This window comes from Kocuria tytonicola (assembly GCF_003687455.1).
In the GTDB taxonomy this organism is placed as follows: domain Bacteria; phylum Actinomycetota; class Actinomycetes; order Actinomycetales; family Micrococcaceae; genus Kocuria; species Kocuria tytonicola.
On sequence record NZ_PHOA01000007.1, the window covers coordinates 1 to 44,775 of the forward strand.

45 protein-coding genes are annotated in these 44,775 nt (G+C 70.7%); 17 read left to right on the plus strand and 28 right to left on the minus strand.

Annotation, left to right across the window (positions count from 1 at the left end; all coding sequences use genetic code 11):
• The first annotated feature begins 67 nt into the window (after positions 1–67).
• From CWC38_RS01815 to CWC38_RS01825, 3 genes are read left to right on the plus strand one after another with little or no spacing between them, the layout of a single operon-like run.
• On the plus strand, positions 68–454 hold the full coding sequence (locus CWC38_RS01815) for a type 2 periplasmic-binding domain-containing protein (RefSeq protein WP_439108821.1): 387 nt from the start codon (positions 68–70) through the stop codon (positions 452–454).
• The gene (locus CWC38_RS01820; protein WP_121845132.1) at positions 451–1,125 is read left to right on the plus strand and encodes an amino acid ABC transporter permease; all 675 of its coding nucleotides are present in this window, start codon (positions 451–453) and stop codon (positions 1,123–1,125) included. Before CWC38_RS01815 ends, CWC38_RS01820 begins: the two co-directional genes overlap by 4 nt.
• Positions 1,118–1,855, plus strand: a complete 738-nt coding sequence (locus CWC38_RS01825) for an amino acid ABC transporter ATP-binding protein (protein ID WP_121845133.1) — start codon at positions 1,118–1,120, stop codon at positions 1,853–1,855. Before CWC38_RS01820 ends, CWC38_RS01825 begins: the two co-directional genes overlap by 8 nt.
• Before the next feature lie 18 nt (positions 1,856–1,873).
• Here CWC38_RS01825 and CWC38_RS01830 read toward each other — a convergent pair whose 3' ends face one another.
• The 5 genes from CWC38_RS01830 to CWC38_RS01850 form a co-directional block, all read right to left on the minus strand.
• On the minus strand, positions 1,874–2,869 hold the full coding sequence (locus CWC38_RS01830; protein ID WP_121845134.1) for a TPM domain-containing protein: 996 nt from the start codon (positions 2,867–2,869) through the stop codon (positions 1,874–1,876).
• A 325-nt stretch (positions 2,870–3,194) separates the two neighbouring features.
• On the minus strand, positions 3,195–4,085 hold the full coding sequence (locus tag CWC38_RS01835; RefSeq protein WP_121845135.1) for a universal stress protein: 891 nt from the start codon (positions 4,083–4,085) through the stop codon (positions 3,195–3,197).
• 53 nt (positions 4,086–4,138) lie between these two features.
• Positions 4,139–5,140 (minus strand): universal stress protein, encoded by a 1,002-nt coding sequence (locus CWC38_RS01840; protein ID WP_121845136.1) that lies wholly within the window; start codon positions 5,138–5,140, stop codon positions 4,139–4,141.
• 120 nt (positions 5,141–5,260) lie between these two features.
• Positions 5,261–6,700: an MATE family efflux transporter gene (locus CWC38_RS01845; protein WP_439108822.1), complete on the minus strand. Its 1,440-nt coding sequence runs from the start codon at positions 6,698–6,700 to the stop codon at positions 5,261–5,263.
• 93 nt (positions 6,701–6,793) lie between these two features.
• Positions 6,794–8,074: an MFS transporter gene (locus tag CWC38_RS01850; RefSeq protein ID WP_121845137.1), complete on the minus strand. Its 1,281-nt coding sequence runs from the start codon at positions 8,072–8,074 to the stop codon at positions 6,794–6,796.
• A 101-nt stretch (positions 8,075–8,175) separates the two neighbouring features.
• Between CWC38_RS01850 and CWC38_RS01855 the strand changes: the two genes are divergently transcribed.
• A complete protein-coding gene (locus CWC38_RS01855) occupies positions 8,176–9,420 on the plus strand; it encodes a hypothetical protein (protein ID WP_121845138.1) in 1,245 nt (414 codons plus the stop codon).
• Positions 9,421–9,618: 198 nt separating this feature from the next.
• Here the strand turns inward: CWC38_RS01855 and CWC38_RS01860 are convergent, their stop codons facing one another.
• The 4 genes from CWC38_RS01860 to CWC38_RS01880 form a co-directional block, all read right to left on the minus strand.
• Positions 9,619–10,941 (minus strand): low temperature requirement protein A, encoded by a 1,323-nt coding sequence (locus CWC38_RS01860; protein WP_165860316.1) that lies wholly within the window; start codon positions 10,939–10,941, stop codon positions 9,619–9,621.
• A gap of 158 nt (positions 10,942–11,099) precedes the next feature.
• On the minus strand, positions 11,100–11,786 hold the full coding sequence (locus tag CWC38_RS01865) for a LysE family translocator (protein WP_121845140.1): 687 nt from the start codon (positions 11,784–11,786) through the stop codon (positions 11,100–11,102).
• Positions 11,783–13,228 (minus strand): hypothetical protein, encoded by a 1,446-nt coding sequence (locus tag CWC38_RS12310; protein WP_439108823.1) that lies wholly within the window; start codon positions 13,226–13,228, stop codon positions 11,783–11,785. Before CWC38_RS12310 ends, CWC38_RS01865 begins: the two co-directional genes overlap by 4 nt.
• Before the next feature lie 193 nt (positions 13,229–13,421).
• A complete protein-coding gene (locus CWC38_RS01880; protein ID WP_121845141.1) occupies positions 13,422–14,729 on the minus strand; it encodes a glycosyltransferase family 87 protein in 1,308 nt (435 codons plus the stop codon).
• A gap of 431 nt (positions 14,730–15,160) precedes the next feature.
• Between CWC38_RS01880 and mptB the strand changes: the two genes are divergently transcribed.
• A complete protein-coding gene (gene mptB / locus CWC38_RS01885) occupies positions 15,161–16,729 on the plus strand; it encodes a polyprenol phosphomannose-dependent alpha 1,6 mannosyltransferase MptB (RefSeq protein ID WP_121845142.1) in 1,569 nt (522 codons plus the stop codon).
• A gap of 162 nt (positions 16,730–16,891) precedes the next feature.
• On the opposite strand, the gene CWC38_RS01890 is transcribed toward mptB, so the two are convergent.
• The 5 genes from CWC38_RS01890 to CWC38_RS01905 form a co-directional block, all read right to left on the minus strand.
• Positions 16,892–17,275, minus strand: coding sequence for an RNA-binding S4 domain-containing protein (locus CWC38_RS01890; RefSeq protein ID WP_121845143.1), 384 nt, complete (start codon positions 17,273–17,275; stop codon positions 16,892–16,894).
• Positions 17,276–17,373: 98 nt separating this feature from the next.
• Positions 17,374–18,891 carry an APC family permease gene (locus tag CWC38_RS01895; RefSeq protein WP_121845144.1) on the minus strand — a complete coding sequence of 506 codons (1,518 nt, stop codon included), beginning with the start codon at positions 18,889–18,891 and terminating at the stop codon, positions 17,374–17,376.
• Positions 18,888–19,583 carry a universal stress protein gene (locus tag CWC38_RS01900; protein ID WP_240624994.1) on the minus strand — a complete coding sequence of 232 codons (696 nt, stop codon included), beginning with the start codon at positions 19,581–19,583 and terminating at the stop codon, positions 18,888–18,890. The genes CWC38_RS01895 and CWC38_RS01900 overlap by 4 nt, the downstream gene beginning before the upstream one ends.
• On the minus strand, positions 19,580–19,750 hold the full coding sequence (locus CWC38_RS12315; protein WP_240624995.1) for an adenine nucleotide alpha hydrolase family protein: 171 nt from the start codon (positions 19,748–19,750) through the stop codon (positions 19,580–19,582). Before CWC38_RS12315 ends, CWC38_RS01900 begins: the two co-directional genes overlap by 4 nt.
• Before the next feature lie 59 nt (positions 19,751–19,809).
• On the minus strand, positions 19,810–21,270 hold the full coding sequence (locus tag CWC38_RS01905; RefSeq protein WP_121845145.1) for a flavin monoamine oxidase family protein: 1,461 nt from the start codon (positions 21,268–21,270) through the stop codon (positions 19,810–19,812).
• A 113-nt stretch (positions 21,271–21,383) separates the two neighbouring features.
• Here CWC38_RS01905 and CWC38_RS01910 point away from each other — a divergent pair, with 113 nt between their 5' ends.
• Entirely contained in the window at positions 21,384–22,076 is a 693-nt protein-coding gene (locus CWC38_RS01910) for a TetR/AcrR family transcriptional regulator (RefSeq protein ID WP_240624996.1), read from the plus strand.
• Positions 22,077–22,091: 15 nt separating this feature from the next.
• On the opposite strand, the gene CWC38_RS01915 is transcribed toward CWC38_RS01910, so the two are convergent.
• A complete protein-coding gene (locus CWC38_RS01915; protein WP_121845146.1) occupies positions 22,092–23,525 on the minus strand; it encodes a gamma-aminobutyraldehyde dehydrogenase in 1,434 nt (477 codons plus the stop codon).
• Positions 23,526–23,702: 177 nt separating this feature from the next.
• Here CWC38_RS01915 and CWC38_RS01920 point away from each other — a divergent pair, with 177 nt between their 5' ends.
• The 4 genes from CWC38_RS01920 (at position 23,703) to CWC38_RS01935 (ending at position 26,113) form a co-directional block, all read left to right on the plus strand.
• On the plus strand, positions 23,703–23,942 hold the full coding sequence (locus tag CWC38_RS01920; protein ID WP_121845147.1) for a hypothetical protein: 240 nt from the start codon (positions 23,703–23,705) through the stop codon (positions 23,940–23,942).
• A 13-nt stretch (positions 23,943–23,955) separates the two neighbouring features.
• On the plus strand, positions 23,956–24,444 hold the full coding sequence (locus CWC38_RS01925; RefSeq protein WP_121845148.1) for a carboxymuconolactone decarboxylase family protein: 489 nt from the start codon (positions 23,956–23,958) through the stop codon (positions 24,442–24,444).
• On the plus strand, positions 24,441–25,565 hold the full coding sequence (locus tag CWC38_RS01930) for a pirin family protein (RefSeq protein ID WP_121845149.1): 1,125 nt from the start codon (positions 24,441–24,443) through the stop codon (positions 25,563–25,565). Before CWC38_RS01925 ends, CWC38_RS01930 begins: the two co-directional genes overlap by 4 nt.
• Before the next feature lie 185 nt (positions 25,566–25,750).
• On the plus strand, positions 25,751–26,113 hold the full coding sequence (locus CWC38_RS01935) for a GNAT family N-acetyltransferase (protein ID WP_121845150.1): 363 nt from the start codon (positions 25,751–25,753) through the stop codon (positions 26,111–26,113).
• An 18-nt stretch (positions 26,114–26,131) separates the two neighbouring features.
• Here the strand turns inward: CWC38_RS01935 and CWC38_RS01940 are convergent, their stop codons facing one another.
• Entirely contained in the window at positions 26,132–26,788 is a 657-nt protein-coding gene (locus tag CWC38_RS01940; protein ID WP_121845151.1) for an isochorismatase family protein, read from the minus strand.
• A 207-nt stretch (positions 26,789–26,995) separates the two neighbouring features.
• Between CWC38_RS01940 and CWC38_RS01945 the strand changes: the two genes are divergently transcribed.
• The 3 genes from CWC38_RS01945 to CWC38_RS01955 all read left to right on the plus strand — a co-directional run bounded on the left by CWC38_RS01945 (position 26,996) and on the right by CWC38_RS01955 (position 28,629).
• Positions 26,996–27,142, plus strand: a complete 147-nt coding sequence (locus CWC38_RS01945) for a DUF488 family protein, N3 subclade (protein ID WP_206059838.1) — start codon at positions 26,996–26,998, stop codon at positions 27,140–27,142.
• Positions 27,143–27,378: 236 nt separating this feature from the next.
• Positions 27,379–28,335 carry a hypothetical protein gene (locus tag CWC38_RS01950; RefSeq protein ID WP_121845152.1) on the plus strand — a complete coding sequence of 319 codons (957 nt, stop codon included), beginning with the start codon at positions 27,379–27,381 and terminating at the stop codon, positions 28,333–28,335.
• Positions 28,336–28,437: 102 nt separating this feature from the next.
• A complete protein-coding gene (locus CWC38_RS01955) occupies positions 28,438–28,629 on the plus strand; it encodes a CsbD family protein (RefSeq protein WP_121845153.1) in 192 nt (63 codons plus the stop codon).
• Positions 28,630–28,718: 89 nt separating this feature from the next.
• Here CWC38_RS01955 and CWC38_RS01960 read toward each other — a convergent pair whose 3' ends face one another.
• On the minus strand, positions 28,719–30,101 hold the full coding sequence (locus CWC38_RS01960; RefSeq protein WP_121845154.1) for an MFS transporter: 1,383 nt from the start codon (positions 30,099–30,101) through the stop codon (positions 28,719–28,721).
• A gap of 122 nt (positions 30,102–30,223) precedes the next feature.
• On the opposite strand from CWC38_RS01960, the gene CWC38_RS01965 reads away from it, so the two are divergent.
• On the plus strand, positions 30,224–30,547 hold the full coding sequence (locus tag CWC38_RS01965) for a putative quinol monooxygenase (protein WP_121845155.1): 324 nt from the start codon (positions 30,224–30,226) through the stop codon (positions 30,545–30,547).
• A gap of 3 nt (positions 30,548–30,550) precedes the next feature.
• Positions 30,551–31,582 carry an N-acetylglucosamine kinase gene (locus CWC38_RS01970; protein WP_240624997.1) on the plus strand — a complete coding sequence of 344 codons (1,032 nt, stop codon included), beginning with the start codon at positions 30,551–30,553 and terminating at the stop codon, positions 31,580–31,582.
• Between the two features lie 129 nt (positions 31,583–31,711).
• Here the strand turns inward: CWC38_RS01970 and CWC38_RS01975 are convergent, their stop codons facing one another.
• The 4 genes from CWC38_RS01975 to CWC38_RS01990 form a co-directional block, all read right to left on the minus strand.
• Positions 31,712–32,887, minus strand: coding sequence for an acyl-CoA dehydrogenase family protein (locus CWC38_RS01975; RefSeq protein ID WP_206059839.1), 1,176 nt, complete (start codon positions 32,885–32,887; stop codon positions 31,712–31,714).
• 57 nt (positions 32,888–32,944) lie between these two features.
• Positions 32,945–34,114, minus strand: coding sequence for a CaiB/BaiF CoA transferase family protein (locus tag CWC38_RS01980; protein ID WP_121845157.1), 1,170 nt, complete (start codon positions 34,112–34,114; stop codon positions 32,945–32,947).
• A gap of 101 nt (positions 34,115–34,215) precedes the next feature.
• Positions 34,216–34,779 carry a hypothetical protein gene (locus tag CWC38_RS01985; RefSeq protein WP_121845158.1) on the minus strand — a complete coding sequence of 188 codons (564 nt, stop codon included), beginning with the start codon at positions 34,777–34,779 and terminating at the stop codon, positions 34,216–34,218.
• 151 nt (positions 34,780–34,930) lie between these two features.
• A complete protein-coding gene (locus tag CWC38_RS01990; protein ID WP_124106132.1) occupies positions 34,931–35,158 on the minus strand; it encodes a hypothetical protein in 228 nt (75 codons plus the stop codon).
• Between the two features lie 163 nt (positions 35,159–35,321).
• Between CWC38_RS01990 and CWC38_RS01995 the strand changes: the two genes are divergently transcribed.
• Positions 35,322–35,552: a hypothetical protein gene (locus CWC38_RS01995; protein ID WP_121845160.1), complete on the plus strand. Its 231-nt coding sequence runs from the start codon at positions 35,322–35,324 to the stop codon at positions 35,550–35,552.
• 147 nt (positions 35,553–35,699) lie between these two features.
• Here the strand turns inward: CWC38_RS01995 and CWC38_RS02000 are convergent, their stop codons facing one another.
• The 3 genes from CWC38_RS02000 to thpR form a co-directional block, all read right to left on the minus strand.
• Complete coding sequence (locus CWC38_RS02000) at positions 35,700–36,932, minus strand: M20 family metallo-hydrolase (RefSeq protein ID WP_121845161.1); 1,233 nt, start codon at positions 36,930–36,932, stop codon at positions 35,700–35,702.
• A 215-nt stretch (positions 36,933–37,147) separates the two neighbouring features.
• A complete protein-coding gene (locus tag CWC38_RS02005) occupies positions 37,148–38,473 on the minus strand; it encodes an MFS transporter (protein ID WP_121845162.1) in 1,326 nt (441 codons plus the stop codon).
• A 451-nt stretch (positions 38,474–38,924) separates the two neighbouring features.
• On the minus strand, positions 38,925–39,521 hold the full coding sequence (gene thpR, locus CWC38_RS02015) for an RNA 2',3'-cyclic phosphodiesterase (RefSeq protein WP_121845164.1): 597 nt from the start codon (positions 39,519–39,521) through the stop codon (positions 38,925–38,927).
• 67 nt (positions 39,522–39,588) lie between these two features.
• On the opposite strand from thpR, the gene CWC38_RS02020 reads away from it, so the two are divergent.
• Positions 39,589–39,810 (plus strand): hypothetical protein, encoded by a 222-nt coding sequence (locus CWC38_RS02020; RefSeq protein WP_121845165.1) that lies wholly within the window; start codon positions 39,589–39,591, stop codon positions 39,808–39,810.
• An 80-nt stretch (positions 39,811–39,890) separates the two neighbouring features.
• Here the strand turns inward: CWC38_RS02020 and CWC38_RS02025 are convergent, their stop codons facing one another.
• The 4 genes from CWC38_RS02025 to CWC38_RS02040 all read right to left on the minus strand — a co-directional run.
• Positions 39,891–41,843, minus strand: coding sequence for a glycerophosphodiester phosphodiesterase family protein (locus tag CWC38_RS02025; protein ID WP_165860317.1), 1,953 nt, complete (start codon positions 41,841–41,843; stop codon positions 39,891–39,893).
• A 120-nt stretch (positions 41,844–41,963) separates the two neighbouring features.
• Positions 41,964–42,470 (minus strand): metallophosphoesterase family protein, encoded by a 507-nt coding sequence (locus CWC38_RS02030; protein ID WP_121845167.1) that lies wholly within the window; start codon positions 42,468–42,470, stop codon positions 41,964–41,966.
• Positions 42,471–42,623: 153 nt separating this feature from the next.
• Positions 42,624–43,721, minus strand: a complete 1,098-nt coding sequence (arsB, locus tag CWC38_RS02035; protein ID WP_121845168.1) for an ACR3 family arsenite efflux transporter — start codon at positions 43,719–43,721, stop codon at positions 42,624–42,626.
• A gap of 46 nt (positions 43,722–43,767) precedes the next feature.
• Positions 43,768–44,775: L-serine ammonia-lyase (locus CWC38_RS02040; protein WP_121845172.1), on the minus strand; the 1,008-nt coding region annotated here is incomplete at its 5' end.

Below are 44,775 nucleotides of genomic sequence, written 5' to 3' on the forward strand. Positions count from 1 at the left end.
GGCGTAGGGGACGGAGAAGTCGAACGCCTCCTTGCGCTTGGCGGTGGGGGTGGCGAAGGACTCGCCGTTGACCTCCGTGGACCAGGTCTCCGGTCATTCGGCGGCCCAGACCGAGACCTCGAACTTCGGCCAGAGCATGGCCAGGGCCGGAGCCCAGCTGGTTCCCGTCACGGGCTTCGACGAGGCGGTCATGCTCGTGGCCTTCGGGCGCGTGGACATGACCGGCAACGACTTCGTGACCTTCCAGTCCTTCTTCGAGCAGCGCCCCGACGCCGGCATCCGTCTCCTGGACGGGCCGCTCGGCGAGGCCTCGGAGTCCGCGGTCCTCATGGCCCGCAACCAGCCGCGGTTGCGCGCGGCCGTGGACCAGTCCCTGAACCACCGCATGGACACCGGAGATCTAAGGAAGATCTACGAGAAGTACGTGTCCACCGACCTCACCCCGGAGCCATGACCGATTTCCTGAGCCTGTGGGCCGACTCCCTTCCCCAGCTGCTGGCGGCCACCGTGAAGGTGACCGTTCCGCTGAGCATCATCGCCTTCGTCCTGGCCCTGGTGGTCGCGGTGCTCGCCACCGCCATGCGGCTCAGCCGCATCCGCCCCCTGCAGTGGCTGTCCCGGTTCTACGTGTGGCTGTTCCGTGGCACGCCCATCCTGGTGCAGCTGTTCATCATCTTCTACGGCCTGCCCGCCGCGGGCATCACGCTCTCCGCGTGGACCTCGGCCATCATCGCGTTCACACTGAACACCGGCGCGTACGCCGCGGAGACGCTGCGGGCCTCCGTGCAGTCCATTCCCCGGGGCCAGCTGGAGGCCGCCCGGACCCTGAACTACACCGGGTGGCAGACGGTCCGCCACGTGATCGCACCCCAGGCGCTGCGGATCGCGCTGCCCCCGCTGGGCAACGACCTGATCGACCTCGTCAAGGGCACCTCACTGGTCATGGTGATCACCCTGGCGGACGTGTTCCAGGTGGGCCGCCAGATCGCCGCGACCACCTTCCAGCCCCTGGCGCTCTACGCGGAGGTGGCCGTGGTCTACCTGGCGATCTTCACCGTCCTGTCCTTCCTGCAGTCCCGCCTGGAGCGGGTGTCGAACCGCTACATCAGGAGCTCCCGTGCTTGAGCTGAACGACGTCTCCAAGAGCTTCGGCGGGACCCCTGTCCTGAAGCAGGTCTCACTGCAGCTGCGGGGCGGGGAGACCACCGTGGTGCTGGGGCCCTCCGGCTCCGGCAAGTCCACGCTGCTGCGCACCATGAACCTGCTGGAGGTCCCGGAGTCCGGGTGCTTGAGCATCAACGGGGACTCGGTGACCTTCGGCGCCACGCTCACCCGCAAGCAGGTGGCGGCCATCCGGCGGCGCTCGGCCATGGTGTTCCAGGGGTACAACCTGTTCCCCCACGAGACGGTGCTGGAGAACGTGGCCATGCCCCCGGTGCTCAACGGCAAGGCGGACCGCGCCACCGCCCGGGCCCGCGCCACGGAGCTGCTGGGCAAGGTGGGCATGGACCACCGGCTGCAGGAGTACCCGGACAACCTCTCGGGCGGTCAGCAGCAGCGCGTGGCGATCGCCCGGGCACTGGCGGTGGAACCCGACTACCTGCTCTTCGACGAACCCACCTCCGCCCTGGACCCCGAGCTGGAGGCCGAGGTCATCAAGGTCATGGTGGACCTGGCCCGGGAACGCCGCTCCCTGGTGGTGGTGACCCACAACATCGGGTTCGCCCGCCGGGTCGCGGACCGCATCGTCTTCCTCGCGGACGGCGGCATCGGCTTCGACGGCACGCCGGAGGGCTTCTTCGCGTCCGACAACGAGCGGATCCGCCGCTACCTCAACGTCTTCGACGCCGTGTGAGCGGACGCCGTCCCGGGGTCAGAAGCTCCCGGACGCCCCGCCGCCGCTGAACCCGCCGCCACCGCCGAACGAGCTGGACGCGCCACCGCCGTAGTTCGACCCGCCCGAGGTCGAGGAGTGGGACGCCCCGCTGTACACGGCCGGGTACATCACGTACAGCGGCAGCCAGCTCTGGAACGTGGGCGCGTACTGGATCTCGCGCTCCACGCCGTCCTTGTCCTTGGCCTTTCCGGGGGTCGCGTTGAGGCCCGGGGCCTTGGGGTTCTGCTGCCGGTAGCGGTAGTAGGCGCGGCGCATGCCCTCGGTGATGTTCTCCTCCGGGTGTTCGCGCTGGAACTGCTCGATCTCCCGGTCCGCCTGCTCCCGGATCTTCTTGGTGCGGCGGCTGCGGCGCCAGGCCAGGAGTCCGGCCACCACACCGCCCAGGCCCAGCAGTCCGAAGATCACACCCATGATGGTGTTGCTGCGGACCTCCCGCTCGTGCGCGGCCTGCGGGTTCGCCTGGTCGTAGACCTCGGTGAGGGTGTTCGTGAACGCCTCGGCATACTTCTCGTCCTTGAAGCCGGGCTGCAGCTCGTCCTTCATGACGGACTCGGCGTCCCCGTCCGAGAGCACCTCCCGGGCGCCGTCCGCCACCTCGATGCGCAGCTCCCGCTCGCCCATGTCCGCGACCACGAGCACGCCGTTGTTCCGGCCGTCGTCCCCCACGCCCCAGTCCGTGGCGACCTTCCGGGAGTAGTCCTCGATGCTCTCGCCCTGGGTGCCGTCCACGGTGAGCACCGCGGCGCGGATGTACTCGTTGTCCTTGTTCTTCTGCCCGATCAGGCGGTTGAGGTCCGCCTCCTCCTGCGTGCTCAGCAGGTCCGCCTGATCCTGCACCGCACCCTCGCTGGGCCGGGGTGGGATGTCCAGTGCCCGGGCGGGCAAGGCCGTGCCCGCCACCAGAGCCGATCCCAGCGCTGCCGTCAGCAGCACTCTGCGCGCAGCGGGCAGGGTTGCGTTCGAGGTGGTCACAGGGTCCTCCCGGGGCTCGACGACCGGCGCAGCGCGCCGTTTCCTGCGGTCCAGGCTACGTGGCGCACGTGGCGCGGCACACACCCCCGCCGCCCTCGGCGCGGCGTCCCCCGGTGCGGGCACGACGCCGCCCGGGTCGCCTCCGCAGCCCCACTCGCCGCCCCTGGGACGCGCTACTGCGCCTCCCGCGCCCCACGGCGACGCATGTATGTCCCCGGGGACGCAGCGCCCTCCCCCGCAGGCCCCGGACATGGCGCGGGCCGGCTCCCCCGGAGAGGGAACCGGCCCGCGGGGCGGCGCCGTGCGGCGTCGTCGAGTGGTGGACTCAGTGCTGGGCGGTGGGGACCACCATCACGGGGGACTCCGTGTCCGCGAGGACGGCCTGGGAGACCGAGCCCATGAGCAGACCGCGGAAGCCGCCGTAGCCGCGCGTGCCCATCACCAGGAGGTCCGCGGTGCGGGAGGCGTCCACCAGGGCGTCCGCGGGACGACCGTCGAGCACGCGAGTGATGATCTCGAGGTCCGGGAAGTCCCCGCGCAGCTCCTGGGCCACGGACTCGGTGAGCTCCTTTGCCGGGGCCTTCAGCTGCTCCTGGACCGCGCGCTCCAGCTCGTAGGAGTTCATGGGCAGGTAGCTGGTGGTGGGAACCACGCTCACCACGGCGAGGCGAAGACCGTGCTCGGTGGCGTAGCGGGCGGCCAGCGGGACGGCCCTGTTCTGGGCGCCGAGCTTGTCCACGCCCACCACCACGCACCCGGCGAAGCTCTCACCCTCGGCGCGGGACTCCCGCTCCTGCGGGTTCCAGCTCTCGGGGAGGATCACCACGGGGGCGCTCGAGTGCGAGGCGACGGCCGCGGAGACCGAGCCCACCCGACCGCGCACCCCGTGGTGGCCGCGCTTGCCCATGACCACCACGGCGGCGTCCTTGGCCTCGTACACGATCACACCGGCGGCGTCCCCGCGCTCGATGATGCCCTGCGCACTGACCCCGGCCGCCTTGGCCTTCTCCACGGCGGTCCTGGCGAGCCGTTCGGACTCCTCCTGGAGGGCCTCCGCGAACGCGCCGTAGAGGGACTGGTCCAGGCCGGTCTGCCGGCCCGTGGAGAGCACGATCTTCAGCGGCAGCTGACGCTGCTGCGCCTCGGCGACCGCCCAGTCCAGCGCTCGCTCGCTGTGGTCGGAGCCGTCGTACGCAACCACGATGTTCTGTGTCATCTTCTGCACCTGCCTGTCGGTAGTTGTGGGTGTTCTCGGGAGGGCGCTGGATCTCAGCGGGCGTTGGGGACCACCATCACGGGACCGGCCGCACCGGCCAGCACCGCCTGGGACACGGACCCCAGCAGCAGCCCCGTGAAGCCGCCGACGCCGCGCGAGCCCACCACCACGAGCTCCGCGGTGCGCGTGGCCTGCACCAGCACCCGCCCGGGGCGGCCCAGGAAGGCGTGGTCGCTCACCTGCACCTCCGGAGCCCGCTGGGCAATGCTGCGCGTGAGCCCGGAGAGCTTCTTGAGGGACTCCTCGAAGTAATAGGTCTGGTTGTACTGGTCCTGGAACCACTCGGGCGTTCCGGACAGGGCACCGTTCACGGACACCAGGCTCAGCCCCAGGCCGTGGGCGGCGGCGTACTCGATGGCCTGTGCCACGGCGGGGTTCTCGTCCCCGGAGGCGTCCACGCCCACCACCACGGTCCCGGAGAAGTCCGTCTCCGAGGCCGGGACGCGGTGCGGCTGCCCGATCCCGTCCTGGTTCCCGGCGAGCTGCACGTCCTGGGCCTCCCGGACAACGGTGCGGGCTTGGTCCTGGTCCGCGCCGTCCTGCTGCTCACCGGGCGGAACCACCACCACGGGAACCGGGCTGTGGGCCGCCACCGCGGCGGAGACCGAACCCAGGCGGCCGCGCAGTGCGCCGCCCCGGCCGCGCTTGCCCATGACCACCAGGCAGCAGTCCTTCGCGGCGCGCAGCACGGACCGGGCGGCGTCCCCCTCGGCGGTGACCGTGTCGATCTCCACCTCCGGGGCCTGCGCGCGGGCGTGCTCCACGGCGGCCATGAGGTTGGACTCGCACTCCTGGGTGACGGCCTCGCGGAAACGCATCTCCAGACCGGGATCACCCACCACGGCCACGGGGTACGCGCCGATCAGCCGCACGGGAACGTGGCGTGCGCGGGCCTCCGTGAGTGCGCGGTCCAGTGCCCGGAGGGCGATCTCGGAACCGTCGATGCCCACCAGCACGGGAGCGTTGGACGAGGTGTTCAGAACGTCTTTGTTCATGCCTTAAGAATAGTCCCGCAGGGCTCTTTCGGCGCGGTTCACCACACGCGCGGGAGGGCCTTCCACCCCGGGCCGCGGGACTCCGGGGCAGGTGCCGGTGCGGGTGGCGCCGGCGGGCCGTCACGCCATGGCGAGCATCCACCGCGAACCCCGGATGCGCCGCCCCAGGGTCGCGGCGCGGGCGCCCGTGTAGCCGCCGGCGTACGCGACCCACAGCCACACCGCGCCGGCCGCGCCGGAGCCGCCCCAGTGCACCACGGCCCACAGCAGCGGGAGGTAGACCACCAGGTTCACGACCCCCGCCAGGGCGAGGTAGCGGGCGTCCCCGGCGCCGATCAGCACGCCGTCGAGCACGAACACGAACGCCGCGAGCGGCTGGCCCACCGCCACCACCAGCAGGGAGACGCCGAACAGCGCCTGCACGTCCTGGGAGTCCGTGAACAGGAAGCCCAGCCGAGGCCCCAGGACACCCACCAGCAGGCCGGTCACCACGCCGAATCCGAGCCCCCAGCGCAGCAGCCGGCGCATGAGCAGCCGCACGGCCTCCCGGTCCTCGTCCCGCCGCAGGTCCCGCGCGCCCAGCTCCTTGCCGAGCAGCGCCTGCGCGGCGATCGCGAGCGCGTCCAGGGCGAAGGCGAGGAAGTTGAAGATGGTCATGGTCAGCTGGTACGCGGCGAGGTTCTCGGCCCCCTGCGCGGTGGCCACCACCACGGTCAGCAGGATGGCCACGCGCAGGGACAGGGTGCGCAGCATGAGCCAGGAGCCCACGGTGAGGTGCGCGCGGATCCCCGCCCAGGAGGTCCGCGCGGCCACGCCCTCGGCGCGGAGCCGACGTCCCAGCATCACCAGGTAGGTCAGGGCCATGCCCCACTGGGTGAGGCTCGTGCCGATTGCCGCACCGGCCACCCCGAGGTCCGCGCCGTAGACCAGCGCGAGGTTCAGTCCGGCGTTCACGGCCGCGCCCACGCCCGCCACGACCAGCGGAGTGGTGGTGTCCTGCAGTCCGCGCAGCACCCCCACGGCGGCCAGCACCACGAGCATGGCCACCAGTCCGGGCAGGGACCACAGGGCGTACGACGTCGCGTGGTCCAGCACCTCGCCCTGCGCCCCCATCGCGCGCAGCAGGGGCCGCATCACCACCGCACCCACCGCGGCCAGGACCACGCCCAGACCCGCGGCAGTCCAGAGGCCGTCGCGGCCCACGCGCAGGGCCTCGCCCATCCGCCCCGCCCCCAGGTGGCGGGCCACGGCGGGGGTGGTGCTGTATGCCAGGAACACCATGAGCCCCACCACGGTCTGCACCACCGTGGAGGCAATCCCCACGCCCGCGAGCTGCGCGGTCCCCAGGTGCCCGATGATCGCCGAGTCCGCGAGCAGGAACAGCGGCTCCGCGATCAGCGCCCCGAACGCGGGCACGGCGAGCGCCAGGATCTGACGGTTCAGGCCCGGCCCGGAGGAGGGGGACGACGCCGCTGGGCCACCCGGGGTGCCTGGGTGGCCGTCGGGGACGGGCACGTCAGCGGCGTCGCCGTGTGAGGTGTTCGCAGATGAGGAGGGCACCGCACCAGACTAGGCGGGCGGGGGTCGGTGCTCACGGTTTCCCGGCGTCCCGGGCGCAGGGTGGGCCGGGGCAGCGTCGTCCGGCTCCGCTTCTCACGGCTGCGGGTCCCGCGCGTCGTAGCGCAGGAAGCCGGGGAACGCGCGCACCAGGACGAGCACGAGCACCAGGCAGACGGCCGCGCCGGCGAGGGCGGCCCAGCCGGGACCGAGCAACTGGCCGCCGGCACCCAGGACGGCGTCGCCCAGGCGGGGTCCTCCGGCCACCACCACGATGAAAATGCCCTGCAGGCGGCTGCGCAGCGAGTCCGGGGTGGCGGCCTGCAGGATGGTGGTGCGGAACAGCATGGACACCGAGTCCATGACCCCGGCGGCCACGAGGGTCGCGCAGGAGAGCACCAGTGGCCAGGCGGTGTCCGCGCCCAGGCCCCGGGACGCGAGCAGGACCACCGCGCCGAACACCATGATGCACACGGCCCAGCCCGCCACTGCGGCGGCGCAGGCCCTGCCGTGATGGTTGATGCGTATGAATGTTCCTGAGAACACCCCCGAGATCACCGAGCCCGCCGCGAGGGACGCGGTGAGCAGACCCACCGTGAGCTGGTCCCCGCCCAGGACGGAGGCCCCGAGCACGGGGAACAGCACGCGCGGCATGGCGAAGACCATGGCGGCGATGTCCAGCAGGAACGTCATGCGCAGGTTGGGGCGGGTGGCCAGGAAGCGGAATCCCTCCACCACCGAGCGGAACCCGGCCTTGGTGGCACCACCCTCGCCCGGTTCGGGAGGCAGGGGCGGGAGCTTGTACATGGCCCACAGGCTCACCGCGAAGCTCAGGGCGTCCAGCGTGTACGCCCACGCGAAGCCGAGCCCGGCCACCGTGAACGCCCCGAGCAGCGGCCCCACCATGAGGCACGAGCCCATGGTCAGCTGAAACAGGGCGTTGGCCGCGGGCAGCTGACGAGCGGGGACCAGCCGGGGGACGATCGCGCCGCGCACGGGCTGGCCCAGTCCCTGCGCGAACGAGTGCAGGGCCACGATCCCGTAGAGCACCCCCACGCTGCGCACGTCCAGCCACGCGTGCGCGGCGAGCGCCACGGTCATGGCGAACAGCCCCACCGTGGTCCACAGCCCGGCCAGCCGCCGGTCCGAGGCGTCCCCGATGGACCCGCCGTACAGTCCCGCCACGATCAGCGGCACGAGCGCGAACACTCCCACCATTCCCACGGCGAACGTGGAGCGGGTGAGCTCGAAGACCTCCAGACTGATGGCGATCACCGTGAACTGGTTGCCGAGCATGGACAGCGTGGAGCCCATCCAGAGCCGACGGAAGTCGGGGATCTCGCGCACGGGGGAGATGTCCAGGAGGAAGCGGGCCACGGGTTGATCCTAGGATGCGCCCGGGGCCCGGCGTGCTGTGCGTGTCCGCGGCAGCGCTTACCCTGAGACCACCCCACGTCCCCGGGATCCCAGGAGCAGCCATGCGCACACGCGAACAGCGCTGGGCCGCGCGCTCTGCCCGCGGCTGGCCGCGGCTGCGCGTGCACGCGGTGCTCAACGGCCTCGGGGCGCTGCTCGCCGGGGCGGGTCTGCTGTGGTTCACGCGCGGCCCCCTGCACTTCCAGAACTTCCCCGCGGGGGACGTCGCCTGGTTCTGGCGGGCGGTCACCCTCGCCCTGGCGGTCCTGGTGCCGTACGTACTGCTCTCCATGGGCCTCCACCTGCTCCTCGCGGGTGCCACCGCCACCCAGCGGGCCGCCCTGGCCGCGGGCCGCTCCCGCACGGTGGTGCTCAACCCCGATGACCCGGACGAGCCGCCCGTCTCCGTCCAGAAGCTCACGGAGCACACCCCGCCGGGCGTGAAGATCCGCGCCCATGCCCTCCACGGCCGGCGCCACGACAGCCGCTACACACGGGACCTGCTGGGCCTGCTGCCCGTCCAGTCCCCCGCCGCGCTCGTGCCCCTGGGGGCGGGCATCCTGGCGCTGGTCGTGGCCACCGTGTACTACGCCACGGGATATGCCGAACCGGCCATGGTTCTGCTGCTGGGCACCTTCTACCTGGGGTGGAAGCTCTTCCGCGGCTGGCGCAGCCACCGCGTCTTCGCGGACACCCACTGGGAGACCCCCGCGGAGGTCGTGGTGGACACCGGGCCCGTCCCGCGCGTCACCCCCCTGCGGGACGAGGACACGGAGACCGGGCCCACCGCCCGGGTCACCCGCTTCCCGGACGACGCCGCCGCGCCGGTCCCGCGCGAACGGGCGCGGGCGGCGTCGTCCCACCGCGCGGACGTGGAGTACGAGGACGAGCCGTACGAGATCACGGACGAGCTGCCGGTGATCGAGCAGATCCGCGACCGCTACGCCGCGCCCAGGAAGCAGAGCGCCTCCCAGCGGCGGCTGGCCGAACGCGCCGAGCGGGAGGCGGTTCGCCGCAGGCTGCCAGGGGTCGTCTCCGCGGAGCGCGCGGAGAACCCGCCCACCGCTCCCATCACCCGCGTGACCCCGCAGGACCGCGCGACGGCGGGGGCGGAGGACCCGCAGACGGAGGCCGCCGAGCAGCAGGAGCAGCGCCTCCAGCAGAAGCGCTACGAGGACCACATGCAGCGCCACCGGGAGAAGCGCGAGGACCGGCTGCGCAGCGCAGAGGCCCGGGAGCCGGAAGAGGCCCCCTCGCTGCTGGGGTACGCCGTGAACCGGCTGAAGCGCCGGGGCGACGGTTCCTGACAGGACCTCCGCCGCGCCCGCTCCCTCTCGCGGGCACGAGGGCGGGATTCGTTCCACGGTGCCGGGACGTTCCCGTGCCGTCTCGCGCAGCACGGCGACGCCGCTCGGTGAAGCGCGGCGTCGTCACGTCGGTGGCAGACTGCCGGGAGGGCGCGCGTCCGGAACCTGCTCTCGGCCGCGCGCCCCAGTGGGCGGCGCTCAGGAGGCGGGAACGGCGTCGTCGCCCTCGCACCCCGGCAGCTCCGCGAGCACCCGGGCCTCGTGATCAGCACCCGTGCTCAGCTCGAAGGCCGCCACCGTGATCCACGGGACGAGCGTGCACAGCGCGAGCACCACGGTCAGAGGCACGTTCAGCACCGCGAGGACCACTGCCACCGCGAGCACCACCAGGCTGCTCGCGAGGATCGCGGTGTGCAGCCCGGCCCAGAAGCGCGTGGTGAGGTAGTGCGCGGTGAACAGCCCGACGGTGAAGACCCCCACCGGGATGGCGAGCGCGCACGCCGCCACCACGTGGTCGACGTGCAGGTCCTCACTGTGCTCGAAGGACAGTGCCATGAGGTGCAGACCCCCGCCCACGGCGGCGAGCGCGGGCCAGATCAGGAAGTGGCTGTAGCCGAAACCGAACGAGCGGCGCCGGTGGTGGTGCAGCACCTCCGCGAACCGAGGGATGAAGTAGGCCCACCAGAACCCGAAGGCGATCGCCGTCCCGCACACCGCCACAAGGATCGTGTCGCCCCAGTCGATGTACTGCTCGTCGGAGCCGAGGATGTTCTGCAGGGTGATGACGGTGCCGGTCACCACCTCGCCGATGGTGATGATGGTGAGCAGACCATGGCGCTCCGTGATGTGACCTGCGTGCCACGGTGTGCCGGTGCCCGATCCCCGTTCGGCGAGGAACGGCCCGGTCAGCTCCACGAGGGCGATCAGGGCGGTGACCCCGAGGAGCACCGGCAGCGGCAGCCCGGTCGTCTGCAGGAAGATCGTGGCGACCCACAGGGCCTGGGCGATGACCAGCGTGCTCAGGTAGAAGCGGATGGCCGGCCGGTGCTCGCCGTCGGCGCGGTGGGCACGCCCCCACTGCACCAGCATGGCCACGCGCATGATCACGTACCCGGTGACGCTCACCGTGTTGTCCAGCTCGCCGTGCGCCGCGGCGTGGAAGATGTCCGGGATACCCAGCGTCAGCACCACCACGCCGATCATCTGCAGCAGAGTGAGCAGCCGGTACAGCCAGTCGTCCGTGTCGTAGGCGCTCGCGAACCACGAGTAGTTGATCCAGGCCCAGATGATGCCGAAGCTCGTGAGGCAGAAGGACGCGATCCCCGATCCCACGTGTCCCTCGGCGAGGGCCTCCGCGAGCTGTGCCGCGCTCTGCGCGACCGCGACGACGAAGGTCAGGTCGAACAGCAGCTCGAGCGTGCTCGCGGATCTCTCACGTTCGCGCGGGTTGCGCCCGGTCATGGACCGCAGCCGGGAGCGCAGATCGTTCGGGTCGACATCCCCACGGGATGAATTGCTCATGCCGCACATTTTCACCCATGGGGGCGCGAGAACCTACCAGGGCGGAAGCCGTACCGGGCCGGGCGCGGCCCCCGCGCCCCGGACACCCCGGGGCGGGGAAGGCTGTCCACTCCTCCCGAGGCGGTCCCGGGACACGGAAGACGGAGGGGGACGAGCGCCTACACCAGGCGCGGCAGCGGACGCCCGAGGGCCACGGCCCCGGAGGGGATCGCGTCCACCACGAGCTTCGCGCCGAAGCCAATCAGCACCGTCCCGGTGATCCGGTCGATGATCCGCAGGGCCCGCGGGTCCGCGAGCCAGCGCCGGGCGTAGCCGCCGCCCAGGATGATGAGCGCGAACCACGCCATGGTGAGCGCGCCGTGCACCCCTGCGAGCAGCGCGCCCATGAGCAGCGGGGAGACCCCCTCGGGGAGGAACTGCGGGATCGTGGCGATGTAGAACACCCCCACCTTGGGGTTGAGCAGGTTGGTGCCGGCCCCGGTCAGCCAGCCCTGCCACGCGGAGGACGGCGGTGGGGTCGCTTTGCCGTCGGAGCCCGCCTCGAGGGGCTGGGCGCGGAAGGACTTCACGATCATCGACAGCCCGAGCCACAGCACGTACGCGGCACCCGCGGCCGTGAGGATGCGGTACGCGATTTCGGAGGCCGTCAGCAGTGCCGACACCCCGACCGCCGCGGCGATCCCCCACACCACCGCACCGGTGGCCACGCCCCCGGCGGTCGCCCACGCGTAGGGGCGCGTGCGGGTCAGGGAGGAGCGCAGCACGAGGGCGGTGTCCAGACCGGGGACGAGGGTCAGCAGCCCGGCCACCACGGCGAAGGCCAGGACGGCGTCGAGTACGGTCATGCCTCCAGGGTAGGGCCCGGGGTGCGACGCTGCCCGCTCGTGTGGGCGTCCAGCGGGGCCCGGCTGCCGAGTTGCCAGATCCTCCGGGCGGTCCACAGCAGCAGGGCCACCAGCAGCGCGTTGCGCACGGTGAGCACCGCGGCCATGACCGGGTTCGCGTGGATCAGCGGCGTGTAGAACAGCGGGTAGATCACGAACGTGGTGGCCGCGATCCCCAGCACCAGCAGCGCGGGGGTGCGCCAGCGCACGCGGTCGTGCAGCAGCCCCACCATGATCACCGGCGCGAGCCACACCATGAACTGGGGCGAGCCCACCTTGTTGAACACGATCAGCACGGTGGTCAGCAGCAGGGTGCCCGCGTAGACCAGCCGTCCGCGGTCCGCGCCGCACCGCAGGGCGCGGAGGAGCAGAGCCGCGGCACCGGCCACGGCGAGCAGCAGCAGGGGCTGCAGGAGGGAGGCCATCACGTCCACGCCGGGCCCGTAGACCTCGGTGGAGTTGATCGCGGTGTTGTCCGCGATCTTGGAGCCACCGATGCCCAGCACCGCCGCCCACACCCACGGCGTGGAGAACGTGGCCTCGAGCTGCATCCCGCGGGAGCCCTGGTTGAGGGCGAAGTCCGCAATGTGCTCGATCCCGCCGAGGGCCAGCACACCGGCGACCACCAGAGCGGTCACCACCACTCCGGTGAGCACAATCCGCACGCGCTGGCGCAGCGCGATCATCATTGCCAGGACGGCTGCGGCCGGCCACACCTTGATCCAGGTGGCCACGCTCAGCAGTGCCGCACCCACCACGGGCTGGCGCACTGCGTAGAGCAGGCCGAGGAACACGATGGGCGCGGCCACGCCCTCCACGCGCGCAAAGCTCAGGTAGCCCAGGAACACGGTGAACACCACCCACCACCACCCGGCCACCGCGGCCGAGCGCTGCCGGCTCAGCACCGCCGAGCTTCCGCGCGGAGCCTGCGGGGACGACGACGCCGCGCGGCCCGGTCCCGCAGCTCCCGGCGCTTCACCGTCCGCTCGCGTCTTCTGCCCAACGGGCGCCCGCACCGGCCCGTGGGACCACGGCAGCTCCTCGGCCGGATCGCGCGCCCCGCTGCTCGCCGCAGCGTGCACGTCCCCCGGGGCAGGACCGTCGTGGGCCGCTTCCGAGGACTCACCCACCAGCTCGGGCAGCTCACCGCGCGCCGGGCGGTGCGCCCGGTGCAGCAGGAACCACATGGCCACCGCGTTGAGCACGGTGATCATCAGGGTCCAGGCGAGCAGGTAGAGGTCGTGCCCGGCGATCCGCGGGAGCATGATCGGGATCTGTGCGAGCACGGGGTACACCCAGGGGCTCACGGCGTCCGTCACGGGCGCGTTGTACCCGGCCATGGCCCACTCGCGGTACTGCTCGGTGTCGCTGAACGCCCAGCCGTGCAGGAAGAAGGAGGCCATCCACCCCAGGAAGTAGAGGTGCACCACGGCGAAGCCGCACCACACGGCGGTGGGGCGCAGCAACCGCTCGCGCAGGCCACGGTGCACCGCGCCGGGAGTCCCCGGCACCGGGGCCCCGGACCCGTGGGCCCCGAACCCGGACGCCGAAGCTCCGGGTGCGGACGCCGGGGAGGCAACGGCAGCGGCGTCGTCGTCAGGCCCGGGGCGCTGCAACCGCGGCCTCCTTCGGGACGGAGCCCAGGCGGTGGAGACCGCGGGCGGACCACCACATGAGGACCACGAGCAGGGCGTTGCGCACCGTGAGCACGAGCGCCATGGCCGGGTTGTTGTGGCTGAGCGCGGTGTAGAAGAGCGGGTAGATGAAGAACGTGGCGATCCCGATCAGCACGGCGAGCAGCGCGGGCGTGCGCCAGGCGCGCCAGTCGTGCACGAGCCCCACGGCGATCACGGGGCCGAGCCACACCATGAACTGGGGCGAGCCCACCTTGTTGAACACGATGAACGCGGTGACCATGGTGAGCGACCCGGCGAGGAACAGCGCGGTGCGGTCCAGGCCGCCGGCACGCAGGCCGTGGCGCAGACCCCGCACGATGAGCACCACCACCACCACGGCGGCCACGGCGAACAGCGGCTGCATCAGCTTGGACATCACGTCCGAGCCGGGGCCGTCCACCTGCATGGAGTTGATGTCCGTGTTCATGTACATGTGCGAGTCGCCGATGTGCAGCACGGACAGCCACAGCCACGGCGTGGTGAACGTGGCCTCGAGCTGCATCCCGCGGTCTCCCTGCTGGGTCGCGAAGTCCGCGATCTTGTGCAGCGAGCCGGTGGACGCCGCCACGAGCACCGCGATCAGCGTGGCCAGGACGCCCGCGAGCAGGACGGCCCCGCGGCGTCGTGCGGCGCTCAGCAGGGCGAGGACCACGGCGGCGGGCCACACCTTGGTCCAGGTGGCGATGCTCAGCAGCAGGGATGCGACGAACGGGTGCGCCACCCCGTAGACCATGGCGATCAGCACCACCGGCGCCGTGACGCCGTCCATGCGGGCGAAGCCCAGCCATCCCATCAGCAGGATGAAGCCGAGCCACCACCAGCCGGCGGGCAGGGCGGCGCGGTTGCGGCCCCAGTCGGTGAGCTTGCCCATGGCCAGGGCGTTGAGCACGCAGATGATGAGGACCCAGAGGACGAAGAACGGGCCAGGACCGACCAGGCCCGCGATCGCCATGGGTACCTGCGCGAGCACGGGGTACACCCACGGGCTCGGACCGGAGGAGAGGTTGGCCTCGTCGAAGCCCGCCTCCGCCCACGCGCGGTAGATGTTGGTGTCGCTGAACGCGTTGCCCTGCAGGGACACGATCAGCGCGAAGACCAGGAACCCCAGGTGCACCACCAGGAATCCCGTGAGCAGCCCGCGCGGGGTCATCAGGCGCTCCTGCCAGCGCCGGGGGATCACGGCATCGCGCGCCCGGGTGAGGGTGGCGAAGTAACGGTCGGTGGGCACGGGGCGGTCCTTGTCCGAATGCGCGGGATTCTGGTCTGGCTCGGGTGCTCCGTGGTGGGGAGCACCGGCGCGTGGCTTGCAGTGGCACGGAAGACCGCTCGGCGGCCCGGGAACGTCGGCGTGACGCGCACCCCGGGTCCGCGGGCGCCGTTCCACTCGTCCGATTCTATGGGGCGGGGCCGGAGCAGGGGCCCAAGCACCGCACGAGCCCCGCGCCACCCGGGGCGTCGGCCCGCCCCCGGGCGGCAGACCACCCCGGTGCTGGACGACGCCGCCGGGGAGCCGGCCCTGCCGCGCGGAACCGCCACGCCGCGGCGTCGCGGTCCCCTGCAGGCCCGGCGGTGCGGGAGGGGCGGTCCTGTAAAGTCGGGGGGCGGAGCCGCGAACACCTCGGCTCGCCCACCACTGGTTGGCTGAGGGGGCTGGAGACCATGACCGCACCGGGTCCTGCCGTCCCCACCGCGGAGCTGCACACCGGGTCCACCGCCACCGTGGAGCTGAGGGCGCGTGTGGCCGTGGTCCAGGGCGTCATCGGCTCGCTGATGATGTTCCTGGGGTCCCTGGGAACCGGGTGGATCGCCAACGGCTCCCCCATGGTGCGCCACCCCCTCGTCATCGAGCTGCGGGTCAACGCGTGGGGCGTGTACACGTGCACCGTGCTGCTGACCCTGGGAGCCATGCTGCTCATCCGCTCGTGGCTCAGGCTCGGGCAGCGGCTACGCGGCTGGCCACCGGGATCGCTCAAGACGGTGACGATGGCCGTGATCGCATGGTCCGTGCCGATGCTCTTCTGCGTGCCCATCTACTCGCGGGACGTCTACGCGTACATCGGCCAGGGCCGGCTCATGCTGGCAGGCAAGGACCCGTACGTGGAGGGCATCTCCTCCCTGGACAACTGGTTCATGCTGGGCGCGGACCCCGAGTGGGCGCAGGCCCGCACACCCTACGGGCCGTACTTCCTGTGGATCGCGGCCGCCGTGGTCCGCCTGACGGATGCGCAGCCGGACCTGTCCGTGATGCTGTTCCGCGCGGCGGCGTACGTGGGCGTGGTGCTGTGCCTGGTCTACGTGCCCAAGCTCGCCGGACTGCACAACCTCAACGGGGCACGGGCCCTGTGGATCTCCGTGGCCAACCCCCTGTTCCTCATCAGCTTCGTGGCCAGCGCACACAACGACGCCCTCATGGTGGGGCTGGCCGTGGCGGGCGTGTACTTCGCGGCCACGAAACATCCACTGCTGGGAATACTCCTGGTCACGGGGTCCATCGGGATCAAACCCATCACCATCCTGCTGCTGCCGTTCATCGGCCTGCTGTGGGCGGGCAGGAACGCCTCCTGGCTGCGGCGCTTCGTGATCTGGGCGGCCACCGCCTCACTCAGCTTCGGCATCCTCGCCCTGAGCGGCATGGTGGACGGGCTGGGGCTCGGCTGGGCGTGGGCGCTGCTGGACCCCACCCCCGGTTACACCGGCTACTCGCCCTCCGGGTTCCTGGGTCAGCAGGTGGAGCGCATCGGCAACCACTTCGACCTGCACGGCGACCAGATGGCCGCCACCTTCAGGCGCGCGCTGCAGGGCGGGGCCATCCTGCTGGTCCTCGTGCTCATGTTCGTGGGAGGGGACCGGAAGATCGTGCGCCGCATGGCCGTGGCGTTCGCCGCCGTGGTGCTGCTCTCCCCCATCATCCAGCCCTGGTACATCCTGTGGTTCCTGCCGCTACTGGCCGCCACCGGCATCAAGGACAACTGGCAGATCCGCAGCATCTACATCGTGATCACGTTCTTCGTGGTCTTCGGCGCCCAGGACCAGCTGTCCGTGTGGCCGTTCATCAACCTCAGCGTGAGCGTGTCCCAGGTGGCCTTCGTGATCGCCGTGGCGTTCACGCTCTACCTCGCGCTCATCGACCCCCGTACCCGCACCCTGCTCACGCACGGCGGGTGGCGGGGCTGGTTCGGTCGGGGCACACCGCGGGGCTCCACGGACCTGGTGGCGCCGGCGCGGTGACGACGCCGCACGGCAGGTGGGGAGCGACGTCGCACGCCCGCGCCCCGCGCTACGCGCCCATTCTGCGGCGGGTCCAAACGGAAACGCCGCAACCGTCCCGCGCACACGCGGCTGACGAACCACGACGCGGCCCAGCGGCCTCACACGGCACCGGGGCAGTTCTCAGTGCTCCCCGCGCAGCTTTTCCAGCTCCCGCCGGTCCTTCTTGGTGGGGCGCCCCGCGCCGCGGTCCCGGCGTGCCACGGGGACGCTGAGCTCAGCGGGGCGCGGCGGGGAGTGGTCGATGTAGCACTCGGCGGCCACCGGTGCCCCCACGCGCTTGACGATTAGACGCCGGACCTCGAACTCCTGCTGCCACCCCGGACGCTTCACGCTCACCCGGTCACCCACCCGCACCGACTGCGCCGCCTTCACGGGAGCGCCGTTCAGCCGGACGTGCCCCGCCCGGCACCCCTGGGTGGCCGCGGAACGCGTCTTGAAGAGCCGGACGGACCAGAGCCACACATCCAGCCGGGCACTCGCGGGGGCGTTGGTGTCGGAAGGCATGGGGCCACGGTACCCGGGCGGACGACGGCGCCCGGTCACCGAAGCAACCGGGCGCCGTCGGACAGTGCTGCGCCTGTCACGGCACCGTTCGTGCGGGATCAGTCCAGGACCGGCAGCTCCGTGGTCTCGAAGCTCTCCCGGAAGAAGGACCTGTTGCGGAAGTACTGGGTCAGCATGACCACCGCCCCCAGCAGCAGAATCCCGGCGCCGAGCACGAACACCAGACCCACCCCGCCGATCTGCGACCCGGATCCGTAGTCGGGGTCCATGGAGTCCACCGAGGTCTGCACGAAGAACACCAGCAGCAGGACCCCGCCGATCAGCGGCGCCGCCAGATTCACCAGGAAGCTCTTGAACGAACGGAACCACGAGCGGCGGAAGTACCAGACGCAGGCCAGAGCAGTCACGCCGTAGTAGAAGCACACCATCATGCCCAGGGCAGTGATGGTGTCCCACAGGACGTCCTCGCTCACGATCCGCATGAACGTGTAGAACACGGAGGAAACCACGGCCGCGGCCACCGTGGCGTAGCCCGGGGACTGGAAGCGCGGGGTGATCCGCGCGAACTGCCGGGGCAGAGCCCCGTAGTACCCCATGGCCAGCAGGGTGCGGGCCGGGGAGACGAACGTGGACTGCAGGGAGGCCGCGGAGGAGGAGAGCACCGCGAGGGACAGCATGATCGCGGCCGGACCCATCACGGGCCCCGCGAGCGCGGCGAACACGTTCTCCTGGATGTCCGGGTTGTTGAGCCCGGTTCCGGTGTCCGAGAGGCCGGCGAAGCTCATTACGGACACCCCGATCAGCAGGTAGAGCACCACGATGGAGAAGATGGTGGCCAGCGCCGCACGCCCGGGCGTGGTGGAGGACCCCTCGGTCTCCTCGTTGATGGTGAGCACCACGTCCCAGCCCCAGTAGATGAACACGGAGAGGGACACCCCGGCCGCGAAGGCGGAGAAGGAGCTCACGCCCAGGGGGTTGAACCACTCGGGGTCGATGTGCAGCCCACCCTCGGCGGTGCCGTTGGCCACGTGCACCAGGGCGGCCACGGAGAACCACACCAGCACGACCAGCTGGAACGCCACCAGCACGTACTGCACCTTCTTGGTGGTCTCCATCCCGCGGTAGGAGATCCAGCAGGCCAGCGCCATGAAGACCAGGCAGGTCCCCACGTTCACCAGCGTGCTGTCCGCCAGGTCCGCGAGCTCGGGTCTGCCCGTGACCTGGGCGAGGAGCAGGTAGAAGAACTCCACCGCGATCCCTGCCAGGTTGGACAGCACCAGGATGGTTGCCGCCAGCAGACCCCACCCGCCCATCCAGCCGAGCCACGGCCCGAAGGCCTTGGACGTCCACGTGAAGGTGGTGCCGGAGTCCGGCATGGCCCGGTTGAGCTGGCGGTAGCCCACGGCCACCAGGAGCATGGGCACGAAACCCACCAGGAAGATCGCGGGCAGATGGGTGCCCACGGCCGCGGCGGTGGGTCCCAGCGCGCCGGAGAGGGTGTAGGCCGGCGCGATGCAGGACATCCCGATCACCACCGCGCCCAGCAGTCCCACGGACCCGGAGCTCAGCCCCTTGCCCTCGCCCTGCTCGTTCTCCGTGTTCGCCGTGCTGCTCATGCGTCCTCCTGGGTGGTGTCCGCCGCCGGGGGCAGCACGATCATGGGGACCGGCAGGTGCCGCAGCACGCGTGCCGCGGTGGTCCCCAGGAAGATCTGACGGTGCTGCGCGAGCCGCGAGGACCCCACGAACAGGACGGAGCCGGGTACCCAGTCCATGTCCGTGACCGTGCGCTTGAGGTTCTTGCCGGTGGCCACGTGCACACTCACCGGGTGCTCGGAGGACACACTGCGCGCGGCGTCCCGGAGCATCTGCTCCGTGGCGGCCACCGCGGGCCCCGGGTCCTCCTTGAGCTGGTCCAGCGGCAGCAGGTTGAGCAGCACCAGATCCTGTCCGCCCCGCGCCACCGCCTGCTGCGACTCCCGCAGGATCTGCTGCGCACCGCGGCGGGCCCCCACGCCGGCGTAGAGCCGGGTCACGGGTTCCTCCCCGCGGTACCCCCGGGGCGCCAGGGCCACGGGCACGGGGGCGCGGTGCAGCAGGGTGTCCGCCACGGGACCCACGGAGAACTTCGCCGTGTACTTCCCGGCGGCGGCTCCCACCACGAGCAGACCGGCGTGGAACTCGTCCACCGCTGCCACGAGACCCTCTGCCACGGAGGGCGAGGTGCGCACGTGGGTCCCCGCGGTGACGTCCTGCGGCACGAGCTTCGCGGCGTCGCGGAGCCAGGACGCGGCCTGGTCCCGCATCATGGGGGTGATGTCCCCACCGGCGGGGAGGCGGCGCTGAAGGGGTCGTCGGTGCGGACCACGCACACGATCTCCAGCTCCGCCCGGAACGCGCGGGCCAGGGCCACACCCAGGCGCACCGCGTCCCGGCTGCGCTTGTCCGCGCCGTAGCCCACCACGTAGCGCATCACGGGTGCGCCTTCCTGCCCTCGGGGCGCGGCCGGGGCTCCGGCGTCCGACGCCGCCCGGGTCACCCCGCGCTCCGCTCGTCCAGGATCTGGGAGGCGGCGAGCGCGCCCTGGCGCAGTGCGCCGTCCACGTGCTGGTAGCCCTCCGCGGCGAGGTCCGAGCAGGCCCAGCGGATGGGGCCCACGGGCTCGGACTGGATGGCGCCGTAGCGGTGCAGACCGCCCAGGTCGTAGGAGGCCGCGTACGCGCCGCGGGTCCACTCCTCGGAGCCGAAGTCGGACTCGTAGTAGACCACCGGGTTCTTGGCCTCCTCGCCGAAGTAGTGGGAGAGGGACTCCAGGACGAGCCGCTTGCGCTCCTCCGCGGGCAGGCGGAAGACCTCGTCCGCCTTCTCGTCCGAGACGAAGCCCACCAGGGTGCCGCGCTCGTCCTCGTGGTTGGTGTTGTCGTAGACCTCCTGCGAGAGCTCGCCCGCGCCGAAGCCGGTGCCGGACAGTCCCTTCTCGCGCCAGAACGGGGTCTCGTACACGGCGTGGATCTTGATCACGATGCCCAGCGACTGGTGCTGGTGCATCTGGTGCTGCGCGCGGGGCAGGGGCGGTTCGAAGGAGATCCGGGAGTAGAGGTTCGGCGGGACCGCCACCACCACGTCCTTGGCCTTGACGGTCACGCGGTCGGAGAGCACGCGCACCGTGAAGTCGGGATCGTGCTCCTCGTAGGTCTCGCCCTCGCCGGCCCACTGGATGGTGCGCACCGGGGAGTTCAGGAACACGGTGGCGTCCGAGCCGCCGGTGAGCACATCCGTGCCGCGGTCCACGCCCAGCTGCTCGGCCATGGTCACGGAGACGGACTGCATCCCGCCCACCACGCGGCGGTCCAGGATGAAGTCCTCGTCCACCAGGTTGGAGAAGGAGCCCGCGGAGGCGGCCATGAGCACGGCCTGCAGGGCGGAGAACGCGTGGGAGGGCTTGGTGAGCATGCCCCCGGCGATGAAGATGCCGATGTTGTTGCACGCCTCCTCGTCGTCCGAGTTCTGGCGCAGCCAGTCCCGGAAGGAGACGGTGTCCAGCTCCCGAGCCTTGGGGTGGGCCCACGGCTCCGTGGCGCCGATCTCGGCGACGAGGTCGTCCATGATCCGGATCAGGCGGTCCATCTCCTGCTCGGTCCGCTCCCCGGCGGGGAACATGTGGCCGTCGTAGAGGTGGCGGGTGCCGTCCGGGGCGATGTACACGGCCTTGCCCTCGCGGTAGCGCTCGAAGGTGCTCAGGCCCAGCTCGTCCACCAGGGACAGCAGCTCGGTCTGGTCCGGGGAGATCCACTGGCCGCCGATCTCCAGGAAGGCGCCGTCAATGGTGTTGGACCACGTGCGCCCACCCACGCGGTCGCGGGCCTCCAGCACGGCCACGGACTTCCCGGCCTGGGTCAGGCGGCGGGCGGCCATGAGACCGGCCGGGCCGGCGCCCACGACCACGACGTCGCGCTCGACGGCCTGCGGGGATCCTACGGTTCGCTGCTCGGACATGGGATTTCCTTTCGAGAAATTGTGAAGGGTGTTCATTTTGTGGTCGTGTGCCGCGTTCCGGCACATCTACTGTGGAGTCCGTGGGAGGCAGACGGCAGCGAGGAGGAGGTCCGGTGGAGCAGGAACGCCCCGTGCGCCGTCGTGGGAGGCCGCGCAGCCCGGTGCTGACGCAGCGCAAGATCGCGAACGCCGCCCTGTCCCTGATCCAGGACCGCGGCTACCGCGGCCTGACGATGTCCGCGCTGGCGCAGCGCCTGGGCGTCTCCGCCTCTGCTCTCTACAACCACGTGGGCTCCAAACGGGACATCATGATCCTGGTCCAGGACCGGGTGAACAGGGAGATCGACTGCTCCGCCTTCGGGACGGAGGACTGGGACGTGGCCCTGGCACGCTGGGCCCGCTCCTACCGGGACGTCTACGCCCGCAACATCCCCCTGATCCCCGTGATGGCGGTGCTGCCGGTGGCAAATTCCCCGCACACGCTGAGGATGTACGAGAGGGTCACCGCGGGTCTGGTGGCGGCCGGGTGGCCGGAGTCCAGGGTGGTCAGTGCGGTGACGGCCGTGGAGTCTCTGGTCTTCGGATCGGCCTACGATGCCACGGCTCCCGATGACATCTTCGACCCCGGGGACCTCGACGACGTCGCACCAGTGTTTTCGTCGGCCGTGGCACGGCGGAACCTGTCGCTCGCGGTCGACGACGACGCCGCGGAGGGAAGCCGCGCAGCGGACGCGGCCTTCGACCTCGGCCTGCGCTGCCTCCTCGCCGGGTTCCGTCAGGAGCTGGCGGTCCTGCGCCAGGCCTGACGCAGGACCCGCACCTCAGACCTCGAGGGAGTGCATCACGTGCTTCACCCGGGTGTACTCCTCCACGGAGTACAGGGAGAGGTCCTTGCCGTAGCCGGAGTGCTTGAAACCGCCGTGGGGCATCTCCGAGACGAGCAGCATGTGGGTGTTGACCCACACGCAGCCGAAGTCCAGGTCCCGGCTGACCCTCATGGCCGTGCCGTGGTCGGACGTCCACACGCTGGAGGCCAGCGCGTAGAGGACGTCGTTCGCGAGCTCCACCGCCTCCTCCTCCGAGCTGAACGTCTGGACCGTGAGCACGGGTCCGAAGGTCTCCTCCTGCACGAGGGCGTCGTCCTGGTGCATGCCCGTGATCACGGTGGGCTCCACGAAGAAGCCGTCCGTGCCCTCCACCGGCTTGCCCCCGGCCACCACGGTCGCGTGTGCCGGGATGTTCTCGAGCTTCGTGCGGACGTCCTCGAAGTGACGGACGTTGTTCAGCGGGCCGAAGTCGTTCTTGGACTCGTCCTCGTTGCCCGTGACCGTCTTCTCGGCCTGCTCCGCGAGCAGCTTCACGAACTTCTCCTCGACGCTCTTCTCCACGAGGATGCGCGTGACCGCGGTGCAGTCCTGGCCGGCGTTGAACGTGCCGTACTGGACGAGCTGCTCGGCGGCGCGTTCGAGGTCCGCGTCGGCGAAGACGATGGCGGGCGCCTTGCCACCGAGCTCCAGGTGGGTGCGCTTGAGTCCCTGGGCGGCGCTGCGGGCGACGGCCTGTCCCGCCCGCACCGAGCCGGTGATGGAGACCATCCCGGGCACGTGGTGCGTGGTGAGCAGCTCACCGGTCGCGGCGCTGCCGAGCACCACGTTGAGGACGCCCGGGGGCAGGATCTCACCGGCGATGCGGGCCAGCACGAGCGTGGACTCGGGCGTGGTGTCACTCGGCTTGAGCACGATGGTGTTGCCGGCCGCGAGTGCGGGGCCGATCTTCCAGATGCCCATCAGCAGGGGGTAGTTCCAGGGTGCGACCTGCGCGACGACACCTACCGGCTCGCGGCGGACGTACGAGGTGTGCTCGGACATGTACTCCGTGGCGGCGCGGCCCTCGAGCGTGCGGGCGGCACCGGCGAAGAAGCGGAGGTTGTCCACACCGGCGTCGACCTCTTCCGAGCCGATCTGCGCCTTGGGCTGGCCCGTGTTGCGGTGCTGCGCCTCGACGATCTCGCCCTTGTGCTCCTGCAGGGCGTCCGCAAGCTTAAGCAGGGCTTCCTGGCGCTCCCCCGGCGTGGCCCTGTTCCAGGTCTTGGCGGCCGCGGCGGCGGCCTCGAAGGCGGCGTCGACGTCCTGCTCGTCCGAGACGGGCGAGGTGGCGACGACCTTCCCGTCGGACGGGTTGACGATCTCGATGGTCTCCTGACCGTGGGCGGCCACGAACCGCCCGTTGATGTAGTTCTGCAGCGTCTCGGCCATGGGTGTCTCCTTACCCGAACGGGGGATCGACGGAACGCTCGGCCCGTGGTGATCCCGGGCCGCGCCAGTCGCCTGTAGTCTAGATCACTCTAAATGATCGTCATTCATTTATAAACCCCTCGGAGAACTGTTGCGCACGGGGTCACCGGTGCCGGTGGCTGCGCCGGTTCCGTGGTCATGGCGGACAAGACCCCCAAGGTCGTGGCCCACGACCACACGACCTCCGCCCACGCGAGCTGCGTGCACAAGAACATCGCCGCGTACCTGGGCGGCGCCCACACCACTGGCACGCGCTCCGTGCTGGGCGGACCCATCCTCGACGCCGCCCGCCGCCTCGTGGACGACGGCCCGGGCGAGCGCGACTCCGCCGTCTTCCCGCAGTGGGTGGCCGATCAGGACCAGCACCCGAGGATCTGACATCATGCCGGGTATGAGCGCCGACACCCCCCAGGATCCACTGCACTTCTACCTGGACAAGTCCAACCCCGCGGCGTGGAAGGCCATCGGGGCGCTCTCCGACGCCGCCACGGAGCAGGCGCAGCAGGCTGGACTGGACCCGCAGCTCGTGGAGCTCGTGATGCTGCGCGTGTCCCAGATCAACGGCTGCTCGTACTGCCTGGACGTGCACACCAGGCGCGCCGTCAAGGCCGGTGTGAGCGACCAGCGCCGCGGGCTGCTCCCCACGTGGGAGGACGCCGCCGTGTACTCGGAGCAGGAGAAGGCAGCTCTCGCCCTGGCGGAGACCGTCACCCGGCTGCCCGACCCCGAGGACCGCGACGCGTGCCAGGTGGTGAGCCACGGGGTGCTGACGGACGAGCAGTACTCCGCGGTGCAGTGGCTCGCCATCACCATCAACACGACCAACCGCATCTCCATCATGTCGCACCACCCGGTCCGCCGTGAGAAGGACAGGTCATGACCAACCCCGAGAAGAACCCGCAGCCCACGGTGTGCACCAACCACCCGGACCGCTCCGCGTCCGGAACCGGACTGAGCAACGGGGTCACGGTGGTGGCCGGGGAGAACGGGCCCGTGGAGCTGCTGCACCCGCGCGCCGTCCCCCTGGGCGGCCCGCGCGGCATGACGGTCCAGCGCACCCTGCCCCAGAAGGCCCGTTCGCTGATCGGCGCGTGGTGCTTCCTGGACGCCTACGGCCCGGATGACGTCGCCGCGACCGGCGGCATGAAGGTCGCCCGCCACCCGCACACGGGCCTGGCCACGGTGTCGTGGCTGTTCGAGGGGCACATCGACCACATCGACTCCGCCGGCAACTGGGCCACGGTCCGCCCGGGCGAGGTGGACCTCATGAACGCCGGGCGCGGGATCACCCACTCCGAGTTCTCCACGCAGGACACCACCGTGCTGCACGGCGTGCAGCTCTGGTACGCGTTCCCTGAAGCGGACCGTTTCGGTGAGCCGAGCCTCGACAGCCACCGGCCGGAGCTCGTCACCGGGAAGGGTTTCTCCGCCCGGGTCTTCCTGGGATCGCTGCTCGGGGTGACCTCCCCGGTGGCCACCCGCCTGCCGCTGACCGGCGTGGAGCTGCACCTGGAGCCGGGAGCCTCCCTGGAGGTCGACGTCCCCGCGGACCACGAGCACGGGCTGCTGCGCGTCACCGGCCCCCTCGCGCTCGACGGCGTGGAGATCCCCCGGCACGCGATCGCCTACACCGCCCCCGGGCGCACCACTCTGCGGATCACCGCCGGTGACGAGCCCGCCCTGGCCGTGCTGATCGGAGGGCAGCCGCTCAACGAGCAGATCGTGATGTGGTGGAACTTCGTGGGCCGCTCGCACGAGGAGATCGAGACCTGGCGGCGCACCTACATGGAAGAGATGGGCTTCACGGAACCCTCGGCGGACTCACCGCTGCCCGCGGGACGCGCGGGCACGGCCACGGGCGGCTTCGAGGTCGACGAGCTGCTCGGCAGCTCCTACGGGGACGGCCGCCCCTTCCCACAGTTCGGCACGTTCCCGCCGGGTCAGCCGGCTCCCCTGCCAGCCCCCGAACTCCCGAACACCACCTTGCGCGCGCGGGGGTGAGCGGGCGGCGTCGTCGGGCGAACCGCGCGGACGACGACGCCGCACGCCCCCTCCTGCGCCGGCCGGGGCCGTGCGGCGTCGTCGCCCCACGTCCCTCCGGAATCCACGCACGGCGCGAGCACCCGGCCCAGTGCCCCTGGCCCCACCAGAACCAAGCACCACACCGACCGTCCGAGGAGGACGCCATGAGCGAGAACCCCACCCTCGAGAACCCCCAGGTCTCCCTGGGCACCGACGAGCAGGGCACCCAGCGCTTCGAGATCCGCGTGGGTGACCCCGCAGACCCCGTGGGCTTCACCGTGGCGATCGACCACCAGGTCGGGGAGAAGAAGCAGCGGATCTTCCCGCACACGGAGGTGGACGACGCCTTCGGCGGGCACGGGCTGGCCTCCACCCTGGTGCGCGAGGCGCTGGATGCCACCATCGCGGACGGCTACGAGCTCGTGGTCTTCTGCCCGTACATCAAGGCCTGGATCACCAAGCATCCCGAGTACGAGCAGCACACGGTCAAGCCGACCACGGACCACCTCGCGGCGCTGCGCGGCTGATTCGGGCCCGCTGCCACCTCAGCGGTCCGAGAGGCTCCCGCCCGTGCCGTGGACCGCACGGCTGCGTTCGAAGTGGTCGTTGATGACCGCGCGGAACTTGTCCGCGTCCTCACGCGCCCAGTTGCGCATGAGCTCGGAGCCCACGGCCACGGACGTGGTGGGCTGCGCCCCGGCCTGCACCATGCGCGTGATCGCGGACTCGTGGGAGACGGTGGAGACACCTCCCACGGCGTCGACCACGGGGTAGATCTCGTATCCCTCCCGCAGCATGTCCAGCGTGGGGAACGCCAGGCAGACCTCGGTCCACAGCCCGGCCATGATGATCTTGCGGCGCCCGGTGGCGCGGACCGCGGCGCGGAAGTCCGCGTCCTCCCACGAGTTCACGCCCGTGCGGTCGATCTCCTCGACGCCCTGCAGCTCGGCCATGAGCTCGGGAATGGTGCCCTCGTTGACACCCAGGTCCACGCCCACGGTGGAGACGATCGTGGGGACCTCGTACGCCCGGGCCAGCTTGGCCAGGGTGATCGCGCCCAGGTTGATCTCCTCCTTGGTGGTGGAGCCGATGGTCGCGTACTGGCCGGGCTGGAAGTCGATGAAGACGATCGCGCTGTTCTGCGGTGTGAGCAGGTGGTCGCCCTGCGGATCGCGGACGGGTTCGGGCTGGGTCTTCGACACGGGGTCCTCCTTGACGCCGCCGAGTGCTGGCACCTCCAACGTAGTCGCCGACCGGGCCCCCGGCCAGGGTGCACCAGCGGAGCAAAGGCATCCAGGAGACTCTCACGCGTGCACTGGCGGAGCAGCTGCACGCGCCTGCACGGGCCGCAGGGGCCGCAGGGGCCGCAGGGGCCGCAGGGGCCGCAGGGACCGGTGTACTCCGGAAGCATGTACGTTGTGGTGAAACGGATCTACGACGAGCCCGCCCAGAGCGCCGGCACCCGTGTGCTGGTGGACCGCGTCCGGCCCCGGGGCATCCGCAAGGCGGCGGACATCAGCCAGGCGGCCGTGCTGCAGAAGATCCTCTCGGACTGAGTCCACCCGCGCCTCTCCGCATCGCCACAACCGCCCGCCGTCCTCCTCCTGCGCCGACGACGCCCCGCCGCCGGCACGCGACATCACCCCCGCCCCTCGACACCGCGTCGGTTCCTGCAGCCCTCTCCCGCGGCACGCCGCTCCACCGCTCCACCGCTCCACCGCGTACCGTGGTTCCCGGTAGTGAATCCCTGTCACACCGGACCTTTCCCCCACCACGATCGAGGTCACGTTCCATGCGTTCCCGTTCCGCCACTCTCGCCTCCGCACTCTGCTCCCTCCTGCTGCTGACCGGCTGCGGCGCGGGCTCCACGGAGGGCGACGACGCCGCGGACGGCGGGGCGGCGGCGTCGTCCCAGAGCACCCAGCCGGAATCCGCTCCTTCTCCCACCCAGCCCGCGGAGCTGATCGGCGGGGGCACCACCCTGTTCCCGGACCGCCGGTTCGTGGCGCTCTACGGCCACCCGGGCACACCCGGCCTGGGAGCGCTGGGCGAGCAGGGGCCGCAGGAGTCCGTGGGGCGGGTCAAGGAGCTGGCGAAGAGCTACGAGCCCCACAGCAAGGAGAAGGTGGTCCCGGCGTTCGAGATCATCGCCACCACCGCGTCCGCCGATCCCGGCCCGGACGGCAACTACTCCACCGAGTCCACCGTGGAGCAGCTCAAGCCGTACGTGGAGGCCGCGGAGAAGAACGACGTGTACGTGGTGCTGGACCTGCAGCCCGGCCAGGCGGACTTCCTCAGCCAGGCCAAGCAGTACGAGGAGCTGCTCAAGCGCCCGAACGTGGGCCTCGCCCTGGACCCGGAGTGGCGCCTGGCACCGGGCCAGCTGCCCCTGCAGCAGATCGGCTCCGTGGGGGCCGGGGAGATCAACGAGACCACGGAGTGGCTGGCGCAGCTCACCCGGGACAACCAGCTGCCCCAGAAGGCACTGATCCTGCACCAGTTCTCCATGCCCATGATCGAGAACCGGGAGGCGGTCAACACCCAGCACCCCGAACTGGCGCTCGTGCTGCACGCGGACGGCCACGGCACCCCGGACCTGAAGACCGGCACCTGGAAGACCCTGCAGGAAGGCCTGCCCCAGGGCATCCGCATGGCGTGGAAGAACTTCTACGACGAGGACACTCCCATGTACACCCCCCAGCAGACCTACGCGCTGGACCCGAAGCCGTGGTTCGTCTCCTACCAGTGACCGCGGTTCGCCCCCGGAGGAATTTCCCGTCCCGTGTCTTCCCATCGAATCGGTGCGGGACTACATTGTGAGCACCTGTTCGCTCCACGGAAGGAAATGCTTATGGGACTCGGTGACAAGATCAGCAATGCTGCGGAGAAGGCAACCGGTGCCGCCAAGGAGAAGGTCGGCGACGCCACGGACAACAAGGATCTGCAGGCTGAAGGCGCTGCGGACAAGATGTCCGGTGGCGCCAAGCAGTCCGTGGAGAACGTCAAGGACGCCGGCAAGAACCTGAAGGACGGGCTGGGCTGAGCTCCGCACCCGCAACCCTTTGACCGGAAGGCCCCCGTCGAGACACGACGGGGGCCTTCCGCATGCCCGGGGAGGGGCGGCTCGCGTGCTCAGCGCACCGCGTACCGCTTTCGCGCGACCACCAGGCTCACCAGCGACAGCAGGGCCACCGCGGCGTAGTAGATGCTCGGTGCGGTGAGGGAGCCCGTGGCGGAGACGAGCCACGCCAGCGCCAGGGGCGCGAAGCCCCCGAACACCGTGACGCCCAGGTTGTAGGCCACGGACATGCCCGTGGTGCGGATCTCGGTGGGGAACATCTCGGTGAGCAGAGCGGGCAGCGGCCCGAAGTACAGAGCCATGACCACGCCCAGCACGGCCTGCACCGCGGTCAGGGTGGCGACCGTGGGGACGGCCACGAGCCACAGGAACAGCGGGTACACGGCCACCACGCCCAGGACGGCGGCCGCCAGCATCACCTTCCCGGGGCCCACCCGGTCCGCGAGGTGCCCCACGAACGGGGAGCCCACCAGGGTCACCAGTCCGGCCACCACACCGCCCAGGTACGCGGCCCACGAGGGCAGGTCCAGGTTCTGGATGGAGAAGGTGGGCATGAACAGGATCGTGTAGACGGACATCGAGGCCAGCCCCACCACCCCGGAGGCCGTGAGCCACCGTCCGGCGGAGTGCACGATGGTCTGGGCCAGGGGGCCGCGCCAGAGGGAGGCGCGCGGCGTCGCCGTCCCCGGGGCCGCAGCCCGCTCCGAGGCGGTGGGAGACGACGCCGCCCGCTCGCGCTCGTCCTGCAGCGCCTCGAAGTCCGGGGTCTCGTCCATGCGAAGCCGGATGAACAGGCCCACCGGGCCGATGAGCAGACCGAAGACGTAGGGCACGCGCCAGCCCCACGAGTAGAGGGCGTCGTGGCTCAGCAGGGTGGTGAGCACGAAGCCGAATCCCGAGGCCAGGAGGATCGCGAGCCCCTGGGTGGCCACCTGCCACGAGCCGTAGAAAGCGCGCCGGTCCGGGGCGTTCTCGATCAGGAACGCGGTGGCCGTGCCGAACTCCCCGCCCGCGGAGAAGCCCTGGACGAGCCGTGCCAGCAGGATGAGCAGCGCGGCGGCGGGCCCGATCACCGCGGACGTGGGCGCCACGACCATGATGAGCGTGCCCAGCATCATGAGCGCAATGGTGATGGTCAGCGCAGGGCGGCGGCCGTGGCGGTCCGCGTAGGAGCCCAGGACCAGGGCGCCGAGCGGGCGGATCAGGTAGGAGACGGCGAACGTGCCGAAGGTCAGCAGGGTGCCGGTCACGCGGTCCACGCCGTCGTGCTCGAAGAACAGGGTGGAGATCACCACGGCCAGGGACGAGTAGACGATGATGTCGAACCACTCGAGCGCGTTGCCGATCGAGGACGCCACCACCGCGCGGCGTGCGGTGACGCGCTGCTCGTGGGAGACCTCGGGGGAGGCGGGGGGGCTGGCGGTCGCGGTGCTCATCCTTGCACCGTAAACCATCTCGTCCGGCAGCACCCGGGCCCGTGACGCCGCGTGACACGCAGGCCGCGGCCCTATGCTGGAGCGCGGAAAACCATTCCGACGAGGCAGCAGGAGGACCCTTCATGATCTTCATCGTGGTCAAGTTCGAGGCGAAGGACGAGTACGCGCAGCGCTGGCCGGAGCTCGTGGCCGAGTTCACCGAGGCCACCCGCCAGGAGCCCGGCAACAAGTGGTTCGAGTGGTCCCGCAGCCTGGAGAACCCCCGCGAGTTCGTGCTCGTGGAGGCCTTCGAGGAGGACGCCGCGGAGGCCCACGTGAACTCCCCGCACTTCCAGAAGATGACCGAGCAGTTCCCGCAGTACCTCGTGAAGACCCCGCGCATCATCTCCCGCCAGATCGAGGGCGACGGCTGGGAGGAGATGGGCGAGGTCCAGGTCTCCGAGTAGTCCGTGACCACGGAGCTGGTGGGCCTGGACATCGGCGGGTCCCACACGCGCGGCGTCCTGTTCCGGGACGGCACCCCCGAGCGCGAGGCCCGGTCCGGGTCCGCGAACGTGCAGAACGTCCCCGCGGAGCAGGCGAGCGCGTGCCTGGTCTCCGTGCTGTCCGAGCTGGGGGCCTCCCCCGCCACACCGGTGGTCGCGGGCTCCGGGGGTGTGGACACCGCCCACGACGCCGCCCGGCTGGCCGGTCTCATCCGTTCCGCCGGTTCCCTGGACCCGGGCACTCCCGTGACGGCGGTGCACGACACCCGGCTGATCCTCGCCGCGGGCGGCCACACCACCGGGATCGCGCTGATCGCCGGCACCGGGTCGGTGGCCTGGGGCGTGGACGCCTCCGGGCGCGAAGTGCGCGCCGGCGGGTGGGGCTACCTGCTGGGAGACGAGGGCAGCGGGTACTGGATCGGACGGGAAGCCGTGCGCCGGGTGCTGCGGCTGTCCCAGCAGGCGGGTACCGCTGAGCGCACCGCCCCGGAGGGGCCCGGGCGCTCCGCGCGATCCGGCGGATTCGTCGAGGCAGGTGGATCCTCCCGCGCAGAGGGGCCCACCACAGTGGCCGCGGCCGGAGGACCGGACCGTGCGGCGTCGTCCGCCGGGTGTGAGGGAGAGGCGCTCACCCGGGCCGTGCTGGAGCACGCCGGGGTGGCCGAGCCCGCCGACCTGATCGGGGCCTTCCACGAGCGCCCGGACCGGACCCACTGGGCCGGGCTGGCGCGGTCCGTGTGCGAACTCGCCGCCTCCGGGGATGCCACGGCGGCCGAACTGGTGGCGGTGGCCGCGGGGCACCTGGCGGAGCTCGTGCTCACGGTGGCGCACGCCATGGACGAGCCCCTGCCCGTGGTCGTGGGCGGTGGGCTCACCGGGTCCGAGGTGGGAGACCGGGTGGCGCAACTGCTGCGGCAGCACGGACTGTCAGTGACCCTCCTGGACCGTGAGCCGGTGCTGGGCGCGCCGCTGCTGGCGCGTTCGGACCCGACCTGATCCTTCCCGCGAGGTGCCCGCTCCCAGGAACGGGCGGCCCGGCGTCGTCGCCCCGGGACAACCATGCGTACGCATGAAAAACCGGATGCCTCCCCGCGCGGGGAGGCACCCGGTTCTGGACGCGCGGACTCAGCGGAAGGCGCCCACGCCCGTGAGCTGCTGCCCCAGGATCAGGGAGTGCACCTCGTCCGTGCCCTCGTAGGTGCGCACCGACTCCAGGTTGTTGGCGTGACGCAGCGGCGAGTAGTCCAGGGTGACGCCGTTGCCGCCCAGGATGGTGCGGGCCTCGCGGGCGATCTTGATGGCCTCGCGGCAGTTGTTCAGCTTGCCCACCGAGATCTGGTGGTTCTGCAGCTTCCCGGCATCCTTGAGGCGGCCGAGCTGCAGGGCGAGCAGGAAGCCCTTGTCGATCTCCAGGGCCATGTTCACGAGCTTCTGCTGCGTGAGCTGGTACCCGGACAGGGGGCGGTCGAACTGCATGCGCTGCTGGGAGTAGGCGAGCGCCGCCTCGAAGGAGTCCCGGGCGGCGCCCATGGCACCCCAGATGATGCCGTAGCGGGCCTCGTTGAGGCACGAGAACGGGCCGCGCAGACCCTGGGCCGCGGGCAGCATGGCGGAGGCGGGCAGGCGAACGTCCGTGAGCTCGATGTCGCACTGGATGGACGCACGCATGGACAGCTTGCTCGTGATGGGCGTGGCCTGGAAGCCCGTGGTGTCCGTGGGGACCACGAAGCCGCGGATGCCGTCCTCGGTCTGCGCCCAGATCACGGCCACCCTGGCCACGCTGGCGAGGCCGATCCAGCGCTTGGCGCCGTTGAGCACCCAGTCGTCCCCGTCCCTGCGGGCGAAGGTCTGCATGGACGAGGGGTCGGAGCCCGCGGTGGGCTCGGTGAGGCCGAAGCAGCCAATGGCCTCACCCGCGGCCATCTGCGGCAGCCACTCCTGCTTCTGCTCTTCGGAGCCCCACTTGTAGATGGCGCTCATGGCCAGCGAGCCCTGCACGGACACGAACGTGCGCAGGCCCGAGTCGCCGGCCTCGAGCTCCGCACCGGCCAGACCGTACTCCACGGCGGAGCGGCCCGCGCAGCCGTAGCCCTTGAGGTGCATGCCCAGCAGGCCCAGCTTGGCCATCTCCGGGACGATCTCCAGGGGGAACACGGCGTTGTCGTACCACTCGGCGATGTTCGGCTTGATGGCGGTGTCCACGAACTCGCGCACGGTGGCGCGCAGTGCGATCTCTTCTTCGGACAGCAGGGAGTCGAAGCTCACCAGGTCCATGACGTCCACGGGATTCAGTTCACTCATGGGACCACTGTATGACTGCGGACACACCTCACGTAGCCGGGGGGAGAGCCTGATTTCTCACATCTGCCGGTCCCAGGGCTCCCGCAGCCACGTGGTGACGGCCTCGGTGTCCTCCCCCAGCTGCGGCGGGGCCTGCGTGGGGGACTGCAGCGGCGGGGTCCACTGAGCGGGGTGGCGGAACTGGCGGCCCACGGTCGCGCCCGTGCGGTCCTGGACGTCCACGGTGGGTTCCAGCCCCAGTTCCTCGGCCAGGGCCACTCCCTCGTCGATGCCGGCCACCTTGCCCGCCGGGACCCCCGCCTCCGTGAGCGCCTGCTGCCACTCGGAGGCGGTCCTCGCGGCCAGCGCCTCCTCCAGCACGGCCGTGAGCTCCGTGCGGTGGGCCACGCGGGCGGAGTTCGTGGCGTAGTCCTCGTCCTCGGCCACCTCGGGGATCCCCAGGACCTCCGTGAAGCGGCGGAACTGGCCGTGGTTGCCCACCGTGACCGTGAGCGGCGCGTCCGCGCACTGCAGCATCTGGTACGGCACGATCGACGGGTGGTCGTTGCCCATCCGCTGCGGCACCTTCCCGGCGCCCAGGTACGCCTGGCCCTGGTTGACCAGCGCGCCCTGCAGGCTGGAGAGCAAGCTGACGTCGATGTGCGCGCCGCGACCCGTGCGGCGTCGTTGTTCCAGGGCGGCGAGCGTGCCGATCGTGGCGTCCTTGGCGGTGAGCACGTCCACGAGCGCGACGCCCGCCTTGGTGGGCTCTCCGTCCGCGGGGCCGGTGATGCTCATGAGCCCGCCCACGGCCTGCACCAGGAAGTCGTAGCCGGGCATGTGCGCGCCGCCTGCGGTGCCGAAGCCGGAGACGGACACGTAGACCACCCCGGGGTTCTCGGCAGAGATCTCGTCGTAGCCCAGACCCAGCTTGGCCATGCCGCCGGGCTTGAAGTTCTCCACCACCACGTCCGCGCGCAGGGCCAGCTCACGGGCCAGCTCGCGGCCCTCGTCCTCCCGCAGGTCCAGGCACACGGACTCCTTGTTGCGGTTCACGGACTCGTAGTACGTGGGCCCGGTCTCGGAGAACGGCGGGCCCCACTGCCGGGTGTCATCCCCGGTGCCGGGGCGCTCCACCTTGACCACGCGCGCCCCCAGGTCCGCGAGGGTCATGGTGCACAGCGGGCCCGCGAGCACGCGGGAGAAGTCGGCGACGAGCACGCCGTCCAGGGGCAGGGGATCGGTCACGGTGTCCTCCTCGGGTCGGGGGTTTCTCCCCACTCTATGACCGGGGGCACACCCGTCGGGCGCGCGTCTGGAATGGCGGGAACGACGACGCCGTGTGGCACCTAATCTCCCAGGCTGTCCGGGAGCGTGGCGTCGAGCGGAAAGGAGAAGGCTTCGAGCCCCCGGGGTATGAAGTGCCGGATGTAGTCATCCGCGGCCACCGTCATGACGCCCCAGTCCGGATACAGGGGTGCACCCCACCCGAACTGGCAAGTCGAAGACCACATGAAGTCCGGCATCCCCAGCTCGCCGATGCTGGTCATCGTGTCGTCGAGGTTCAGGACCTGCTGCACACAGTTCAGATCTCCGACGGTCACAAGGGCGGCGCCCACCAGTTCGTGCCGATAACCCCGCCACCGCGTCACGGTCCAGGTGGCATCAGCGGGCACGAACCCACCCAGCGCCTCTCGGAGGGTCCACACGAAATCTTCGGAAACCCTGCCCCGTGATGAATCCCAGCCGGTCATGTCCGCGCCCGCGTCCGCCGCACGGTGCCGCAGGTCATAGAGGTCGATGGTCCGCAGCTGCTCCCCTTCAGTCACGCCGCCGGGGAGGAACGCAGACCACGGGCTGTAAGCGCCGTCTTCCTCATGGCGCAGCGGCAGAAGGAGCCGGTAGTGAGCCATGCCCCTTCCTGCCAGCGCCGGAGGGACCAGATCGGCTGTGACCGGGTTGCCGTTCTGCATCGCGTACCGCCTATTTGAGCACTTTGCCAGGGTCATCGGGATTCGAGTGGAGGGGCTCCATCGTCGAGCAGAACAGCGGGCTCCACAGCCCCTAGCCGCGTGACCGCACGTCTTCCTGCATCTTGCGCTCCAGCCGACGATCGGAGGCCCTCATGACGAACCGGAGCGGCCACGCCAGAACAAGGCTGATGACCACCATCGCCAACAGGCGCCACCAGAAGTTCTCCATGCCAGCGGTCAGCGTCTGGCCAATGGCGACGATGACCGCAATACCGATCAAGAAAATTGGGCTTGTTGCCGGGTTCAGAGGTCGTTCCATCACTTCACCGTACGACTCGCCCGGAACAGGTTCCAGTGTTCCAAGGTCATTTTCGGAAACTCTGGCCGGCTGGCCAGTCTGGGGCCGCACTCCAGCACATTCTTAACATTTCAATTGACGGGGACGCAGTACCCCCGGAATCCCGCGCCTGTAGTGTCGCCACATGAGACGAACCACCTGGCTCCGCGCCTTGGCCGCATTACTCCTGGCGGTGGCGCTCGTGTGGTTTTGGGGACGCTACGCCCTGTTTCCAGCGGAGATGACCACCGGGAACGCGCGCTTCATCGGCTGGGGCCTCGCGCTGCTGGCAGGGTTCGGCAGCTACCGGCTCTGGCTGAAGGCCGCGGAACTGAGCGAGGACGGCGAGGGCACTGCACCCACACACAAGCGATGACATGACAGGAACCTCGGACAGACCCGGGATCCTTGTCTCATTCACGTCGCTACGGGCACGGTGGAAAACGCTCGTGTGCGGGGTTGTCTCGCCACCAGTCACAAGAGGGCCGTTTCTCGGTATCGACGCCGCACGCGGTCCCTGAGCTCACCCCAGCTCCCCCTGCGCCACCCGCAGCAGGGTGGCGGTGAGCATCTCCAGCCCGGCGAGCATGTCCTCGTTCGAGGTGAACTCGTACTCGTTGTGGGTGATGCCCTGGTGGGAGGGGACGAACAGCATCACGGTGGGCAGCACGTCCTTCACGTTGGTGGAGTCGTGCCCGGCGAGCGTCATGATGCGGGTGTGGGGCAGGTCCAGCTCCGCCACGACCTCCTGGGCGAGCGCCAGGCCCTCCGGGGCGTACTCCAGCACGTCCCAGGCGTGGCGGTTCACGGTCTGGATCTCCACGTTCGCGACCCGCGCAGCCTCCTCCACCTCCCGGGCGAAGTGCTCGTCCGCGGCATTCAGCCGCTCGGCGTCCGGGCTGCGGAGGTCGATCACCAGCCGGGCCTCGCGGGCCACGGCCACCGGGGAGTTGGGCTCGATCAGCAGCTCCCCGCACGACGTGATGACGTCGTGCTCCAGTGCAACCTTCCGGGCCGAGGCGATCAGCAAGGAGGCCCCGAGCAGCGCGTCCTTGCGGTCCTCGATCAGCGTGGACCCGGTGTGCGCCTGCTCCCCGAGCACCAGGAACTCGTACTTGCGCACACCCCACGTGGCCTCCACCAGGCCGATCGTGAAGCCGTCCTGCTCCATGGACTTGCCCTGCTGGATGTGCAGCTCCACGTACGCGGTGGCCTCCGGGATGCTGTCCTCGCCGCGCTGGCCCAGGGCATCGAGCGCCTCGCGGACGCTCACGCCGGCGGTGTCCCGGACCTCGAGCGTCTCCTCCAGGTCCCGCTTGCCGGTGTACACCGAGCTGCCCATCATGGAGGGCTTGAACCGGCAGCCCTCCTCGTTGAACCAGTTCACGACGCACAGGTTCCGGCTCAGCTCCACCTCCCCCGACGACGCCGCACGGAACAGTTCCGCGCACGCGTGCGCCCCGGCAAGGACGCCGTACGCGCCGTCGAACCGCCCCGCCCGCGGCTGCGAGTCCAGGTGCGATCCCACCAGCACGTACGGCGCGCCGGGGGTGTGCTCGAAGAGACCGAACTGGTTGCCGATCGCGTCGTAGTGCACGGTGGCCCCGCGTGCCGTGAGCCACCCGGCGAACCACTGCCGGTTCAGTCCGTCCGCCTCGGTGGCGGCCTGGCGCTCCACGCCGCCGGACTCGAGCCCGCCGTTGCGGGACATCTGCGCGAACGCGTCCAGGAAGTCGGAGCTGCTGTGCTGGGTCATGGGCGTGCCTCCCGGGGCGTGTGCGGAGCCGGGACCGACCCGGCGGATGCTCGTGGGGCCATGCTACGGCGCGGGTGTGACGCGCATCTCGCCAGCCGCGCGCCCCAGGGTCGGCACACGCGGTCGCACCACCCCGGCCGCCCTCTGGTGCTTCGACGCACCCCCTGCACGGACGGGCAGTTCCCCGCCCGCGCATTCCGGACGACGACGCCGCACTACGCCTTGCGCGGGCCCCGCACCGCCTTCTCCACACCGCTGGCGAGCAGCAGCGCGCACGTGAGCCAGATGGCTCCGCCCGGACCGAACGGCGCGGCCACCGCACCGGCGGCGACCGGGAGGATCACCTGGCCCAGCCGGTTGCCCATGAGCCGCACGGCGAGCGCGGAGCCGCGCCACGTGCCGGGCACGGACGTGGAGATCAGGGTCATGGTCAGTGGCTGGCCCAGGCCCAGGAAGAACCCACCCACGGCCAGGAAGAGGGAGGCCCACCAGAAGCTGTCCAGGAACAGCGGAGGAACGATCAGCGCCAGTCCGGAGGCCAGCAGGCTCGCGATCAGCAGCGCCCGGCGCGAGTACCTTCCGGACAGCCACGGCAGCAGCAGGCGGGAGGCGATGGATGCCAGCCCCCGAACCCCCAGGAGCACGCCCACCACGGACGGGGCCACTCCCGCGTCCTCCCCCACCAGCGGCAGGAACGCGGTGAGGATGTCGATCATGGCCAGCAGGGACAGCGAGGCCACCATGTTGGACATGATCCCGGGGGTGCGCAGGATGCGCAGGACGTCCGGGCGCTCGTCGGCTCGCGGTGCGTTATGGGCGGGGTCCGACGTCGCGGGTGGTGAGGTGTCCGGCGCGATGGTGCCCTGGGGCGCGGTGGGTGCCGCGGCGTCGTCGTCCGGGGTGCTGGCGGCATCTGCGCTCCGGGGGCTGCCCGCCGCGACCGGACCACAACGGAAGACCAGCAGCGGAGCGGCGAGGACCGTCACGAGCACGCCGATCCACAGGCTCTCGTTCACGGCCGCGAGGCGTTCGGGGGAGGCGATGTCCGAGCCGTGGCCCACGATCCACCCGCCGAGCGCCGGGCCGATCATCTGGCCCGCGGAGAAAGCTGCGGTGAACCACCCGAAGCCCTTGTCCAGGTCCCGGTCCGCGGCGTAGCGCGCGATCGCGGTCTGCCCGCCGATCGTGAAACAGAGGTGGCCCATGCCCAGGACGGCACTCGCGGCGAAGACCATCCCCACGGAGTTCGCCAGCGCCAGGCCCACCCCGGCGAGGGCGAGCAGCCCCACCCCGGAGAGGATCAGCAGGCGCAGCTGGGGAATCCGGTCCGACATGCGGCCCAGCCACACCGCGCTGACCAGGGGCAGCAGGGCGTAGGCGGCGGTGGTGAGGCCGATGACCACGGGATCCGCGCCGAGCCCCAGCAGCTTGTACGAGGTGATGGGACGGAACAGGTTCAGCCCGGACTGGGTGAGCACCGCGCACGCCACCATGATCCACAGCCACGTGCTGGACCGGGGCGCGCGGGTGGTCTGGGACATGGGGTCCACACTAGATGGACTGACCGGAGACGTTGATCGCCATCCCCGGGGCGGGTCAGGAGAAAGACCTGGTAGACGCCCTCCGTCCACTCCCTGCTCCGCGCAGCCCGGATCACCGAGGCAATCCTTCGGTCCTCCCTGTCTCCTGCAGACAGCTCCACCGCGTGCTCCACGTGTACAGCTCGAGGGCGGCCCTCTCGTCACCTCCCGCCTCTCGCAGGTACGGCGCGAAGCGGGGATCGGAGATGGCCTGCCGGATGGCCGGAAGAGTGTCGCCACTGGTCACGAGGCAATGCTAGCCAGGACGAGAACGCCCCGGTGCCGCCTCTGTCCTGCATGCGCCCGGGGCTTTTTCTGTGTCCACGCTCCGCGAATCCTCCGAACAGATGCGTGCCGACTCTGCACTGGACATGTCCGCTCGGCACAACTGGACGTTCGGCAGGTGCACCGGTCAGGCACCCGTGAGCACGCACCGGCCCATGTCGGTGTGCAGCGCCCCTCCCGAACGCCCCTCTCCCAGCACGGAGGAGACCAGGCGGATCTCCCCCAGGGTCCACTCGGGGCCCTCGTACACGGACAGTGCGTGCACCACGTGGGCGAGTTCGGGGCCGCTGTGCGCGCGGACGCGTGAGCCGCGGCGTCGTTCCTTGGCCTGGCGGGTGCGCTCGGTGCGTGAGGTACGGGCGACGGTGAGGTGGGCGCGCTGGCGGGAGCGCTCCTCGGGGTCCAGGGAGCAGGCGTGCATGAGGTCCGCGAGCGCCGCGGTGTCCCCGCCGAGTCCGATCCACAGCGTGGTGCCGGAGAACGATCCCGCCCCGTGCAGGCCCACCCGCAGCGGCGGGAACCCGCGGGCCACCTCCTGCAGGTGCTCCGCGAGATCGGGGACCGCGCCCTCCGGCTGCTCGCCGTAGAACCCCAGGGTCACGTGCCACTGCTCGGGATCGCCCCAGCGCAGGGTGGTGCCGGTCAGGGCGCGCACCTCGGCCAGCGCGTGCACCAGGTGCTCACGGGCGGCGCGGGGAGGGTATGCGGCGGCGAAAAGCCTCATGCGCCCACTCTAGGAGCGCGGGCACCGGAGGACTACCCTGAACCACACCCCACCCTGAGGAGCCGCCGTGCAACCCGCCATGAAGATCTCCCTGTCACTCACCGCCGTGGGCCTGATCGGTTTCGCGGTGTTCTTCACGTGGCTCCAGGTGGAAGCCATCGACCCCTCCGGCGGTGTTCCCATCGGGCTGGCCATGCTGTGCATGGTCACCGCCCTGCTGGCGATCGGCGGGGTGCTGTGCGTGCTGGCCACCTGGTTGTCGCGCTTCATCGTGGGCAGGGACGACTGACTCCCCGGTGACGGACCCGCCGACGGCGCGCAACCCCGCGCCGTCGGCGTCTCACCGTAGCCGTGACCGCGACCGCAGCCTCACCCGACGAACAGCGTGTCCACCACCCGTTGCAGGTCCGTGCGGTGGGACATCTCCTCCTCGGTGTCCTTGACCTGCGTGACGTGGTCCGTGATCAGCCCGTCCGCCTCCGAGCCCAGGAACTTCTCCATGGACTCCTTGGTGTTCACCGTCCACACGATGGCCTTCTTGCCGCCGGCGTGGATCCGGGCGATCCGGTCCGGGGTGGCGGCGTCCTCCTCCAGAATGAGGTAGTCGCCCACGAGCATGTCCGCCTCACCCACGCTGAAGTAGAACAGGTAGCCGGTCTGGATCTCCGGGTGCTTCTCCTCGATGTACGTGATGAGGTCGTAGTCCAGGGACAGCAGCACGGACTGGTCCTCCATGCCCTTCTCGCGGATGGTGCGGATCACGTCCTCCGCCATCTGGTGGTCCGCCGTGGGGCCCTTGAGCTCCACGAACATGCCGATCTGGTCCTTCTTCCCGGCGTCCAGGATCTGGTCCAGGGTGGGCACGGGCGCCTCCGGGGGCTGGGTGCCGAACTGGTTCTGGATCTTCAACTGGGTGATCTGCTCTGAGGTCATCTCCTCCATGGTCCGGGGGTCGCCGGTCACGCGCTTGAGGTTGGGGTCGTGGTTGATCATGTACGCGCCGTCCGCGGTGCGCCGCACGTCGAACTCGGAGAACGCGGCACCGGCCTTCGCTGCGGCATCGACGCCGGCCACGGAGTTCTCCGGGGCCAGGTCCCCGCCGGTGCGGTGGGCCACGATCTGCATGTCGCGGTGCTCGGCGAAGACGTCGTCGAAGGTCGCCGCCAGCAGGGCGGCCGCCCCCACGACCAGGGCCACCACCACGGCCACGACGCCCACCACCAGCCCACGACGACGCCGCGGGGCCCGGTGCTCGGCCTGCCTCACGTCCTCGGCGGTCGGGGCGGGGGTGAACGGGGAGGAGCCACTCTCCTCCTCCACCTTCCTGCTCTCCCGCACGTGCGGGGCGGCCACCACGAAGAACGCCGTCTGCACGTAGATCGCGAAGGGTGCCAGGACGAACCCGGCGATGGCCAGCACCACGGCGGCCAGCAGCAGTCCGGTCAGCAGGGCGAAGCGGGCACCGAAGCTCTGCGGCTGCAGAAGCTCCCCGGGCAGGGCCGCGAGGAGCAGGAGCACCACGACCGCTGCGCCCGCGATCAGGAACAGTAGGAGCAGCCGGGGCAGCAGCCCCAGGAAGAACAGCCGCGCCTGCTGGCGCACGAGCCGCCACGAGAAGCGGAAGCCACCCCAGACCGTGGTTCCCCGCAGCAGCACGGAGTGGAAGACGAAGATGCTGAGCGCCCCCACCACCGCCAGGAGCGCGAGCAGCACCACGTACCCGGTCATGTAGAGCGGGTTCGCGTAGATCACGCTCGTGATGAAGTTCGGGATGCGCAGACCGCTCAGCGCGGAGAGACCGAACCCCATGCCCGTCAGCGGCACCACCAGCCCCACGTACGCCAGGATGAGCAGGCCAGCCGGCTGCACGAAGCGGGGGAACGAGGCCAGAGCGGCCTTGAGGTCCCCCCACAGAGTGCCCTTCCGGTGGCCCTTGAGGCTGTCCGCTGCGATCAGCATGAGGCCGTTGATGTTGATGACGACCAGCAGGCTCAGGACCAGCAGTCCCACGAGCACCAGCACAATGCCCTGCACGGAGAGCAGGAAGGAGAGGTAGTCCCCGCTGGAGATCGCCCTGCGCCCGGACCAGCGGATCAGCCCGGTCAGTGCCAGCCGGAACAGCGGCAGGGTCACCAGTCCCACCAGGAGCGCGGCCAGGACCTGGTACTGCAGGAATCGGCCGATCGTGGAGCGGAATCCACCCACCAGACCGCCCAGCGTGAGCTGCCGGGGGAGGTTGCTGCGCGGTCGGCGCGGTGCCGCGGTGGAGGGTGCGGTCGAGGAGGCGACGTCGGTGGACGCACCCGGGGTTTCGGCGGGCATGTGGTGCTCCTGGGGTGTGGGCTCAGTGGGCATCGGCAGGGACCGCCGTGAGGCGTGCGCCCAGCCTACCCACCCGAGGAATGATCTGCGTCACACCCGCGGGGTGGCACCGCTGTCGCCTCAGCGCCGGGGCAGCTCCACGAGCTGCACGTCCGTCAGCCGCCCGGCGTCCGCCGTGACCCGCATGTACGTGCAGTGCGGCTGCCGTCTGCGGTCCGTGGGTGAGCCGGGGTTGAGCAGCCGCATCCCGGAGGGGGCCACGGTGTCCCACGGGATGTGGCTGTGGCCGAACACCAGCACTTCCGTGTCCGGGAACGCGGCGTCCATGCGCTTCTCCCGGCCCTGCTTCGCGCCGGTCTCGTGGGTCATGGCCCAGCGCAGGCCCTCCAGCTCCCACCGGGCGGTCTCCGGCATCTGCGCGCGCAGCTCGGGGCCGTCGTTGTTGCCCCACACGCACACCAGGCGGCGGGAGCGCTCCCGCAGCGCCTCGAACGTGGCCAGGTCCACCCAGTCACCGGCGTGCACGACGACGTCCGCGGCCTCCACCTCGTCCCACACCTGCGTGGGCAGGTCCTTGGCGCGCTTGGGCAGGTGGGTGTCCGCGAGCAGCAGCAGAGAAGTGGTCATGGCTCCATTCTCGCGCGCTCGTGGACGGCCCCGGTTCCCGCAGCGCAGAGCCCCGCGGCCCAGGGGGACGAGCCGGAGGGTGGAACCCCGGGGGCGGCGGCGTCGTCGTGCTCGGCAAGGGCCGGGCGGCCCGAGGGCCCGGCTGCCGGCACCTCAGCGGGAGGGGACGGTGGGGTCGCCCGGGAAGAGACGGGGACCCAGCCAGACCGAGACGTAGACCAGTGCCACGAGCACCGGGACCTCGATCAGCGGACCCACCACTCCGGCCAGCGCCTGGCCGGAGGTGACCCCGAACGTCCCGATGGCCACCGCGATGGCGAGCTCGAAGTTGTTGCCCGCGGCGGTGAACGCCACGGTGGTGGACCTGGCGTAGCCCAGCCCGGCGGCGCGGGAGCCGAACATCCCCAGCGCGAACATGATGGCGAAGTAGCACAGCAGGGGAAGGGCGATCCGGGCCACGTCCCACGGCTGCGAGATGACGGCGTCCCCCTGGAGCGCGAAGAGCACCACGATGGTGAACAGCAGCCCGTACAGTGCCCAGGGTCCGATCCGAGGCAGGAAGCACTCCTCGTACCACTGCCGTCCCTTGGCCCGCTCGCCCAGCACGCGGGTGAGGAACCCGGCGAGCAGCGGGATGCCCAGGAACACGAGCACGGAGACCACGATGGCCCCCACCGAGAACTCGGCGGACGTGGTGGGCAGGCCCAGCCAGGCGGGCAGCACCTGCAGGTAGAACCACCCCAGCAGGCCGAACGCGAGCACCTGGAACACGGAGTTGACGGCCACCAGCACCGCGGCGGCCTCCCGGTCACCGCACGCCAGGTCGTTCCAGATCAGCACCATGGCAATGCACCGGGCCAGACCCACGATCACCAGTCCCGTGCGGTACTCGGGCAGCTCCGGCAGCAGCAGCCACGCGAGCGCGAACATCACCGCCGGGCCCACCACCCAGTTGAGCAGCAGGGAGAGGACCAGCAGGCGCCGGTCCCCGGTGACCCGGGAGGTCTCGTCGTAGCGGACCTTGGCCAGGACCGGGTACATCATCACCAGCAGACCCAGGGCGATGGGCAGGGAGACCTGACCCACCCTCACGGACTCCAGGGCCGTTCCCAGGGCGGGGACGAAGCGCCCGAGCAGCAGCCCTGCCGCCATGGCCACCAGGATCCACACGGGAAGCCAGCGGTCCAGGAAGGACATCTCCCGCAGCACCGAGGGGCTCTCGCCGGGCCGGGTGGACGGGGAGGCGGTCATGGGTGGGAGGTCCTTCGCGTGGCGGGTGTGCGGGAGCCGAGGGCGCTCAGCACTCGATGACGTTCACGGCCAGACCGCCGCGGGAGGTCTCCTTGTACTTGATCTTCATGTCCGCGCCGGTCTCGCGCATGGTCTTGACCACTTGGTCCAGGGAGACCTTGTGGATGCCGTCGCCCTGCATGGACAGCCGCGCGGAGTTGATGGCCTTGACGCTGGCGATCGCGTTGCGCTCGATGCACGGGATCTGCACGAGCCCACCCACGGGGTCGCACGTGAGGCCCAGGTTGTGCTCGATGCCCATCTCCGCGGCGCACTCCACCTGGCGGGCGCTGCCGCCGAGCACGGCACACAGTCCGGCCGCCGCCATGGAGCACGCGGAGCCCACCTCACCCTGGCAGCCCACCTCGGCGCCGGAGATGGACGCATTCTCCTTGATCACGATCCCGATCGCGGCGGCGGTGAGCAGGAAGTCCACGATCTTGTCGTCGCACGCGTCCTCCATGAACCGCGTGTAGAAGTGCAGCACCGCCGGGATGATCCCGGCCGCGCCATTGGTGGGGGCCGTGACGATGCGCCCGCCGGACGCGTTCTCCTCGTTCACCGCGAGCGCGTACAGGTTCACCCAGTCCATGCCGTACAGGGGATCGTTGCCGGGCTCCTTGGTCAGCAGGCGCTTGCGCATCTCCGGCGCACGACGCCGCACCTTCAGTCCCCCGGGCAGGGTCTTCTCCTCGCGGGTGCAGCCGTTCTCCACGCACTCCTGCATGACGGACCAGATGTGCAGCAGCTGGTCCCGGGTCTCCTGGGCGGGCCGCCACGAGAGCTCGTTGGCGGCCATGACCCGTGCGATGGACAGGTTCTCGGTCTCGCAGATGGCCAGCAGCTCGTCACCCGTGCTGAACGGGTACTTCACCGGGGTGGTGTCCTCCACGATCTTGTCCGCGCTGCTCTTGGAGTCGTCCACCACGAAGCCGCCGCCCACCGAGTAGTAGACGCTGTCGCGGACGACGTCCCCGGCGTCGTCGTACGCCGTGAAGCTCATGCCGTTGGGGTG

Excerpts from the sequence above, each read along its gene's own strand:
- CWC38_RS01820 (WP_121845132.1), top strand. The coding sequence starts at position 451 with ATGACCGATTTCCTGAGCCTGTGGGCCGACTCCCTTCCCCAGCTGCTG.
- CWC38_RS01835 (WP_121845135.1), bottom strand. The coding sequence starts at position 4,085 with ATGACACAGAACATCGTGGTTGCGTACGACGGCTCCGACCACAGCGAG.
- CWC38_RS01840 (WP_121845136.1), bottom strand. The coding sequence starts at position 5,140 with ATGAACAAAGACGTTCTGAACACCTCGTCCAACGCTCCCGTGCTGGTG.
- CWC38_RS01855 (WP_121845138.1), top strand. The coding sequence starts at position 8,176 with ATGCGCACACGCGAACAGCGCTGGGCCGCGCGCTCTGCCCGCGGCTGG.
- CWC38_RS01860 (WP_165860316.1), bottom strand. The coding sequence starts at position 10,941 with ATGAGCAATTCATCCCGTGGGGATGTCGACCCGAACGATCTGCGCTCC.
- CWC38_RS01865 (WP_121845140.1), bottom strand. The coding sequence starts at position 11,786 with ATGACCGTACTCGACGCCGTCCTGGCCTTCGCCGTGGTGGCCGGGCTG.
- CWC38_RS12310 (WP_439108823.1), bottom strand. The coding sequence starts at position 13,228 with ATGGCCTCCTTCTTCCTGCACGGCTGGGCGTTCAGCGACACCGAGCAG.
- mptB (WP_121845142.1), top strand. The coding sequence starts at position 15,161 with ATGACCGCACCGGGTCCTGCCGTCCCCACCGCGGAGCTGCACACCGGG.
- CWC38_RS01890 (WP_121845143.1), bottom strand. The coding sequence starts at position 17,275 with ATGCCTTCCGACACCAACGCCCCCGCGAGTGCCCGGCTGGATGTGTGG.
- CWC38_RS01895 (WP_121845144.1), bottom strand. The coding sequence starts at position 18,891 with ATGAGCAGCACGGCGAACACGGAGAACGAGCAGGGCGAGGGCAAGGGG.
- CWC38_RS01900 (WP_240624994.1), bottom strand. The coding sequence starts at position 19,583 with ATGATGCGGGACCAGGCCGCGTCCTGGCTCCGCGACGCCGCGAAGCTC.
- CWC38_RS01905 (WP_121845145.1), bottom strand. The coding sequence starts at position 21,270 with ATGTCCGAGCAGCGAACCGTAGGATCCCCGCAGGCCGTCGAGCGCGAC.
- CWC38_RS01915 (WP_121845146.1), bottom strand. The coding sequence starts at position 23,525 with ATGGCCGAGACGCTGCAGAACTACATCAACGGGCGGTTCGTGGCCGCC.
- CWC38_RS01920 (WP_121845147.1), top strand. The coding sequence starts at position 23,703 with ATGGCGGACAAGACCCCCAAGGTCGTGGCCCACGACCACACGACCTCC.
- CWC38_RS01925 (WP_121845148.1), top strand. The coding sequence starts at position 23,956 with ATGAGCGCCGACACCCCCCAGGATCCACTGCACTTCTACCTGGACAAG.
- CWC38_RS01930 (WP_121845149.1), top strand. The coding sequence starts at position 24,441 with ATGACCAACCCCGAGAAGAACCCGCAGCCCACGGTGTGCACCAACCAC.
- CWC38_RS01935 (WP_121845150.1), top strand. The coding sequence starts at position 25,751 with ATGAGCGAGAACCCCACCCTCGAGAACCCCCAGGTCTCCCTGGGCACC.
- CWC38_RS01945 (WP_206059838.1), top strand. The coding sequence starts at position 26,996 with ATGTACGTTGTGGTGAAACGGATCTACGACGAGCCCGCCCAGAGCGCC.
- CWC38_RS01950 (WP_121845152.1), top strand. The coding sequence starts at position 27,379 with ATGCGTTCCCGTTCCGCCACTCTCGCCTCCGCACTCTGCTCCCTCCTG.
- CWC38_RS01955 (WP_121845153.1), top strand. The coding sequence starts at position 28,438 with ATGGGACTCGGTGACAAGATCAGCAATGCTGCGGAGAAGGCAACCGGT.
- CWC38_RS01960 (WP_121845154.1), bottom strand. The coding sequence starts at position 30,101 with ATGAGCACCGCGACCGCCAGCCCCCCCGCCTCCCCCGAGGTCTCCCAC.
- CWC38_RS01965 (WP_121845155.1), top strand. The coding sequence starts at position 30,224 with ATGATCTTCATCGTGGTCAAGTTCGAGGCGAAGGACGAGTACGCGCAG.
- CWC38_RS01975 (WP_206059839.1), bottom strand. The coding sequence starts at position 32,887 with ATGAGTGAACTGAATCCCGTGGACGTCATGGACCTGGTGAGCTTCGAC.
- CWC38_RS01985 (WP_121845158.1), bottom strand. The coding sequence starts at position 34,779 with ATGGCTCACTACCGGCTCCTTCTGCCGCTGCGCCATGAGGAAGACGGC.
- CWC38_RS01990 (WP_124106132.1), bottom strand. The coding sequence starts at position 35,158 with ATGGAACGACCTCTGAACCCGGCAACAAGCCCAATTTTCTTGATCGGT.
- CWC38_RS01995 (WP_121845160.1), top strand. The coding sequence starts at position 35,322 with ATGAGACGAACCACCTGGCTCCGCGCCTTGGCCGCATTACTCCTGGCG.
- CWC38_RS02000 (WP_121845161.1), bottom strand. The coding sequence starts at position 36,932 with ATGACCCAGCACAGCAGCTCCGACTTCCTGGACGCGTTCGCGCAGATG.
- CWC38_RS02005 (WP_121845162.1), bottom strand. The coding sequence starts at position 38,473 with ATGTCCCAGACCACCCGCGCGCCCCGGTCCAGCACGTGGCTGTGGATC.
- thpR (WP_121845164.1), bottom strand. The coding sequence starts at position 39,521 with ATGAGGCTTTTCGCCGCCGCATACCCTCCCCGCGCCGCCCGTGAGCAC.
- CWC38_RS02025 (WP_165860317.1), bottom strand. The coding sequence starts at position 41,843 with ATGCCCGCCGAAACCCCGGGTGCGTCCACCGACGTCGCCTCCTCGACC.
- CWC38_RS02030 (WP_121845167.1), bottom strand. The coding sequence starts at position 42,470 with ATGACCACTTCTCTGCTGCTGCTCGCGGACACCCACCTGCCCAAGCGC.
- arsB (WP_121845168.1), bottom strand. The coding sequence starts at position 43,721 with ATGACCGCCTCCCCGTCCACCCGGCCCGGCGAGAGCCCCTCGGTGCTG.